Annotated in this window: 43 protein-coding genes and 2 tRNA genes; 37 read left to right on the forward strand and 8 right to left on the reverse strand. The window is 72.0% G+C overall.

Going from position 1 to position 57,671, the window contains the following annotated elements:
• Positions 1-159: 159 nt before the first annotated feature.
• The 13 genes from folC (at position 160) to ACZ5ID_RS30275 (ending at position 19,244) form a co-directional block, all read left to right on the forward strand.
• Positions 160-1,671 carry a bifunctional tetrahydrofolate synthase/dihydrofolate synthase gene (gene folC, locus ACZ5ID_RS30215; protein ID WP_468904157.1) on the forward strand — a complete coding sequence of 504 codons (1,512 nt, stop codon included), beginning with the start codon at positions 160-162 and terminating at the stop codon, positions 1,669-1,671.
• Between the two features lie 6 nt (positions 1,672-1,677).
• Positions 1,678-2,028 carry a DUF4233 domain-containing protein gene (locus ACZ5ID_RS30220; protein ID WP_468904159.1) on the forward strand — a complete coding sequence of 117 codons (351 nt, stop codon included), beginning with the start codon at positions 1,678-1,680 and terminating at the stop codon, positions 2,026-2,028.
• Between the two features lie 104 nt (positions 2,029-2,132).
• Positions 2,133-2,546 carry a nucleoside-diphosphate kinase gene (gene ndk, locus ACZ5ID_RS30225; protein WP_358831444.1) on the forward strand — a complete coding sequence of 138 codons (414 nt, stop codon included), beginning with the start codon at positions 2,133-2,135 and terminating at the stop codon, positions 2,544-2,546.
• Between the two features lie 265 nt (positions 2,547-2,811).
• Positions 2,812-3,831 carry a rod shape-determining protein gene (locus tag ACZ5ID_RS30230; protein WP_053727412.1) on the forward strand — a complete coding sequence of 340 codons (1,020 nt, stop codon included), beginning with the start codon at positions 2,812-2,814 and terminating at the stop codon, positions 3,829-3,831.
• A 132-nt stretch (positions 3,832-3,963) separates the two neighbouring features.
• Positions 3,964-5,088, forward strand: a complete 1,125-nt coding sequence (mreC, locus tag ACZ5ID_RS30235) for a rod shape-determining protein MreC (protein WP_468904162.1) — start codon at positions 3,964-3,966, stop codon at positions 5,086-5,088.
• Positions 5,089-5,100: 12 nt separating this feature from the next.
• Positions 5,101-5,778: a rod shape-determining protein MreD gene (gene mreD, locus ACZ5ID_RS30240; RefSeq protein ID WP_468904164.1), complete on the forward strand. Its 678-nt coding sequence runs from the start codon at positions 5,101-5,103 to the stop codon at positions 5,776-5,778.
• A 16-nt stretch (positions 5,779-5,794) separates the two neighbouring features.
• The gene (mrdA, locus tag ACZ5ID_RS30245; RefSeq protein ID WP_468904166.1) at positions 5,795-7,996 is read left to right on the forward strand and encodes a penicillin-binding protein 2; all 2,202 of its coding nucleotides are present in this window, start codon (positions 5,795-5,797) and stop codon (positions 7,994-7,996) included.
• Positions 7,996-9,186 carry a rod shape-determining protein RodA gene (rodA, locus tag ACZ5ID_RS30250; protein WP_406556163.1) on the forward strand — a complete coding sequence of 397 codons (1,191 nt, stop codon included), beginning with the start codon at positions 7,996-7,998 and terminating at the stop codon, positions 9,184-9,186. Before mrdA ends, rodA begins: the two co-directional genes overlap by 1 nt.
• A gap of 81 nt (positions 9,187-9,267) precedes the next feature.
• The gene (locus ACZ5ID_RS30255; protein ID WP_468904170.1) at positions 9,268-10,809 is read left to right on the forward strand and encodes a CYTH and CHAD domain-containing protein; all 1,542 of its coding nucleotides are present in this window, start codon (positions 9,268-9,270) and stop codon (positions 10,807-10,809) included.
• An 88-nt stretch (positions 10,810-10,897) separates the two neighbouring features.
• On the forward strand, positions 10,898-12,826 hold the full coding sequence (locus ACZ5ID_RS30260; RefSeq protein ID WP_468904172.1) for a TIGR03960 family B12-binding radical SAM protein: 1,929 nt from the start codon (positions 10,898-10,900) through the stop codon (positions 12,824-12,826).
• A 74-nt stretch (positions 12,827-12,900) separates the two neighbouring features.
• Positions 12,901-13,974 carry a hypothetical protein gene (locus ACZ5ID_RS30265; RefSeq protein WP_468904174.1) on the forward strand — a complete coding sequence of 358 codons (1,074 nt, stop codon included), beginning with the start codon at positions 12,901-12,903 and terminating at the stop codon, positions 13,972-13,974.
• 132 nt (positions 13,975-14,106) lie between these two features.
• On the forward strand, positions 14,107-14,883 hold the full coding sequence (locus tag ACZ5ID_RS30270; RefSeq protein WP_468904177.1) for a TIGR03936 family radical SAM-associated protein: 777 nt from the start codon (positions 14,107-14,109) through the stop codon (positions 14,881-14,883).
• 236 nt (positions 14,884-15,119) lie between these two features.
• Positions 15,120-19,244: an Rne/Rng family ribonuclease gene (locus ACZ5ID_RS30275; protein ID WP_468904179.1), complete on the forward strand. Its 4,125-nt coding sequence runs from the start codon at positions 15,120-15,122 to the stop codon at positions 19,242-19,244.
• Positions 19,245-19,428: 184 nt separating this feature from the next.
• Here ACZ5ID_RS30275 and ACZ5ID_RS30280 read toward each other — a convergent pair whose 3' ends face one another.
• The gene (locus tag ACZ5ID_RS30280; RefSeq protein WP_468904181.1) at positions 19,429-21,249 is read right to left on the reverse strand and encodes a hypothetical protein; all 1,821 of its coding nucleotides are present in this window, start codon (positions 21,247-21,249) and stop codon (positions 19,429-19,431) included.
• A gap of 302 nt (positions 21,250-21,551) precedes the next feature.
• Between ACZ5ID_RS30280 and rplU the strand changes: the two genes are divergently transcribed.
• The 4 genes from rplU (at position 21,552) to ACZ5ID_RS30300 (ending at position 25,775) form a co-directional block, all read left to right on the forward strand.
• Positions 21,552-21,872, forward strand: a complete 321-nt coding sequence (rplU, locus tag ACZ5ID_RS30285) for a 50S ribosomal protein L21 (protein ID WP_015033583.1) — start codon at positions 21,552-21,554, stop codon at positions 21,870-21,872.
• 14 nt (positions 21,873-21,886) lie between these two features.
• The gene (gene rpmA / locus ACZ5ID_RS30290) at positions 21,887-22,141 is read left to right on the forward strand and encodes a 50S ribosomal protein L27 (RefSeq protein ID WP_108955339.1); all 255 of its coding nucleotides are present in this window, start codon (positions 21,887-21,889) and stop codon (positions 22,139-22,141) included.
• A 151-nt stretch (positions 22,142-22,292) separates the two neighbouring features.
• The gene (gene obgE, locus ACZ5ID_RS30295; protein WP_406555137.1) at positions 22,293-23,732 is read left to right on the forward strand and encodes a GTPase ObgE; all 1,440 of its coding nucleotides are present in this window, start codon (positions 22,293-22,295) and stop codon (positions 23,730-23,732) included.
• A 309-nt stretch (positions 23,733-24,041) separates the two neighbouring features.
• Entirely contained in the window at positions 24,042-25,775 is a 1,734-nt protein-coding gene (locus ACZ5ID_RS30300) for a stealth family protein (RefSeq protein WP_468904184.1), read from the forward strand.
• A 77-nt stretch (positions 25,776-25,852) separates the two neighbouring features.
• Here ACZ5ID_RS30300 and ACZ5ID_RS30305 read toward each other — a convergent pair whose 3' ends face one another.
• Together ACZ5ID_RS30305 and ACZ5ID_RS30310 are read right to left on the reverse strand one after the other, a co-directional pair.
• Positions 25,853-28,675 (reverse strand): stealth conserved region 3 domain-containing protein, encoded by a 2,823-nt coding sequence (locus ACZ5ID_RS30305; protein ID WP_468904186.1) that lies wholly within the window; start codon positions 28,673-28,675, stop codon positions 25,853-25,855.
• Positions 28,672-29,673, reverse strand: coding sequence for a hypothetical protein (locus tag ACZ5ID_RS30310; RefSeq protein ID WP_468904189.1), 1,002 nt, complete (start codon positions 29,671-29,673; stop codon positions 28,672-28,674). The genes ACZ5ID_RS30305 and ACZ5ID_RS30310 overlap by 4 nt, the downstream gene beginning before the upstream one ends.
• Before the next feature lie 218 nt (positions 29,674-29,891).
• On the opposite strand from ACZ5ID_RS30310, the gene ACZ5ID_RS30315 reads away from it, so the two are divergent.
• The 7 genes from ACZ5ID_RS30315 to ACZ5ID_RS30345 all read left to right on the forward strand — a co-directional run bounded on the left by ACZ5ID_RS30315 (position 29,892) and on the right by ACZ5ID_RS30345 (position 38,760).
• Positions 29,892-32,033 (forward strand): PIG-L family deacetylase, encoded by a 2,142-nt coding sequence (locus ACZ5ID_RS30315; RefSeq protein WP_468904191.1) that lies wholly within the window; start codon positions 29,892-29,894, stop codon positions 32,031-32,033.
• 229 nt (positions 32,034-32,262) lie between these two features.
• On the forward strand, positions 32,263-33,237 hold the full coding sequence (gene galE, locus ACZ5ID_RS30320; RefSeq protein ID WP_468904193.1) for a UDP-glucose 4-epimerase GalE: 975 nt from the start codon (positions 32,263-32,265) through the stop codon (positions 33,235-33,237).
• Between the two features lie 137 nt (positions 33,238-33,374).
• Complete coding sequence (proB, locus tag ACZ5ID_RS30325; RefSeq protein ID WP_468904195.1) at positions 33,375-34,502, forward strand: glutamate 5-kinase; 1,128 nt, start codon at positions 33,375-33,377, stop codon at positions 34,500-34,502.
• A gap of 148 nt (positions 34,503-34,650) precedes the next feature.
• Positions 34,651-35,136, forward strand: a complete 486-nt coding sequence (locus tag ACZ5ID_RS30330; RefSeq protein WP_468904197.1) for a hypothetical protein — start codon at positions 34,651-34,653, stop codon at positions 35,134-35,136.
• A 268-nt stretch (positions 35,137-35,404) separates the two neighbouring features.
• Positions 35,405-36,688, forward strand: a complete 1,284-nt coding sequence (locus ACZ5ID_RS30335) for a glutamate-5-semialdehyde dehydrogenase (RefSeq protein ID WP_468904200.1) — start codon at positions 35,405-35,407, stop codon at positions 36,686-36,688.
• Between the two features lie 136 nt (positions 36,689-36,824).
• Positions 36,825-37,397, forward strand: coding sequence for an SCO2584 family spore wall biosynthesis protein (locus ACZ5ID_RS30340; RefSeq protein WP_468904202.1), 573 nt, complete (start codon positions 36,825-36,827; stop codon positions 37,395-37,397).
• Between the two features lie 289 nt (positions 37,398-37,686).
• Entirely contained in the window at positions 37,687-38,760 is a 1,074-nt protein-coding gene (locus ACZ5ID_RS30345) for an SCO2583 family membrane protein (protein ID WP_468904204.1), read from the forward strand.
• A gap of 69 nt (positions 38,761-38,829) precedes the next feature.
• On the opposite strand, the gene ACZ5ID_RS30350 is transcribed toward ACZ5ID_RS30345, so the two are convergent.
• Complete coding sequence (locus ACZ5ID_RS30350) at positions 38,830-39,981, reverse strand: M48 family metallopeptidase (RefSeq protein WP_468904206.1); 1,152 nt, start codon at positions 39,979-39,981, stop codon at positions 38,830-38,832.
• Between the two features lie 108 nt (positions 39,982-40,089).
• On the opposite strand from ACZ5ID_RS30350, the gene ACZ5ID_RS30355 reads away from it, so the two are divergent.
• The 7 genes from ACZ5ID_RS30355 (at position 40,090) to ACZ5ID_RS30385 (ending at position 44,425) form a co-directional block, all read left to right on the forward strand.
• Positions 40,090-40,314, forward strand: coding sequence for a hypothetical protein (locus tag ACZ5ID_RS30355; RefSeq protein WP_406554450.1), 225 nt, complete (start codon positions 40,090-40,092; stop codon positions 40,312-40,314).
• Between the two features lie 89 nt (positions 40,315-40,403).
• On the forward strand, positions 40,404-40,568 hold the full coding sequence (locus tag ACZ5ID_RS30360; protein WP_190092478.1) for a hypothetical protein: 165 nt from the start codon (positions 40,404-40,406) through the stop codon (positions 40,566-40,568).
• A 38-nt stretch (positions 40,569-40,606) separates the two neighbouring features.
• Positions 40,607-41,227, forward strand: coding sequence for a nicotinate-nucleotide adenylyltransferase (nadD, locus tag ACZ5ID_RS30365; protein ID WP_358837545.1), 621 nt, complete (start codon positions 40,607-40,609; stop codon positions 41,225-41,227).
• Between the two features lie 14 nt (positions 41,228-41,241).
• Positions 41,242-43,023: an LCP family protein gene (locus ACZ5ID_RS30370; RefSeq protein WP_468904209.1), complete on the forward strand. Its 1,782-nt coding sequence runs from the start codon at positions 41,242-41,244 to the stop codon at positions 43,021-43,023.
• 78 nt (positions 43,024-43,101) lie between these two features.
• Complete coding sequence (gene rsfS, locus ACZ5ID_RS30375) at positions 43,102-43,536, forward strand: ribosome silencing factor (protein ID WP_365108305.1); 435 nt, start codon at positions 43,102-43,104, stop codon at positions 43,534-43,536.
• Positions 43,533-44,192, forward strand: coding sequence for a histidine phosphatase family protein (locus tag ACZ5ID_RS30380; protein WP_468904310.1), 660 nt, complete (start codon positions 43,533-43,535; stop codon positions 44,190-44,192). Before rsfS ends, ACZ5ID_RS30380 begins: the two co-directional genes overlap by 4 nt.
• Before the next feature lie 160 nt (positions 44,193-44,352).
• Positions 44,353-44,425, forward strand: a tRNA-Ala gene (locus ACZ5ID_RS30385).
• A 153-nt stretch (positions 44,426-44,578) separates the two neighbouring features.
• Here the strand turns inward: ACZ5ID_RS30385 and ACZ5ID_RS30390 are convergent.
• Positions 44,579-45,448, reverse strand: a complete 870-nt coding sequence (locus ACZ5ID_RS30390; RefSeq protein WP_468904212.1) for a helix-turn-helix transcriptional regulator — start codon at positions 45,446-45,448, stop codon at positions 44,579-44,581.
• 94 nt (positions 45,449-45,542) lie between these two features.
• On the opposite strand from ACZ5ID_RS30390, the gene ACZ5ID_RS30395 reads away from it, so the two are divergent.
• Both ACZ5ID_RS30395 and ACZ5ID_RS30400 read left to right on the forward strand, forming a co-directional pair.
• The gene (locus ACZ5ID_RS30395) at positions 45,543-46,991 is read left to right on the forward strand and encodes an MFS transporter (protein WP_468904214.1); all 1,449 of its coding nucleotides are present in this window, start codon (positions 45,543-45,545) and stop codon (positions 46,989-46,991) included.
• Positions 46,992-47,226: 235 nt separating this feature from the next.
• Positions 47,227-47,460 carry a hypothetical protein gene (locus ACZ5ID_RS30400; RefSeq protein ID WP_067158879.1) on the forward strand — a complete coding sequence of 78 codons (234 nt, stop codon included), beginning with the start codon at positions 47,227-47,229 and terminating at the stop codon, positions 47,458-47,460.
• Here ACZ5ID_RS30400 and ACZ5ID_RS30405 read toward each other — a convergent pair.
• Positions 47,439-48,668, reverse strand: coding sequence for a glycosyltransferase 87 family protein (locus ACZ5ID_RS30405; protein WP_468904216.1), 1,230 nt, complete (start codon positions 48,666-48,668; stop codon positions 47,439-47,441). The genes ACZ5ID_RS30400 and ACZ5ID_RS30405 overlap by 22 nt on opposite strands.
• A gap of 117 nt (positions 48,669-48,785) precedes the next feature.
• On the opposite strand from ACZ5ID_RS30405, the gene ACZ5ID_RS30410 reads away from it, so the two are divergent.
• Positions 48,786-48,858: transfer RNA gene (locus tag ACZ5ID_RS30410), tRNA-Ala, on the forward strand.
• Between the two features lie 61 nt (positions 48,859-48,919).
• Here the strand turns inward: ACZ5ID_RS30410 and ACZ5ID_RS30415 are convergent.
• Together ACZ5ID_RS30415 and ACZ5ID_RS30420 are read right to left on the reverse strand one after the other, a co-directional pair.
• Complete coding sequence (locus ACZ5ID_RS30415) at positions 48,920-50,488, reverse strand: ferredoxin (protein WP_468904218.1); 1,569 nt, start codon at positions 50,486-50,488, stop codon at positions 48,920-48,922.
• Complete coding sequence (locus tag ACZ5ID_RS30420; RefSeq protein ID WP_468904220.1) at positions 50,485-51,825, reverse strand: hypothetical protein; 1,341 nt, start codon at positions 51,823-51,825, stop codon at positions 50,485-50,487. Before ACZ5ID_RS30420 ends, ACZ5ID_RS30415 begins: the two co-directional genes overlap by 4 nt.
• A gap of 440 nt (positions 51,826-52,265) precedes the next feature.
• Here ACZ5ID_RS30420 and leuS point away from each other — a divergent pair, with 440 nt between their 5' ends.
• The 3 genes from leuS (at position 52,266) to ACZ5ID_RS30435 (ending at position 57,094) form a co-directional block, all read left to right on the forward strand.
• On the forward strand, positions 52,266-55,154 hold the full coding sequence (gene leuS / locus ACZ5ID_RS30425) for a leucine--tRNA ligase (protein ID WP_468904222.1): 2,889 nt from the start codon (positions 52,266-52,268) through the stop codon (positions 55,152-55,154).
• A gap of 158 nt (positions 55,155-55,312) precedes the next feature.
• The gene (locus ACZ5ID_RS30430; RefSeq protein ID WP_468904224.1) at positions 55,313-56,011 is read left to right on the forward strand and encodes a hypothetical protein; all 699 of its coding nucleotides are present in this window, start codon (positions 55,313-55,315) and stop codon (positions 56,009-56,011) included.
• Between the two features lie 237 nt (positions 56,012-56,248).
• The gene (locus ACZ5ID_RS30435) at positions 56,249-57,094 is read left to right on the forward strand and encodes a DegV family protein (RefSeq protein ID WP_468904227.1); all 846 of its coding nucleotides are present in this window, start codon (positions 56,249-56,251) and stop codon (positions 57,092-57,094) included.
• Positions 57,095-57,671: the final 577 nt, after the last annotated feature.

Below are 57,671 nucleotides of genomic sequence, written 5' to 3' on the forward strand. Positions count from 1 at the left end.
CCGCCCGCGCAACCCACCACGGTCCGCGGGGGGAAGAGGGCCCGGGGGCGCGGGCTCCGCCGGGGCCGGGGGCCGCCGCCGAGAAAACTCCCGCCCCCTTCCCCCCCACCCCCGGAGGGTTTAGGGAAGGGGCGGGGAGGGGCTCCGTAGACTGGGGGCGTGACCGAGCAGCCCGACCGCAGCAGCAGCCCCGACGACCCCTTCGACGAGATCGTCGAGGCCGAGACGACCCGCGACCCCGACCTGGCGGTGATCGAGGCCGGCAGCCGCACCCTGCGCACCCACGGCGGCGCCCCGCAGGCCGACCCCGTCCCCGCGCGCCCCAGCGACGCCGAGGTCGACCGGGCGCTGCGCGCGGTCGAGACGGAGTTGGCGACGCGCTGGGGCGAGACCAAGCTGGAGCCCTCCGTCGCCCGTATCTCGGCGCTGATGGACGTACTGGGCGAGCCCCAGCGCGCGTACCCCTCGATCCACATCACCGGCACCAACGGCAAGACCTCCACCGCCCGCATGATCGAGGCGCTGCTCAACGCCTTCGACCTGCGCACCGGCCGGTACACCTCGCCCCACGTCCAGTCGATCACCGAGCGCATCAGCCTGGACGGCGCGCCGATCACCGCCGAGCGCTTCATCGAGACGTACGAGGACATCAAGCCGTACGTGGAGATGGTGGACGGGCAGCAGGAGTACCGGCTGTCGTTCTTCGAGGTGCTCACCGGGATGGCGTACGCGGCGTTCGCGGACGCCCCCGTCGACGTGGCCGTCGTCGAGGTCGGCATGGGCGGCAGCTGGGACGCGACCAATGTGATCGACGCCTCCGTGGCCGTCGTCACCCCCATCTCCCTGGACCACACCGACCGCCTCGGCTCGACGCCCGCCGAGATCGCCGTGGAGAAGTCCGGGATCATCAAGCAGGACGCCACCGTCATCCTGTCCCAGCAGCCGGTCGACGCGGCCCAGGTGATGCTGAAGAAGGCCGTCGAGGCGGACGCCACGGTGGCCCGCGAGGGCATGGAGTTCGGCATCGTCGCGCGCGAGGTCGCGGTCGGCGGGCAGCTGCTGACCCTGCGCGGCCTCGGCGGCGAGTACGAGGACGTCTTCCTGCCGCTGTACGGCGCGCACCAGGCGCACAACGCGGCCGTCGCCCTCGCCGCCGTGGAGGCGTTCTTCGGCATCGGCTCCGAGCACGCGCGCCCGCTGGACGTGGACACCGTCCGCAAGGCGTTCGCCTCGGTCCTCTCGCCCGGCCGGCTGGAGGTGGTGCGCCGCAGCCCGACCGTCGTCCTGGACGCGGCCCACAACCCGGCGGGCGCGCAGGCCACGGCGGAGGGTCTGACCGAGGCGTTCGGCTTCTCGCGGCTGATCGGCGTGGTCGCGGCCAGCGCCGACAAGGACGTGAAGGGGCTGCTGGAGGCCTTCGAGCCGGTCTTCGCCGAGGTCGTCGTGACCGCCAACACCAGTCACCGTTCGATGGACGTCGACGAGCTGGCCGCGGTCGCGGTCGAGGTCTTCGGTGACGAGCGGGTGGTGGTCGAGCCGCGGCTGGACGACGCGCTGGAGGCGGCGATCACCCTGGCGGAGGAAGAGGACGAGTACGCCGGTGCGGGAGTCCTCGTCACCGGTTCCGTGATCACGGTCGGCGAGGCCCGGCTGCTCCTGGGAAGGGGCTGACGCCCGATGCGTACGCTCTGCGCTTCCACCCTCATCGGTGAATTCTTCGTCATAGGGTTCGCCGGTCTGGTCGCCATGAAGGACCAGGACCTGACGGTGTCCACGGTGTGGACGGTCAGTGGCATCGCCATGCTGTTCTCGCTGCTCCTGTGCGGTGTACTGACCCGTCCCGGTGGCCTCCAGCTGGGCTGGGCGCTCCAGATCGCCTTGATCGCGAGCGGCTTCGTCGTCCCGCACATGTTCTTCCTCGGTGCGGTCTTCGCCGGTCTGTGGTGGGCCTCGATCCACTACGGCCGGCAGGTGGACGCGGCGAAGGCCCGTTTCGCGGCCCAGGCGGAGGCGGAGCCGCAGGCGTAAACGGCCGGCCCCGGGTTCCGGGGCCGGACCGGGTGCCGTCGTGCCCGGCGCCCCCTGTAGCCTCGCCTTCACCGCACACGTATGCCTGCAAGGAGCCGGACACCATGACCCAGCGCACTCTCGTCATCCTCAAGCCCGACGCCGTCCGTCGCGGCCTGATCGGCGAGATCATCGGCCGTATCGAGCGCAAGGCCGGCTGGACCATCCCGGCGATGGAGCTGCGGACGCTGGACCAGGAGACCCTGGAGCAGCACTACGGCGAGCACAAGGGCAAGCCCTTCTACGAGCCGCTGATGGGTTTCATGGCCTCCGGCCCGGTCGTGGTCCTGGTCGTCGAGGGCGAGCGCGTCATCGAGGGTGTGCGCGGGCTCGCGGGCCCCACCGACCCGATCGCCGCCACGCCCGGTTCCATCCGGGGCGACTTCGGCACGATCGTCCGGGAGAACCTCATCCACGCCTCCGATTCCGAGGAGTCGGCCGAGAGGGAACTGAAGATCTTCTTCCCGGGTCGCGTCTGACTTCCTGACCGGTTGTCAGCCATATAGCGCTCATGACCTGGGGCGACCGAAGGAATTTCGGTCGCCCTTCGGCATATGCGGGGTGAAGTCGGGAACGCATCGCCCCGACACGTCGTCACCATTAACAGAGGTGGACCAACGCGCCGTGTCCGTGCAGGCGGCACTACGATGGAGCCTCACGCCCACAGCACCCACCTCGCCGACCTAAAAAGCCGTCAACGCTCGATTAGGGAAGGCCGGACGCATCCTCATGGGGAGCAACAACATGTCGTTCATCGGCCGTGACATGGCTGTCGACCTCGGGACCGCCAACACGCTGGTGTACGTCAGGGGCCGCGGAATCGTCCTGAACGAGCCCTCCGTCGTCGCCATCAACACCAACACCGGCGGCATCCTGGCGGTCGGCGCCGAGGCGAAGAAGATGATCGGTCGTACGCCGGGCAACATCGTGGCCGTACGACCGCTGAAGGACGGCGTCATCGCCGACTTCGAGATCACGGAGCGGATGCTCCGCTACTTCATCCTCAAGATCCACAAGCGGCGTTACCTGGCGCGCCCGCGCGTTGTCGTCTGTGTGCCCTCGGGCATCACCGGAGTCGAGCGCCGCGCCGTCATCGAGGCCTCCACCCAGGCCGGCGCCCGTCAGGTGCACATCATCGAGGAGCCCATGGCCGCGGCCATCGGCTCGGGGCTGCCCGTCCACGAGGCGACCGGCAACATGGTCGTCGACATCGGCGGCGGCACCACCGAGGTCGCGGTGATCTCGCTCGGCGGAATCGTCACGGCACAGTCCATCCGGGTCGCCGGCGACGAGCTGGACAACGCGATCATCCAGCACATCAAGAAGGAGTACAGCCTCCTCCTCGGTGAGCGCACCGCCGAGCAGATCAAGATCACCATCGGTTCGGCGTACGACCTCGACAAGGACGAGCACACCGAGATCCGCGGCCGTGACCTGGTCTCCGGGCTGCCCAAGACCGTGGTCATCTCGGCCGCCGAGGTCCGCAAGGCCATCGAGGAGCCGGTCAACGCGATCGTCGACGCCGTGAAGACGACGCTCGACAAGTGCCCGCCCGAGCTCTCCGGCGACATCATGGACCGCGGCATCGTCCTCACCGGCGGCGGCGCCCTGCTGCGGGGCCTGGACGAGCGGCTGCGCCGCGAGACCGGGATGCCCATCCACATCGCCGAGGACCCGCTGGACTCGGTCGCTCTCGGATCCGGCAAGTGTGTCGAGGAGTTCGAGGCCCTCCAGCAGGTGCTGGACGCCCAGCCGCGCCGATAGCGCGCAAGGCCGAGGTCCCCGGGTCGCCCAGCGGCCCGGGGGCCCGCCCGTACGGGCCACTGCCAACCCGTACGGCGGATCGTTGATATACAGATCGAACAGATTCCGACGAGGAAGGCACGGCCGCCGCACGTGAGGGACACACGAGAGAGCCGGCTCCTCCTGGTGCTGCTGATCGCCGTAGCGTTCGCGCTGATCACGGTCGACATCCGGGGTGGGGAGAATTCGCCGGTGGACGGGGCCCGGCAGGCCGCCGCCACGGTGTTCGGGCCGGTCGAGAACGGCATGGCGGCAGCCGTCGATCCGGTGGGCAACGCCATCGGCGCCGTGCGCGACTCGGGGGAGCGCCACAACAAGATCGCCGACCTCCAGCGCGAGAACGAGGCGCTGAAGCAGAAGCTCGGCAGCGACGCCCGCAACCGCTCGCGTCTCAACCAGCTCGACGCGATGCTGAAGACCGCGGGCGAGGGCCAGTACGGCATCAAGGCCGCGCAGGTCATCGGAATAGGAGCGGCCCAGGGCTTCTCCTGGACCGTCACCATCGACGCCGGCTCGCGCGACGGCATCAAGCGCGACATGACCGTGCTGAACGGGGAGGGGCTGGTCGGCCGCGTCACCACCGTCGGCCCGTCCACCGCCACCGTCCTGCTCGCCAACGACCCGGACTTCACGGTCGGCACCCGGATGGAGAGCAGCGACGAACTGGGCTTCGCCACCGGCCAGGGCGACCGGCCGCTGTCGGTGCAACTGCTCAACGGCAAGGCCAAGGTGAAGGCGGGCGACCGGCTGGTGACCTTCGGCTCGCAGTCCGACAGGCCGTTCGTGCCCGGTGTCCCGGTCGGCGAGGTCGTCAAGGTCGACCCCTCCGGCGGCGATCTGACGCGGACCATCTACGTGCGTCCGTACGTCGGGTTCACCAAGCTCGACATCGTCGGCGTCGTCGTCCAGGCCCCGCGCACCGACCCGCGCGACCAGGTGCTGCCCGCCAAGCCCCGGCCGACCCCCACGCCCACGGTGACCGTCACGGTCAGCCCGCCGCCCGCCGGGAACGCGGTCGCCCCCAACCAGGCCGACCCGAACGTCCCCATCCCCAACAACGACCCCAACGGGAACCCGAACGGCAACCCGAACGGCAATCCCGTCCCGGACCCCAACACGGATCCCAACCGCAAGCCCAACGCGCTTCCCGGCGGCGATCCGAACAACGCGAACAACGCGAACAACGCGAACAACGCAGCCGCCGACGGCGACCAGTAGGAGCTGATCCAGATGCGTATCAACAGGGTCATCCTCTCGTCCGCCCTGATCGTCGTCGCCCTCGTCGTCCAGGTGAGCGTCCTGGCCCGGCTCCAGCTGCCCGGCGCCGTCCCGGACCTGGTGCTGCTCACCGTCCTCGGCCTCGCCCTCGTCTACGGCCACCTCGGCGGCGCCTTCGTCGGCTTCGCCGCCGGGCTGCTCTCCGACCTCGCCCCGCCCGCCGACCACGCCGCCGGGCGCTACGCGCTGGTCCTGTGCCTGGTCGGCTACGCGGCGGGGCTCGCCAAGCCCGACCACGGCCGGCTGCGCTCGGCCACCGGGCCCATGCTCGTGGTGGTCTGCGCGGCCATCGGCTCCACCCTGCTCTACGCGGGCGTGGGCGCCCTCGTCGGCGACACCGCGGCCCGCCATGTCGGCCTGGTGAACCTGCTGTTCACGGCCGCCGTCTACGACCTGCTGCTCGCCCCGTTCACCGTGCCGCTCATCATGGCGCTCGCCAGACGGGCCGAGAACGACCCGCTGGCCGAGGCGTCCGGGGGCGCCGCCGCCAACGGCGCGAGCATCTCCTCCGGCTGGCTCTCCGGCGGCACCGGGCTGCGGATCGGCGAGCGGAAGGGCGGCCTGCGGGTGAAGGCCGCCCGCAACCGCGCGGCCCGGGCCGGCCGCATCAAGGGCGTCAAGCGACTGTGAACGAGGGGGCCACCGCGTGAGCAACATCCCCGAGACGGGACGCACCCCCCGGGTGCAGATCCGGCTCGTCATCATCCAGGTCCTCGTCTTCTCCCTGCTCCTCACCCTCGGCGGACGCCTCTGGTACCTCCAGATCCGCAACGGGCAGGAGTACGAGGACGAGGCCAAGAACAACCATGTGCAGCAGGTCGTGCAGCCCGCGGTGCGCGGGGCGATCCTGGACGCGCGCGGGGTGCCGCTGGCGGACAACGAGACCCGGCTGGTGGTCTCCGCCTCCCGTACCGACCTGACGAAGATGCCCGACAAGGGCAAGGCCGTGCTGACCCGGCTGGCGGCCGTCCTCGGTATGAAGCCGCAGGACGTCATGGACAAGGTGCGGCTGTGCGACGCCAAGACGCCCAAGCCCTGCTGGAACGGCTCGCCGTACCAGCCGATCCCGGTCACCGACAAGGCCACCACCCAGCAGGCCCTCCAGATCCGTGAGCGCTCCGAGGACTTCCCCGGCATCACCGCCGACCCCACCGCGGTGCGCCGCTACACCTCGCCCGGCAAGGCCAACACCGCGCAGGTGCTCGGCTACCTCTCGCCGGTCACCGACGAGGAGATCATCAAGGCGAAGGACACCGACTCGCCGTATCTGCGCTCGGACATGGTGGGCCGCTCGGGCCTGGAGCGCACCTACGACAAGCAGCTGCGCGGCAAGGCGGGCGTGACCCGCTACGAGGTGGACAACCTCGGCCGGGTCATCGGGCAGGCGCAGAGCGACAAGGCCGAGCCGGGCTCGAACATCGTCACGTCGATAGACGCACGGGTGCAGGCCGTCGCGGAGTACGAGCTCAACCACGCGATGACCGAGGCCCGCAAGGAGTTCGACAAGAACACCAACGAGAACTACAAGGCCGACGCGGGCGCGGTCGTCGTGATGGAGGCGAAGACCGGCCGGGTCGTCGCCATGGCCTCGCTGCCCAACTACGACCCGAACGCCTGGGTCGGCGGCATCTCCGCCAAGGACTACCAGGCGCTCACCGGCAAGGACTCCAACTACCCGCTCCTCAACCGCGCCATCCAGGGCCAGGCCGCCCCCGGCTCCATCTTCAAGGTGGTCTCCTCGGCCGCCGCGGTCCGTGCCGGGTACGCGTTCAACAACACCTACCCCTGCCCGAGTTCGTACTCCGTCGGCGGCCAGGTCTTCAAGAACTTCGAGTCCCAGGGCCACGGCAACATCACCATCGGCCAGGCCCTGGAGGTCTCCTGCGACACCGTCTACTACGGTCTCGCGCACGACCAGTGGCTCAAGGACGGCGGCATGAAGCCGAAGAAGGACGCCGCCGACTGGTTCTACAAGACCGCCCATGACTTCGGCCTCGGCTCCAAGACCGGTATCGACCTGCCCAGCGAGGTCCCCGGCCGGGTCCCCGACCGCCAGTGGAAGCAGCGGTTCTGGGAGGCCAACAAGGACGCCTGGTGCAAGCACGGCAAGAAGGACGGCGACTACGTCCAGAAGATCGAGTACGAGAACTGCCTCGAAGGCAACCTCATGCGCGCCGGTGACTCGGTCAACTACTCCATCGGCCAGGGCGACACCCTCGTCACCCCCATCCAGATGGCGACGATCTACTCGGCGATCTCCAACGGCGGCACCCTCTACGACCCCACCGTCGGCAAGGCCGTGATCAGCGCCGACGGCAAGTCCGTCAAGGAGATCACGCCCAAGGCGCACGGCAAGCTGCCGATGACCCGGGCGACCCGCGACGACATAGACGAAGCCCTCGCGGGAGTCGCCACCCGCGGTACGGCCGCCTGGCGGTTCGGCGGCTGGCCGCAGAAGCAGATCCCGATGCACGCCAAGACCGGTACCGCCGAGGTCTACGGCAAGCAGACGACCTCGTGGTTCGCCACGTACACCAAGGACTACTCGATCGTCATGACGATCTCCCAGGGTGGTACGGGCTCGGGCGCGTCCGGCCCCGCCGTGCGCAACATCTACGACGCGATCTACGGACTCGACGACGCGGGCAACCAGGACCTCAAGCGCGCCCTGCTGCCCCAGCCGCAGCAGGCCCTGCCCAGGATCCAGGCCGACGGCTCCATCGACGCGCCGAAGATCGAGCCGTACGACCCGGACTCGCAGAAGGTCCCCGAGAAGAAGCCCGGTGAGCAGCAGCTCGCCGCGGCCAACACCGACAACCGGGGCGGCGGACGGGGGCGCAGGGACTGATGGCCGGCTTCTCCGTCCAGCGGTACGCGCCCGAGCGCTCCGCCTTCGCCAAGCTCACCGCGCGCGACTCGGTGCTGCGCCGGCTCGACTGGTGGCTGCTGCTCTCCGCGCTCGCGCTGTCCTTCATCGGTTCGCTGCTGGTGTGGTCCGCGACCCGCAACCGCACCCAGCTCAACCAGGGCGACCCGTACTACTTCCTGATCCGGCACGCCATGAACACCGGCATCGGGTTCGGGCTGATGATCGGCACCATCTGGCTGGGCCACCGCACCCTGCGGGGCGCGGTGCCGGTGCTGTACGGGATCTCGGTGGTGCTGATCCTCGCCGTGCTGACCCCGCTGGGCGCGACCGTCAACGGCGCGCACGCCTGGATCATCATCGGCGGCGGCTTCTCGCTCCAGCCCTCCGAATTCACCAAGATCACCATCATTCTGGGGATGGCGATGATACTGGCGTCGCGCGTAGACGCCGGGGACACCCCGCACCCCGACCACCGCACGGTGCTCAAGTCCCTGGGCATCGCCGCGCTGCCCATCCTGATCATCATGATGATGCCGGACCTCGGGTCGGTCATGGTCATCGTGATCATCATCCTGGGCGTGCTGCTCGCCTCCGGAGCCTCCAACCGCTGGGTGCTCGGCCTGATAGGGGCGGGCGTGGCGGGGGCGATCGCGGTCGCGGCGCTCGGACTGCTCGACGAGTACCAGATCAACCGCTTCGCGGCCTTCGCCAACCCCAGCCTCGACCCGGCGGGCGTCGGCTACAACACCAACCAGGCCCGGATCGCCATCGGCTCCGGCGGACTGACCGGCACCGGCCTGTTCAAGGGCAGCCAGACCACCGGCCAGTTCGTCCCCGAACAGCAGACGGACTTCGTCTTCACCGTCGCGGGCGAGGAGCTCGGCTTCGTCGGCGCGGGCCTGATCCTCGTCCTGCTCGGCGTGGTCCTGTGGCGCGCCTGCCGCATCGCGCGCGAGACGACCGAGCTGTACGGCACGGTCGTGGCCGCCGGGATCATCGCCTGGTTCGGCTTCCAGTCCTTCGAGAACATCGGGATGACCCTCGGCATCATGCCGGTGGCGGGTCTGCCGCTGCCCTTCGTGTCCTACGGAGGATCGTCGATGTTCGCCGTCTGGGTCGCGATCGGACTGCTCCAGTCGATCAGGGTGCAGCGGCCGATAACGGCCTAGAACCGCGTCGCGGCACCGGACCGGCCGTCATGGCCGGTCCGGTGCCTGTTTGCGACTCCGTTTCGCGTCTAGATTCAGTTCATGGCGGAGACGAAGCGCGAGATCGAGCGGAAGTACGAAGCCACCGGCGACGACGTACGGCTTCCCGGCCTCACCGGGGTCACGGGAGTCGCGCGCGTCGTCGACCGGGGCGTGGCCGAGCTGGACGCCGTCTACTACGACACGCAGGACCTGCGCCTGGCGGCCGACTCCCTCACCCTGCGCCGCAGAACGGGCGGCGAGGACGCCGGCTGGCACCTGAAGTTCCCGGTCGCCACGGGCATCCGCGACGAGATCCGCGCCCCCCTCTCCCCGGACGTCCCCCGCGCCCTGGCCGCACTCCTGCGCTCCCGCGTCCGCGACCGCAGGCTGGACCCCGTCGTCCGGCTCGTCTCCTCCCGCGCCCTGCGTCATCTGCTCGACGCCGAGGGCACACCGCTCGCCGAGGTGAGCGTCGACACCGTGCGGGCCGTGCGCCTCGGCCCCGGACGCGCGGGCGCCACGGCCCACTGGACCGAGGTCGAGGTGGAGCTCGCCGACGACACGGACCCCGCACTCCTGGACCGCGTGGAGAAGCGGCTGCTCAAGGCGGGCCTGCGCCCGGCGCGCAGCGCCTCCAAGCTGGCCCGCGCCCTCACGGAGACCGCCCCGGCCGTACCGGACCTCCCCGGACCCCCCGCCGCGGAGCACAACGGCGGACCCACCGCCGGCGACCATGTGCTCCGCTATCTGCGCGCCCAGCGCGACGCCCTCGTCGCCCATGACCCCGCCGTCCGCCGCGACCTGCCCGACGCCGTCCACCAGATGCGCGTCGCCTCCCGCCGCCTGCGCAGCGCGCTGAAGTCGTACGGGAAAGTCCTCGACCGGACCGTCACCGACCCGCTCGGCGAGGAGCTGAAGTGGCTCGCGGGCGAACTCGGCGTCGACCGCGACCAGGAAGTGCTCACCGCCCGCCTCCAGAGCCGCGTCGCCGCACTGCCCCGCACCCTCGTCCTCGGACCGGTCCGGGGGCGGCTGCGCATCTGGAGCGTGGCCCGCCGCTCCGGCTCGCGCCGCAGGACCGTCGCCGCCCTGGACAGCAGGCGCCACCTCGCCCTGCTCGACGCCCTGGACGCGCTGCTCGCCGACCCGCCGCTGCGCCCGGCCGCCCACCGGCCCGCCGCGAAGGTGCTGCCCAAGGCGGTGCTCAAGGACTACGAGCGGCTGGCCGCCCGGATCGCGCACGCCCTGGAGCTCGCCCCCGGCGAAGAGCGCGACCGGGCCCTGCACGACGCCCGCAAGGCGGCCAAACGCGCCCGCTACTCCGCCGAGGCCGCCGAGGCCGCGCTCGGCGCCCCCGCGAAGAAGTTCGCCAAGCGGATGAAGGCGGTGCAGAAGGTCCTGGGCGACCACCAGGACAGCGTGGTGGCCCGCGAGGCGCTGCGCGGCCTGGCCGTCCAGGCCCATCTGGCGGGCGAGTCCGCGTTCACCTGGGGACTTCTGTACGGACAGGAGGAGGCGGCCGGCGCCGACCGCGAGCGCGAGCTGCCCGAAGTCTGGCGCGGGGCCTCCCGGCCGAAGCACCGCCGGCGCCTGCGGGGCTGAGGGCGAGGAAACGCGGCGGCGGGGGGCGCCCCGCGAGCGGGTTACGCTAGAGAGTCGCCCCCTTGCCAGCTCACGAAAGTTCGTCGAGATGACTGCCGCCGAGTCCGTCTTCCCACAGCTCGAAGCCCTGCTCCCGCATGTGCAGAAGCCGATCCAGTACGTCGGCGGTGAACTCAACTCCACGGTCAAGCCGTGGGAGAGCTGCGACGTGCGCTGGGCGCTCATGTACCCGGACGCGTACGAGGTCGGGCTCCCCAACCAGGGCGTCATGATCCTCTACGAGGTGCTGAACGAGCGCGAGGGCGTCCTGGCCGAGCGCACCTACAGCGTGTGGCCGGACATGGAAGCGCTGATGCGCGAGCACCGGGTGCCCCAGTTCACCGTGGACAGCCACCGCCCCGTCGGCGCCTTCGACGTGTTCGGGCTCAGCTTCTCCACCGAGCTCGGCTACACCAACATGCTCACGGCCCTGGACCTGGCGGGCATCCCGCTGGAGGCCAAGGACCGCGGCATCGACGACCCGATCGTCCTCGCGGGCGGCCACGCGGCCTTCAACCCCGAGCCGATCGCGGACTTCATCGACTGCGCCGTCATCGGCGACGGCGAGCAGGCCGTCCTCGACATGACCGCCATCATCCGCGCCTGGAAGGCCGAGGGCCGCCCCGGCGGTCGCGAGGAGGTCCTGTTCCGCCTCGCGAAGACCGGCAACGTGTACGTGCCGGGCTTCTACGACGTGGAGTACCTCCCCGACGGCCGTATCGGCCGTGTCGTGCCCAACAGGTCGGGCGTGCCGTGGCGGGTCAGCAAGCACACCGTCATGGACCTCGACGAGTGGCCCTACCCCAAGCAGCCGCTCGTGCCGCTCGCGGAGACCGTCCACGAGCGCATGTCGGTGGAGATCTTCCGCGGCTGCACCCGCGGCTGCCGCTTCTGCCAGGCCGGCATGATCACGCGCCCCGTGCGGGAGCGAAGCATCACCGGCATCGGCGAGATGGTGGAGAAGGGCCTGAAGGCGACCGGCTTCGAGGAGGTCGGCCTGCTCTCCCTGTCCAGCGCCGACCACACCGAGATCGGTGAGATCGCCAAGGGCCTCGCGGACCGCTACACCGAGGACAAGATCGGCCTTTCGCTGCCCTCCACCCGGGTGGACGCCTTCAACGTCGACCTCGCCAACGAGCTGACCCGCAACGGCCGTCGCTCGGGTCTGACGTTCGCCCCCGAGGGCGGCTCGGAGCGCATGCGCAAGGTCATCAACAAGATGGTCTCCGAAGAGGACCTGATCCGTACGGTCGCCACCGCCTACGGCAACGGCTGGCGCCAGGTGAAGCTGTACTTCATGTGCGGCCTGCCGACCGAGACCGACGAGGACGTCCTCCAGATCGGCGACATGGCGGTCAACGTCATCGCCAAGGGCCGCGAGGTCTCCGGCCAGAACGACATCCGCTGCACGGTCTCCATCGGCGGGTTCGTGCCCAAGCCGCACACCCCCTTCCAGTGGGCGCCGCAGCTCTCCGCCGAGGAGACCGACGCCCGCCTGGAGAAGCTGCGCGACAAGATCCGCGGCGACAAGAAGTACGGCCGCTCGATCGGCTTCCGCTACCACGACGGCAAGCCGGGCATCGTCGAGGGCCTGCTCTCGCGCGGCGACCGCCGCGTAGGCGCGGTGATCCGCGCCGTCTACGAGGACGGCGGGCGCTTCGACGGCTGGCGCGAGCACTTCAGCTACGACCGCTGGATGGCCTGCGCCGAGAAGACCCTGCCGGCGTACGGCGTGGACGTCGACTGGTACACCACCCGCGAGCGCACCTACGAGGAGGTCCTGCCCTGGGACCACCTGGACTCCGGTCTCGACAAGGACTGGCTCTGGGAGGACTGGCAGGACGCGCTCGACGAGACCGAGGTCGAGGACTGCCGCTGGACGCCGTGCTTCGACTGCGGGGTGTGCCCGCAGATGGACACGCACATCCAGATCGGCCCCACGGGCAAGAAACTGCTTCCGCTGACCGTCGTCAAGTAACCTCCCGATCACCGGTTGATCACAGCAGGCCCCGCACCGCAACGGTACGGGGCCTGCGGCGCGTCCAGAGGGACATGGAACTCCAGCAGCAGCCACCGCGGCAGCCCGGGGGCTGTCTGACCGTCGCGATCCGACTCCCGGTACGGATCGTCGTCCTGGTCCTGGTGGTTCCCGTCCGCCTCCTCTGGGACGCGGTCGCGGCGACGGGCCGCGCGGTGTACCGCACGGTGCTGCGGCCGGTCGGGCGGGGGCTGGGGTGGCTGGGCCGGACGCTGGTCGTGCTGCCCCTCACGTACACGGCCCGGGCCCTGGCCTGGGCGGTACGGGTGCTGGTGCTCACGCCGCTGGGGTGGCTGTGGCGGTGGCTGGTCGTGCCGCTGTGGCGGTACGCGGTGGCGCTCCCGCTGAGCTGCTTGTACCGGTACGTCCTCACCCCCCTCGGCCACGGCATCGCCTGGCTCGCGGGCGGCGGGTGGACGGCCCTGGCCTGGCTCGGGCGCGGGACCGGCGCGGTCCTCTCCGTGCTCGCGACCGTCCTCGTACGAGTGGGTTTGTTCTTGTTTGTGATACCCGTCGGGTGGTTCTGCCGACGGGTGCTGATGCCCGTAGGACGCGCCCTCGCCGTCGTCGCGCGGGAGATCGGCGCCGCCTTCGGGCACGCCTGGCGGATCGCCGGACATCTTTCGCGGGCCGTAGGACGCGCCCTCGCCGTCGTCGCGCGGGAGATCGGCGCCGCCTTCGGGCACGCCTGGCGGATCGCCGGACACCTCTCGCGGGCCGTCGGGCGCGCCCTGAAGTGGCTCGCATGGCAGCTGCTCGGACGCCCGGTGCGCTGGGTGTGGCGCACCCTGTGCGCACCGGTGCTGCACTGGGCGCGCCGCACCCTGTGGGCCCCGGCGGCGCGCGCGGCGGCGGTGGCGGGCCGCGCCGCGCGCGCCGCGCTGAGCGGCGCCGCGCGCACCGCCCGCGAGGCCCTCGCCTCGGCCCGCGCGACCGTGCGGCAGGCCCGCGCGGACGCCTGGCGGGCGCTGGCCGGCGGCCCTCGCCGGGAACCGGAACCGCTCGCGGCGCGTACTCTGGGTAGTACAACTACTGCCTCCGGCGCGGTGCCCGCCCCCGAGATCTCCCTCAGCAGGACGGAGGGATGAGCCGGGCGGCGCGCGGGCCGTGACCGGAGGGCCCCCACAGGACAGGTGGGCGGCGCCCACCGCGCCCGCCCCGCACGAGGAGAAGAACCACTGGGCAAGCGACAGCCCGAAGGCCCGCCGCCCGCACCTGCGGTGCAGCGCATCCGACTGCGCTACACCAAGCGCGGTCGCCTCCGGTTCACCAGCCACCGTGACTTCCAGCGCGCCTTCGAGCGTGCGCTGCGCCGCGCCGAGGTGCCCATGGCCTACTCGGCAGGCTTCACCCCGCACCCCAAGGTGTCGTACGCGAACGCCGCCCCCACCGGTACCGGCTCCGAGGCCGAGTACCTGGAGATCGCGCTCACCGAGCACCGCGACCCGGCGACGCTGCTCACGCTGCTCGACGAGTCGCTGCCCGCCGGGCTCGACATCACCGACGCCGTGGAGGCCCGCACCTCGGGCCTGGCCGACCGGCTGACCGCCTCCGTCTGGGAGCTGCGGCTCGACGGCGTCCCCGTCGAGGACGCCGAGAAGGCCGTCGAGGCCTTCCTCGCGGCCGAGACCGTCGAGGTCCAGCGCCGGACCAAGAACGGCATGCGCACCTTCGACACGCGCGGCGCCGTGGCCGACCTGGAGGCGCTTTCTCCCCAGGCCGATAGGCCGCTGGACAAGCCCTGTGCGATACTGCGCCTGGTGGTACGGCACCTGACACCTGCCGTGCGACCCGACGACGTCCTGTCCGGTCTCCGAGCTGTGGCCGACCTGGCGCCGCCGGTCCCCGCAGCGGTGACCAGGCTGGCGCAGGGGCTCTTCGACGAGGAGTCCGGCACGGTGACCGACCCGCTCGCGCCCGACCGCGAGGCAGCCCCGGCCGCTCCACCCAAGGCCGCCGGGACCACCTCTGCGACGGCGCCGGGTCCAGCCGCGTAAGGGCAGTCGTTGTAGCGCAGCCCTGGTACTCGGAAGCCACCTGGGTCGGGCCGCGCACTGACCAGAAGACTTTCGCCAGGCCGTGCGTACATCGCGTACGGAACCGGCGAGCCGGACATATCAGCTCCCGTGCGGCGCCCGCGCCCCGGACGGCGGTACCCGCGCACATCACGCGGACGTGCCGCCGGACCGGAACCAGGCGCGGCGCCCGGGAGCGTGACGGGAGCTACGCCCGCATGCTTGAGAACGAGAAGAACGAATCCGGTGTGACCGGAGACGACAACAACAGCCCCAGCGACACGCTGCCGCCGCGCCGCAGGCGCCGCGCGGCGTCGCGGCCCGCCGGTCCGCCGGGAGCCGCGGGCGCCGACACGCCCGAGACGCCCGCCGCGTCCACCGGGGCCCCGGCCGAGACGCCCGCCGCCGAGGAGGCCGCTCCGGCCCGCCCGCGCCGCCGCGCCACCCGCAAGGCCACCGCCCCGGCTGGTGCGCCCGCCGAGACGGCCGAGACCACCACCGAGACGCCCGCCGCCGAGGCCCCGGCCGAGACGCCCGTCGCCGAGGAGGCCGCTCCGGCGCGTCCGCGCCGCCGCGCCACCCGCAAGGCCACCGCCCCGGCTGGTGCGCCCGCCGCCGAGCAGGCCGAGACCGTTGAGGCGCCGGCCGCCGCCGAGCCCGAGGCCGAGCCCGCCGCCGAGGAGCCCGCCGCTCCCGCGCGCACCCGTCGCCGTGCGACCCGTAAGGCCACGGCTCCGGCCGGTGCGCCCAGGGCCGCCGAGCAGGCCGAGCAGGCCGCAGTGGTCGTCGAGCCCGCCGCCGAGGCCCCGGCCGTCGAGGAGACGGTCACGGAGGCCGCCGCCGAGGAGCCCGCCGCCCCGGCCCGCACCCGCCGCCGCGCCACCCGCAAGGCCACCGCCCCCGCGGGCGCCCCGGCCGCCGAGGAGGCCACGGCCGCCGGTGCGCCGCCGGCCGTCGCCGCCGAGGACCCGGTCGCCTCCCCGGCCGAGGAGGCCGCCGTGGTGGCCGCCGCCGAGGAGCACGCGGCTCCCGCCCCCACCCGTCGCCGTGCCACCCGTAAGGCCACGGCTCCGGCCGGTGCGCCCAGGGCCGCCGAGCAGGCCGAGCAGGCCGCCGTGGTCGTCGAGCCCGCCGCCGGGGCCCCGGCCGTCGAGGAGACGGTCACGGAGCCCGCCGCGTCCGCCGAGTCCGCCGAGGACGAAGCGCCGCGTGGGCGTACCCGTCGCCGCGCCACCCGGAAGGCCACCGCGCCGCAGTTCACCCCGGCCGCCGCCGAGGAGCCCGTCAAGGAGCCCGAGACGGCCGTGGCCGAGCCGAAGGCGGAGACCGGCCGCTCGCGCCGCCGGGCCACCCGCCCCGCCGTCGCCGTCTTCCAGGCGCCGGTCTTCCACGAGCCGATGTTCCAGACCCCGGAGACCGCCGCCGCCGCTGCCGCCCGGGCCGCCGAGGTGACGGACGAGGAGGAGGAGCCGGAGGAGACCGCCGTCGAGGCCGCCGCCGAGCCGGCCGCCGCTCCCGCCGCCGAGCAGGCCGAGCCGCAGGGCGGTTCGCGCCGTCGCCGCCGCCGTCGCGGTGAGAGCGCCGAGGCCGCGCCCGAGCCGCAGGCCCCCGCCGCCGAAGAGGCCGACGAGGACGCCTCCGCCGAGGAGGAGCCCGAGCACGACGAGCACGAGGAGCACGAGGACGACCGTCCCTCGCGCCGCCGTCGCCGCGGTGGCCGCCGCCGTCGCCGGGGCGAGCCCGCCGAGACCGACGAGGGCGAGGCGGAGGAGTCCGCCGAGACCGAGGCGTTCGAGGACGAGGACGAGGAGTCCGAGGACACCCCCTCGGCCGCCGGCACCAGCAGCAGCCGTCGGCGCCGCCGTCGCCGTCGCCGCAGTGGTGACGGGGGCGACCACGAAGCCGGTACGGGCGCGGACGACCCGGAGCGCACCGTCGTCAAGGTCCGCGAGCCGCGCCCGGCCCGTGAGAAGGCCGAGCCCGGCACCGGCGCGGACGAGGTGCAGTCCATCAAGGGCTCGACCCGTCTGGAGGCGAAGAAGCAGCGCCGCCGCGAGGGCCGCGAGCAGGGCCGCCGCCGGGTGCCGATCATCACCGAGGCGGAGTTCCTGGCGCGCCGCGAGGCCGTCGAGCGTGTGATGGTCGTCCGCCAGAGCGGCGAGCGCACCCAGATCGGCGTCCTGGAAGACAACGTGCTGGTCGAGCACTACGTCAACAAGGAGCAGGCCACCTCGTACGTCGGCAACGTCTACCTGGGCAAGGTCCAGAACGTGCTGCCGTCGATGGAGGCCGCCTTCGTCGACATCGGCAAGGGCCGCAACGCCGTCCTGTACGCCGGCGAGGTCAACTTCGAGGCGCTGGGCATGGGCAACGGGCCGCGCCGCATCGAGGCCGCGCTGAAGTCCGGCCAGTCGGTCCTGGTGCAGGTCACCAAGGACCCGATCGGCCACAAGGGCGCCCGGCTGACCAGCCAGGTCTCGCTGCCCGGCCGCTACCTGGTGTACGTGCCCGAGGGCTCGATGACCGGCATCAGCCGCAAGCTCCCGGACACCGAGCGGGCGCGGCTGAAGACCATCCTCAAGAAGATCGTCCCCGAGGACGCGGGCGTCATCGTGCGCACCGCCGCCGAGGGCGCGAGCGAGGACGAGCTGCGCCGTGACGTCGAGCGCCTGCAGGAGCAGTGGGAGGAGATCTCCAAGAAGGCCAAGCAGATCTCGACGAGCTCGCCGAGCCTGCTGTACGGCGAGCCGGACATGACCGTCCGGGTCGTGCGCGACATCTTCAACGAGGACTTCACCAAGGTCATCGTCAGCGGTGACGAGGCCTGGGAGACCATCCACGGCTATGTCTCGCACGTGGCGCCGGACCTGGTGGACCGGCTGACCCGGTGGACCTCCGAGGTCGACGTCTTCGCGACGTACCGGATCGACGAGCAGCTGATGAAGGCCCTGGACCGCAAGGTCTGGCTGCCGTCCGGCGGTTCGCTGGTGATCGACAAGACCGAGGCGATGATCGTCGTCGACGTCAACACCGGCAAGTTCACCGGCCAGGGCGGCAACCTGGAGGAGACCGTCACCAGGAACAACCTGGAGGCGGCCGAGGAGATCGTGCGCCAGCTGCGGCTGCGCGACCTGGGCGGCATCGTCGTCATCGACTTCATCGACATGGTCCTGGAGTCCAACCGGGACCTGGTGCTGCGGCGCCTGCTCGAATGCCTGGGCCGTGACCGTACGAAGCACCAGGTCGCGGAGGTCACCTCGCTGGGCCTGGTCCAGATGACCCGCAAGCGGGTCGGCCAGGGCCTGCTGGAGTCGTTCTCCGAGACCTGTGTCCACTGCAACGGGCGCGGTGTGATCGTGCACATGGAGCAGCCGACCGCCGCCGGTGGCGGCGGCAACGGCAAGCGCTCCAAGAAGCGCGGCCGGGGCGGCGCCGAGCACGACCACGAGGCGCACGAGCACGACATCGCCGACGTCGCCGACATCGAGCCCCTCGACGCCGACGCCGACATCGAGCCCGTGGAGACCGAGGCGGAGCTGGCGGCCGAGGTCGCGGCGCCCGTCGCGCTCGCGGAGCCGGAGTTCGTGCCGGACGAGGAGCTCTACAGCAGCGTCGCCGAGGCGGAGGCCGCGGTGCGCGGCACCCGCTCCCGGCGCCGTGCGAGCCGTAAGGCGTCGGCTCCGGCCGGTGCGCCCAAGCGGGGCGGTGAGCCGGTCGCCGAGGCCGAGCCGGTGGTGGCGGAGCCGGAGCCGGCGCCCGTGCAGGAGGCCGAGCCGAAGGCGGTGACGGTCGCGTCGTTCATCGAGGACGAGGCGCCGCGTGGGCGCACCCGGCGCCGGGCCACCCGCAAGGTGTCCGCGCCGGCGGGTCCGCCCGCCGCGGCCGAGCCGGTCGTGGTGGAGCCCGTCGTGGTGGCCGAGCCGGTGGCCGCTCCGGCGCCCGTCGCCGAGCCCGAGAAGGCCGCGGCCGAGCCGGTCGTCGAGGAGGCGCCCGCCGCCGCCCCGCCGAGGGCGCGTCGCCGGGCCACCCGCAAGGCCACGGCTCCGGCCGGGTCGCCGTCGGGTGCGCAGGAGGCGGTTCTCGTGGTCGAGAGCGCTCCGGTGGCCGAGCCGGTCGTGGCCGAGGCCAAGGCCGAGCCGGTGAAGGGTGCCGAACCGACGGCGGAGGCCGCCGAGGAGGCGGCCCCGGCGAAGAAGACGGCCCGCAAGACGGCCAAGAAGGCCGTCCCCGCGAAGAAGGCGGTCGCCAAGAAGACGGCGGCCAAGAAGACCGCGGCGAAGAAGACGACCGCCAAGAAGGCCACCGCGAAGAAGACGGCGGCCGAGGGGCCGACGGAGAGCTGATCCCCGGTCGGTGACGACGCGGTACGAAGGCCCGGTCCCGGGGTACGGGGGCCGGGCCTTCGCGTGTGCCCCCGAGCCGCCCCGGGCCGGGCGCGCGGCCCCCGCCCCCCGGGCGGTCATGGGCGCGGACGGCGCGCGAGGGGCCCCGCCCGCCCGCGGGTGGAAGCGGCCCGGCCCGTGGCGCTCAGCCCCGGCTGCGCCACGCCGTGCGCAGCTGGCTCGCCAGGAACAGGGACGACAGGGTCGGGATCGTCGCCCGGTAGCAGTCCGGCGTCGTCCAGGCGTACGCGGACGCCGGGACCAGGACCGTCAGGGCCGCGATGCGCAGACGCCACCAGCGGCGGGTGCGCGGGACCGGGATCGCCGGGGTGCCCAGGTCCGTGGAGAGCGAGTCGCGGATGCCGCGCAACACGCCCCGGCGGGCCAGCAGATGGGCGCCGGGGACCGTCCGCAGGACCTCGTCGTCGTCGCCGAAGCCCGGCGGGAGCGCGGGCAGGCCGAGCGCCGCCACCAGGCCGGCCTGGCGGGCGGCGGGGGAGTCCGCGCCCCGCAGCAGCGCCACCAGCGGCCGGGCGTCGCGCACCCCGAACGCCGCCGCCAGGGCCCGCGCGGTCGCGGAGGCCGCCGTGTGGTCGATGACGGGAGCCGCCGGGTCCCACTGGTGGGCCGCGGTCTCCGTGCCCTTCTGAAGGAGCGTGAACCCGTACCGGGACCCGCTGCGGCGCAGCACGAGCGCGGGCCACTTCTCGCCCGTGGTGAAGCTGGCCGCAGCCGCTGTCAGCCGGTCCTCGCGGCCGAGCGCCGCGCGCCGCCCGGGGGCGGGGTCCGGGACGAGCTCCACGTAACTGGCGGCGGTCCCCGCGGGCGCGATGCGCAGCGAGACCCCGCACATCAGCGCCGCCTCGGCGACGGTGTGCGGCGGGGCCGCCGCCATCGCGAGGGTGCGCGGCCGGTCGGGGCCGGCCGGGTGCGGGGCGGCGGGCGCGGCGCCCTCCCGGCCGGGCCGCGAGAACAGCGGGGTGCGCGAGGCCAGTTGCATCCGCACCCCCGAGCGCAGTTCCACGAACTCGGTGCGCGGCTCGCCCAGATACGCCCACGGATACGTCCGCGCGCCCACCCCTATCGCCCGGAACACCTCCAGCGCCTCGGCCCACCGCTCGTGCAGGATCAGCATCAGGACGAGGTGGTTGCGGAAGTCCGCCGCGTCCGGGTCGCCCGGCTCGTACCAGGTGGACAGCTCCAGGCCGCGTTCGACGGCCGCGTCGATCCTGGCGCGCCCGACGGGGCTGCGGCGCGGGTCGTCGGAGACGACGACGTACTCCACCGCGGCGAGCAGCGGCAGCGCGTGCAGCTTGGACCCGGGCAGGGCGCTCTCGGCGGCCCGCTCGGCGAAGGCGAACATCTCGCCGTGCGAGCCGTACCACTTCTCGGAGAGGTACTGCAGGGCCGCCGCATGGCAGCCGTAGTGGTGCGGGGAGCGGGCCACGGCCTCCGCCCAGTACGCGTCGAACACCTCGCGGGAGGCCTGGCTGCCCCGGGCGTGGGTGAGCGCGATCTGCCAGGGCACCGGGTCGGTGGGGTTGAGCCGGGCGGCGGCGGAGGCGACGGGGACGGCGTCCCCGAGCAGCGCGAAGAACGCCTGGAACTGCTCGGCCGCCACGTCCGTGGCGCGGGCGGCGCTGCGCACCTCCCACGCCTGGTGGACGCAGAGCTCGGCCTTGACCAGCACGGCGTCCGGGTCCTCGGGCGACTTGGCGAGCCACTCCTCCAGCCAGCCGGGGCTGTGCAGGGCGGCCGTGGCGAGCTGGGTGACGTAGGTGCTGCGGCGCTCCCACTCGGCCCGCTCGCGGGTCCCGGCGAGCAGCGCGGCGGCCGGGCCCCGGTCGCCGGCGTGCACGGCGGCCAGCGCGTCGCCCATCGGGCCGTCCGGGGCGTCGAGGGTGACGGCCTCGTCGGGCGGCAGGTCCGCGCCCACGGTCGAGCCGTGGCGGAGCATGCGGGGCATGGAGAGCAGCGAACGCAGGTGCACGAGTGATTATTGAATCAGTGACCTTCCGGGGCCGGGCCCCGGGCCCGGGCGGGTGGGGGCGGGCGCCGGCCGGGAGATCGCTGGTTTGACCCCGGGGAAGGCGACCCGTAGCCTTGACCCTCGGCGTGTTTCCATGCGCGCCCGCCTCTGAGCACCTCCCTCCCGGCGACCGTCCGCGGTCGTGGGGAGAGGCCGCTCATCCATTCCGGATCGTCACGGGCCCGCCCGTGCGAGCGGCTGGCTTCAGAGGTCCCGTCCCGAGTGAGAGAGAGATCCGCGTGTACGCCATCGTGCGCAGCGGTGGTCGCCAGCACAAGGTTGCTGTCGGCGACATCGTTGAGGTTGACAAGATTTCCACTGCCAAGGTTGGCGACACGGTCGAGCTCTCGACCCTGCTCGTTGTCGACGGTGACGCTGTGACCAGCGACCCGTGGGTGCTGGCCGGCATCAAGGTCACGGCCGAGGTCGTGGACCACCACAAGGGTGCCAAGATCGACATCCTTCGGTACAAGAACAAGACCGGTTACCGCCGTCGCCAGGGCCACCGCCAGCAGTACACGGCGATCAAGGTCACCGGCATCCCCGCGGCTGCGAAGTAAGGGACTGAGGAGACATGGCACACAAGAAGGGCGCATCGTCCACCCGGAACGGTCGCGACTCCAACGCTCAGCGGCTCGGTGTGAAGCGCTTCGGCGGTCAGACCGTCAACGCCGGTGAGATCCTGGTCCGCCAGCGTGGCACCCACTTCCACCCGGGCGCCGGTGTCGGCCGCGGTGGCGACGACACGCTGTTCGCCCTGGAGGCCGGCGCGGTGCAGTTCGGCACCCACCGTGGCCGCAAGGTCGTGAACATCGTTCCGGTCGCCTGACCGGTTCCTACGTGAGGCGGACCTCACTTCCCGTACGGGCTCCGTACGGGAAGCGGGTCCGCCTTTCGCGTGTTTCTAATGAAACACGGCATTACACAGATTTCCGTACTCCCCTGGCCTCCGGCCGGGGGGACCCCCAGGAGGCAAGCCCATGACCACCTTCGTGGACCGCGTCGAGCTCCATGTCGCCGCGGGTAACGGAGGCCACGGCTGTGCCTCCGTACACCGGGAGAAGTTCAAGCCGCTCGGCGGCCCCGACGGCGGCAACGGCGGCCGTGGCGGCGATGTCATCCTGGTCGTCGACCAGTCGGTGACCACGCTCCTCGACTACCACCACAGCCCGCACCGCAAGGCCACCAACGGTGCGCCCGGCGCCGGCGACAACCGCTCCGGCAAGGACGGCCAGGACCTGGTCCTGCCCGTCCCGGACGGCACCGTCGTCCTCGACAAGGACGGCAACGTGCTCGCCGACCTCGTCGGCCAGGGCACCACGTTCATCGCCGGCCAGGGCGGCCGGGGCGGCCTCGGCAACGCGGCCCTCGCCTCCGCCCGGCGCAAGGCCCCCGGCTTCGCGCTGCTCGGCGAGCCCGGTGAGGCCCGTGACGTGGTCATGGAGCTCAAGACCGTCGCGGACGTGGCCCTCGTCGGCTACCCGAGTGCGGGCAAGTCCTCGCTGATCTCCGTGCTCTCCGCCGCCAAGCCGAAGATCGCGGACTACCCGTTCACCACCCTGGTCCCCAACCTCGGCGTGGTCACCGCGGGCTCCACCGTCTACACCATCGCCGACGTCCCCGGCCTCATCCCCGGCGCCAGCCAGGGCAAGGGCCTGGGCCTGGAGTTCCTGCGGCACGTCGAGCGCTGCTCGGTGCTCGTGCACGTCCTGGACACCGCCACCCTGGAGTCCGACCGCGACCCGGTCTCCGACCTCGACGTCATCGAGGCGGAGCTGAAGAGCTACGGCGGCCTCGACGACCGGCCCCGTATCGTCGTCCTCAACAAGATCGACATCCCGGACGGCCAGGACCTCGCGGACATGATCCGCGGCGATCTGGAGCAGCGCGGCTACCAGGTCTACGAGGTCTCCGCGGTCTCCCGCACCGGTCTGAAGGAGCTCTCCTTCGGGCTGGCGAAGATCGTGGCCGAGGCGCGTGCCGCCAAGCCCGTCGAGGAGGCCACCCGGATCGTCATCCGCCCCAAGGCGGTCGACGACGCGGGCTTCACGGTCGTCTACGACGAGGCGGCCGAGGTCTACCGGGTGCGCGGCGAGAAGCCGGAGCGCTGGATCCGCCAGACCGACTTCAACAACGACGAGGCCGTCGGCTACCTCGCCGACCGCCTCAGCCGTCTCGGCGTCGAGGACCAGCTGATGAAGGCGGGCGCCCGCGCGGGCGACGCCGTCGCCATCGGCCCCGAGGAGAACGCGGTCGTCTTCGACTGGGAGCCGACGATGATGGCCGGCGCGGAGATGCTCGGCCGCCGTGGCGAGGACCACCGCCTGGAGGCCCCCCGTCCCGCCGCGCAGCGCCGCCGCGACCGCGACGCGGAGCGCGACGAGGCACAGCAGGAGTACGACGACTTCAAGCCGTTCTAGGCGCCTTCCTGGAAGCGTTGTCGGTCGGCTGCGGGTCCGCTGTGGCTGAGCGCGCAGTTCCCCGCGCCCCTTAAACGCCGCTGCGCGGCATCCCCGGGATCGCCCCGGAGGGGCGTTCTAGGGGCGCGGGGAACTGCGCGAGCAACCCGGCACGGTCCGCAGACGAACGACCCCGGCCGCCCGCCAGAGGGCTTTCGGGAAGGGGCGGGGCGGGGGAAAACCCCGCGTCCGGCCCCCACGGCCGCGGCGGCATACTGGACACGTTCAGAAAACGTACGATGTCCACCGAACGTCAAGGAGTAGCCCCCCGTGCGTAATCCCGAGGCACCGAGACTGCTGGGGGTCTACCGGCGGGCCGTGCCCGAGAGCGTCCGCAAGGCGATCGTCTCGCAGGTCGACGCCGATATGCGCCGGCGCGTCAAGATGCGCATCGCCGGCGGCGCGGCCGTCGCCGAGAAGATGCGCGCCGCCCGCGTCACCAAGCGCTACCAGAGCCTCGCCGCCGGCCCCGACCGCGCGGTCGTGCACGTCGGCAAGGACCCCAAGGTCGCGCTCGTCACGCCCGGGATCACCCCGCTCCAGGCCCGCCGCGCCAACCTCGACACCGTGCTGCGGGCCCTGCACGCGGCCGGCCTCGACCACTTCTGCGTACGCGGGCGCTCCGACACCGCCGCCGCCGTCGCCGTCCGCGAGGACGACCGCACGGCCGTGCTGAAGGTGCTGGAGGCGCTCTGCGGCGACCAGCCCGGCTACGTCACCCACGTCAAGGGCAACAACCCGGTCCCCGAGACCTCCCTGCCGGGGTACGAGGACGGCACCTGGCGCCGGTTCAGGACCGCCGGGACCGTCCGCGTCACCTGGTACCGCACGGACCCCACGCACCGTCTGATCCTGGGCAACCGCTACGGCTGCGACGTGGAGTTCTGGCACGAGGAGGACGGGCAGCTGGTGCCGCCGCGCGTCGGCAAGCTCGCCGAGTCGCTCGCCCTCCAGGGCCCCATCACCCGCGTCTCCGAGGCCTACTTCACCCACCTCGCCCCGCGCGAGGCCCCCGACGCGGCCCAGGTCCCCACCCGCGCCGAGTTCGCCATCCACCCCACCGACGAGATCACCTTCCCGGTCGACGTCGTCTACACCTGGGTGAACGGCGCCGACCCGGCCTGGCTGCGCCGCCGCGCCGCGTTCACCGGCGAGACCTACCACGCCGAGGCCGCCAACGCCGCGCGCTATCTGAGCCGCGACGAACTGCGCTACTCGCTGCGCTCGCTGCACATGTACGCGCCCTGGGTACGCAACGTCTACCTCGTCACCGACGACCAGACGCCCGAGTGGCTGGACACCACCCGGCCCGGCATCAAGGTCGTCAGCCACAAGGAGATCTTCCGCGACCCGGCGCTGCTGCCCACCTTCAACTCGCACGCCATCGAGAGCCAGCTCCACCACATCGACGGCCTGGCCGAGCACTTCCTGTACTTCAACGACGACGTGATGCTCGGCAACGAGGTCACCCCGCAGGACTTCTTCCTCTCCAGCGGCCTCACCAAGTTCTTCCCCTCGCCCGCGCTCGTACCGCTGGGCGCGCGCACCCCCGAGGACCCGCCGGTGGCCGCCGCGGGCAAGAACAACCGCCGACTGATCGAGGAGCGGTACGGGGCGGTCGTCGTGCAGAAGATGAAGCACATGCCGCACCCGCTGCGCCGCAGCCTGCTCACCGAGATCGAGACGGAGTTCGAGCCGGAGTACCGCTACACCGAGGCGAGCCGGTTCCGCTCGGAGGACGACATCTCCATCTCCTCCTCGCTGCACCACTACTACGCGTACCACACGCAGCGCGCGGTGCCCTCCGAACTCCCGTACACCTACCTCGATCTGACGCACCCGTGGACGGAGACACGGCTCGGCCGCCTCCTCGCCAACCGGGACAAGACGGTGTTCTGCGTCAACGACACGGTCTCCACCGAGCAGGACGTGCACGAGCAGAAGGACCTCATCACGCCGTTCCTGGACGCGTACTTCCCGGTGCCGAGCCCGTTCGAGAAGTAGCGCGCTCAGGCCCGCGCCGGAGCGGGAAAAAGGGATCGCCCCGGACCAGGAGGTCCGGGGCGATCCCTTCGTTCGGATCAGTCGCGCTCGTAGCGGGACTTCACCGGGAAGTACGCGCTGAGGAACGCGCGCAGGACGCGGTCCTGCTCCTCCACCGACACCTCCGCGTCGGCGGACTCACCGATGCAGAACGTGTCGTGGCCGCGCTCGGCGAGCAGCCGGGTCAGCACCGTGTGGTGGTCGTAGTTGCCCACGTTGATGTAGCTGCACGAGATCGCGCTCGGCACCGAGCTGCCGGTCAGGTAGCCGTAGTGGTGGTGGAGCGAGGACGTGATCGACAGGTCCGAGTTGGCGCGGAAGGGGTTGGCCGCGGTCCGGCCCACCTCCTCGGGGAACTTGTCCGCGATCTCGGTCAGCACACTGCGGCGCAGCGGGTGCGGCGCGTGCAGGAAGCTGTTGGTCGCCACCCGCCCGAACGCCTTCTCCAGGAGCGCCCGGTTGTTCTTCGCGGCGGCGAAGTAGCCCTCGTCGTCCGGGGACGGCTCCGTCGGCGGGACGGTGGTGGGCGAGCGGAAGAACTTCGCCACCCCGTTGCTCAGGAAGAACGACGACGGCGCCAGCGGACGGCCGATGAACACGTCGTCGTTGAGGTAGAGGAAGTGCTCGGCGAGGCCCTCGATGCGGTACAGCTGGCTCTCGATGGCGTGCGAGTTGAACGTCGGCAGCCAGGCCTGGTCCTTGAAGATCTCCCGGTGGCTGACGACCTTGATGCCGGGCTGGGTGGTGTCCAGCCACTCCGGCGTCTGGTCGTCGGTCACCAGGTAGATGGTGCGCACCCAGGGCGCGAACATCTCCAGGGAGCGCAGCGAGTAGCGCAGCTCGTCGCGGTTGCGGAAGCGCACGTCGCCGCTGTCGGCGTCGTTGGTCGGCATGTTCCGGCTGCGGCGCACCGAGTCGCGGCGCTCCTGCCAGGCCGGGTCGGTGTCGTCGACCCAGGTGTAGACGACGTCGATGGGGTAGTCGACGTCCCACATCAGCTGCTTGGTGAACTGCGCGAGCGTCGGGTAGTCGCGCTCGCCGACCCGCAGCTTGGCGGTGGCCTCCAGGTTCGGCAGGCGGCGCCCGAGCAGGGTGGTCAGCCGGGGCGTCTCGCGCCAGCCGTCCTCCTCCGACTCCGCCCAGAACTCCAGACCGCAGCCGTAGGCCGGGCCGTAGCGCAGGGTGCGGCTCTCGGAGGTGATCGGCTTGAACACGCGCAGGCCCGCCACCTCACCGACGCCGTCGAGGCGCTCGGCGAGGACCGCGCCCGGGGCCGCGCCGCGCGGGGTGACCAGCTCGGCGTAGACCGGCTTGCCGTGCAGGGCCGTCGACATGGCCTCCAGGACCCGGCGGCGCATCTCGACGGGGACGGCGACGCGGTGGGCGACACCCACGTCGTGGCGCAGCAGGACGTACGGGATTCCCGCGTCCTCCAGGACCTTGGCGGTGATCTCCAGGTTGATCTGGGCCATGCGCGGGCCGGTGATGTCGTCGCGCTGCTCGGCGAGGCGGCCGGCCGAGCGGATCAGCGTCCCGCTGCGGTCCTGCGCCTGGATCATCACCTCGCGGGCCTTCTGCTCGTCCGCCGAGTTCGACAGGGCCGAGACGGGGGCGGCGACGCTGAAGCTGCGGGTGCCGCCGGCCGCGATGCGCAGCGCCGTGCGGTCGGCGCGCTGGGCGAGGCGCTCGGGGGTGTCGCGGCGGGCCACCAGCTTGGCGAAGAGCTCCTCCCAGCGGGCGGTGATGTCCTCGCCGCCGAAGCGCTCGTACACGCCCTTGCGGGCGGCCTTGCCGAAGGCGTGCCGGGTGTCGTCCTCGCCCATCAGCCGGGACATCGCGGCGGCCAGCGAGTCGATGTCGCCGGGCGGCACCAGCAGACCGTCCACGTCGTGGCGGATGATCTCGGCGGGGCCGGTGACGATGTCGTACGCGATGACCGGCACGCCGGCCGCGAACATCTCCAGGAGCACCAGCGGGAACGCCTCGTTGCGCGAGGGCAGCAGGCAGACGCTGGCCTTGGCCCACTCCTGCTCCATCTGCGAGGAGCGGCCCACCAGTTCGATGCGCGAGTGCATGCCCAGACCCTCGACGAGGCGGCGCAGACGCACCTCCTGCGGGCCGTCGCCGAAGATCCGCAGCTGCCAGTCGGGGAAGTCCGCGGAGATCCGGTGGAAGGCGTGGATGGCGTGGTCCAGCTGCTTCTCCGGGGTCATCCGGGCAGCGAGGACGATCGTCCTGGACTCCAGGTCGGCGCGCGGACGGTAGCCGTCCGGCACCGCGTTGGGGATCGCGGCGAGCTCCGGGGCGGAGTCGCGCAGCGAGTCGGCGAACCAGTCGTTGGTGCGCTCGGTCAGCGACACCAGCGCGTCCACGCGCGGGCCGTAGACCAGCAGCGGCTCACCGGAGACGCCGCGCAGCTGGGAGGCGCGGTGCTCCTGGTGCACGGTGACGACCCGGGAGGGGGCGAGCTCGGCGGCGGCGGCCAGCAGCGCCGGCGTGGTGGTGATCAGCACGTCCGAGTCGAGGGAGCCGAGGGCGGCCGTCATCTCGATGTCGGAGAGCCGGTCGAAGGTCGACTCCCAGGACGGCTTGATGATCTCGCTCGGCAGCGACTCCAGGGTCCGGCAGGCGTTCTCGTCCAGCGAACTCGGGCGCACCGGGCGTCCGTACGATTCGGTCCTGTCCACCAGGTAGCGCCGCTTGACCTGCCGGGCGGCCGAGAAGAACGGCTCCGGACGGGTCTTGAAGACGCTCAGCACCTCGACCTCGTGCCGGGGAGCGAGATGGATCGCCTGGGTGTAGGCGGCCATCTCGGTGCCGCCCATCTCGTCGCCCCAGGTGAGCAGAAACGTGATCTTCATGCAACTTCCTCTGCGCCACGGGGGGCGGTTCCGAATCCGGTACAGGACACGGCGAGCACGCCGGCCGGTGTGACGTAGGCGTGCACCCGCGCGAGCGAACCGTTGTCGAGAGCGACGATACGGAACGGCGTCCGGTAGACCTGCTTGGGGTGACGCACATCGGTCAGCCGCCGGGCGATCTTGATGCGGTTCCCGCCGGCCTTCAGATGCATGTCCCAGGTGCGGGTGGCGCGGCCGACCGCCATCTCGGCGAGCGGTACGTCGAAGGTGAAGCGGTCACCGTCCCACACCACGGCCGCCGCCGCCGACTTGCCGCCGCGCCGCAGCACCGCCTCCGCGGTGTACTCCTCGACGGGCGCCTTGGGCGCGATGAGCCGGCCGTGCACCACGATCCGGTCCCAGCGCAGCTCGAACGAGGTGAGCTCGGCCTGGTGGCGCGGGCCGCGCACGTTCAGCATGGAGCGGCCGTCGACCGAGCGGACCGGGCGGAAGACCGCGCCGCTGCTGGGGGAGGGCGAGGTGGACAGGGTGGGCCCGTCGGAGGACTCCGCGGGAGCCGAGGCGATCTTGGCCCGCAGCTCACGGCCGTCGCTTTCCGTGACGACGACCTCCATCCGCCACATACCGGACGAGAGCACCGGACCCCGGGTGCCGGTCTCCGACGGATCGTCATGGCGCAGCGGAACGGTCGCCGTCAGAAGGAGACTTCCGTCACTCTGCGGCTCCTGCTCCAGCTCCACGTGGACGACCTTGCGCCCGCGCGACAACTCCAGATGAGCCGCCCCGACCGCCTCCGGACGGCGCGGGAACGTCACCGCGAAGTTGAGGGTGCGCCCACCGGAGACCGAGAAATGCACAGGCCGCAGCAGCGGACGCGGCTTGACTCCGTCGATGGCCGGTACGGTATGCATCTGCTCGACACGTCGGCGCATACGTACTGCCGCGCGGCGCGCCCGCTTGGCGGCGCCCACCGCATAGGGCAGCAGTGAGTCACTCACGGTGAACCTAGCTCTCGTCTGGGCTAATGGTCAGCGTTGCATGCTGCCAATAATGCGTAAGATCGGCAAGTTGCTTCGTAATTCTATCGATGCATCACGATTGCATCATCGAGTGGAACCCAAACGAAGTTTCCGCCCTCTCCTCGGGTGGCGGTCTGCTTGATCGCAGATGAACGTGGAGCGGGGAGTGGGAGAAGGACATGGGACGCTGGCCGAAGATGGGACGCCAAGTGGCCTCCCGGCGTGCCGTGCTGGCTTCGCTGGCGGGGACGGTTGCGGCGGGGGCGATCGCCGGGTGTGACAGCAAGCACCCGTCGGCCAGAGGTGCCGCCGTCACCAGTCAACCACCGAAGCCGGTGTCGCTGCTGCCGGTCGACCACCGCAGCAGCTTCGACACCCCCGGCCGCCCGCTCGCCATGGCGATCGTCGCGCACCCGGACGACGACCTCTTCTTCATGAACCCGGACACGCTCAACACCATCGAGCGCGGCGTCCCCGTCGTCTCCGTGTACGTCACCGGCGGCGGCTCCTTCGGCGTCAACCAGGCACCCGGCGAGCCCAAGGCCCGCCCCGACGTGCCCGCCTACGTCTCCGCACGCCAGCAGGGCCTGCGCCAGGCGTACGCCCGGATGCTCGGCGCGACCCTCTTCACCCCGTGGACACGCACCGCCCTCAAACTGCCCGGCGGACGCGAGGCCGAGCTCAACGTCCTGGAGTACAACGGCCGCCGCGCCGAACTGATCTTCCTCGGCGTGCGGATGCACGAGAAGACCGGCCGCGGCTGGGTCGGCATGACCCAGCTGTGGAACACCCCCGGCGTGGTCCTGCGCACCCAGCCCACCCCCGAGTCCCCGGTCCGCGAGAAGTACACCTACAGCCGCGACGAGCTCACCGACGCCCTGCTGTTCCTGATGCGCAAGTACCGGCCCACGCTGGTGCGCACCCTCGACCCGGACCCCGACGCCCAGGTCCACGACAAGCTCCACCCCCGCGGCAGCGACCAGGTCGGCTACTCCGACCACCCCGACCACACCGCCGTCGCCCTCTTCACCTGGCGCGCCCTCGCCCAGTGGGGCCAGGGCAGCAGCGAGGGCACGCGCACCCCCGGCTTCCTCACCGAGGCCTTCCGCGGCTACTACAACCAGCGCTGGCCGTACAACCTGCCCAATGACACGGTCCACCAGAAGACCGAGTACCTCAACGCCTACGGCGGCGCCTCCAGCTGGCAGTGCGGCAACGCCTCGGGCTGCGGCGACTACTCCGTCGGCCTCAACGGCGTCCTGAAGTCCAAGAAGGGCTGGGTCCGCTCCACCCACCGCCGCTACCCGACCGCCGGCCCCAAGGTCGTCATCGACGAGGACGGCCGCATGAGCGCCTACGCCGTACTCGGCACCCGCGCCGCCCGCTGGCGCGAATCCGGCCCCTACAGCGGCGGCTGGGGCGCCGCCGAGGACCTCGGCGGCGGCCCCCTCGCCCCCGCCCTCAGCGCCGTCGTCGCCGCCGACGGCCGCCACCTCGTCCTCGGCCTGCGCTTCACCGGCCTCGGCGCCACCGACAAGGACGACACCCGCGAGATAGTGGTCCTCCAGCAGAAGAGCGCCGGCGGCGCCTTCGAGGAGCGCTGGACCAGCCTCGGCAACCCCGAGACCGACCCCCGCCGCTCCCGCCTCACCGGCCCGCCCACCGCGGTCGCCGCCCCCGACGGCACCATCCACGTCTTCGTCCGCAACGCCGCCAAGGGCATCAGCACCCGCGTCCGCAGCAAGCAGGGCACCTGGTCGCCCTGGCAGAAGCTGGCCGGCGGCGGACAGATCCAGGAAGGCCTCGCCGCCGCCGTCGACGGCGACGGCCGCGTCCACGTCTTCGGCTCCGCCTTCGGCTGGGTCGAGCACTGGACCCAGAAGGACCCCGGCGGCACCCTGGTCCGCGGCCCCCGCGGCCTCAAGACCCGGCCCGGCGACGCCCCCGACGCGGTCACCGCCCAGGACGGCTCCGTGCTGCTCGCCTTCCACAAGCCCTCCAGCGACCAGATCAACGTCGCCCAGCTCCGCGGCGGCCAGGCCGGCCGCTGGACCGAACTGCCCGACCAGAAGGTCACCGGCTACGGCCCGGTCGCCCTCGTCGACGGCCAAGACCTCGCCACCGGCGGCGTCATGCTGGCCTCCCGCAGCGGCACCGGCTCCATCGAGATGGTCGACAGCGGCAAGCAAGTCACCCTCCACGGCGACGCGTCCTCCGGCTTCATGGTCGGTGCCCCCGCCGTCGTCCAGGGCGCGAGCGAGGGCGTCGCCCTCGTCACGCTCAACCTGAACACCACCCCCGCGGTCACCAGGGTCCCGCCGCGCGCCGGCACCGTCTGAGCGACACACCGGTCCGCCCCGCACCGCCGGGGCGGACCGGAGGACGACGGGGGCGCACGGACAACTCCCGTACGCCTCATATGTCCCGGCCCACACCCCCGTGCGGCGATACGCGCCCGCACAACCGGCCACCCCGCCCTTACGCCGCCCTCACCTTCGTACGAAAAGTCACAGCGGCGGCGCCGCCCGGCCCCGCCACCCGCCCCGGACCGCCTCCTAGACTGTCCGCATGACTTGGATGATCACAGGCGGTGCCGGCTACATCGGATCCCACGTGGTGAAGGCCCTCGTCGACGGCGGCGAGCAGGTCGTCGTCCTCGACGACCTCAGCACCGGCGACCCGGCCCGGCTGCCCGAAGGCGTCCGCCTCGAACGCGGCACCGTCCTCGACCGCGCGGTCCTCGACCGCGTCCTGCGCGAGAACGACGTCGACGGCGTCATCCACATCGCCGCCAAGAAGCAGGTCGGCGAATCCGTCGAACGCCCCCTGCACTACTACCGCGAGAACGTCGAAGGCCTGCGGACCGTCCTGGAAGCCGCCGCCGAAGCCGGCGTACGCCGCTTCCTGTTCTCCTCCTCCGCCGCCGTCTACGGCATGCCCGACGTCGACCTCGTCACCGAGCAGACCCCCTGCCTGCCCATGAGCCCCTACGGCGAGACCAAGCTCGCCGGCGAATGGCTCGTCAGCGCCGTCGGCAAGGCCCACGGCATGGCCACCGCCTCGCTGCGCTACTTCAACGTCGCCGGCGCCGCCACCCCCGAACTCGGCGACCCCGGGATCTTCAACCTCGTCCCGATGGTCTTCGAACGCCTCACCGACGGCAAAGCACCGCTGATCTTCGGCGACGACTACCCCACCCCCGACGGCACCTGCGTACGCGACTACATCCACGTCGAGGACATCGCCACCGCCCACCTCGCCGCCGCCCGCCGGCTCGCCGCCGACCCCGACGCCGCCCTCATCCTCAACATCGGCCGCGGCGAAGGCGCCTCCGTCGCCGAGATGGTCGACATCATCCGCGACGTCACCGGCATCACCGAGCCCGCCCCCGAGGTCGCCCCCCGCCGCCCCGGCGACCCCGCCCGCGTCGTCGCCTCCGCCGAGCTCATCACCAAGGAACTCGACTGGAGCGCCCGCCACGACATCCGCGCCATGATCACCTCCGCCTGGGAGGGCTGGCAGCTGCGCCACCCGCGCGACTGACCCCCCAGACGGCTGCGGGGCCCGGGGCTCCCGGGCCCCCGGGCCCCCGGCCTGCCGGGGGACCGGCAGGCCGGGGACCCGTCCAACGCTCGAAACGGCCGTGCGCCCCCACCCCGGCCTGACATAGATTTCCCGGTGTGACAGTGGCAAGGCAGTACGTGACCCAGGCCCGCAGGATCGTCGTCAAGGTGGGCTCGTCCTCCCTCACCACCGCCTCCGGCGGCCTCGACGCCGACCGCGTCGACGCCCTCGTCGACGTCCTCGCCAAAGCCCGCAGCGGCGGCGAGAAGGAAATAGTGCTGGTCTCCTCCGGCGCCATCGCCGCCGGACTCGCCCCCCTCGGCCTGCGCCGCCGCCCCACCGACCTCGCCCGCCAGCAGGCCGCCGCCAGCGTCGGCCAAGGCCTCCTCGTCGCCCGCTACACCGCCTCCTTCGCCCGCTACGGCGTACGCGTCGGACAAGTCCTCCTCACCAGCGACGACACCAGCCGCCGCGCCCACTACCGCAACGCCTACCGCACCCTCGACCAGCTCCTCGCCATGGGCGCCCTGCCCGTCGTCAACGAGAACGACACCGTCGCCACCGACGAGATCCGCTTCGGCGACAACGACCGCCTCGCCGCCCTCGTCGCCCACCTCGTCCGCGCCGACCTCCTCGTCCTCCTCTCCGACGTCGACGGCCTCTACGACGGCGACCCCAGCAAACCCGGCACCACCCGCATCGGCGAAGTACACGGACCCGACGACATCGCCCACGTACAGATCGGCAGCGCAGGCAAAGCCGGCGTCGGCACCGGCGGCATGGTCACCAAGGTCGAAGCCGCCCGCATCGCCGCCGCCGCCGGCCTCCCCGTCGTCCTCACCTCCGCCAGCCACGCCGCCGACGCCCTCGCCGGCCGCGACACCGGCACCTACTTCCACCCCACCGGCCGCCGCTCCGCCGACCGCCTCCTCTGGCTCGCCCACGCCTCCACCCCCCAGGGCCACCTCGTCCTCGACGACGGAGCCGTCACCGCCGTCGTCGAACGCCACTCCTCCCTCCTGCCCGCCGGAATCGCCGCCGTCGAGGGCGAGTTCAGCGCCGGCGACCCCGTCGAACTCCGCGACACCACCGGCCGCGCCGTCGCCCGCGGCCTCGTCAACTTCGACGCCAAGGAGATCCCGCAACTCCTCGGCCGCTCCACCCGCGAACTCGCCCGCGAACTCGGTCCCGCCTACGAGCGAGAAGTCGTACACAGGGACGATCTGGTCGTCCTGCACCCCTGAAACGGCTGAAAGTCCGGCCCTCGGAACGACACCTTCACGAAAACCGCCCCGCGACCCGGCCCGGACTGGTCAACTTTGTTTCGGGGTACTCGCGGGGATGACCCGCGGGGGGTACGACATCGCATCGCAGCATCACAGGAGGCCGCCGGTGAGACGAGCGCGCCCGGGGGCGGCGCCCCGAGCCGGGGGAACCCACGCCCGCAGGACCGTGGGGGAGGACGGGCGGACCCTGACCAGCGTGGGCACGGGGACCGACATCACCCAGACCGAGGAGTGGGAGAAGCCCGGGGACACCCCAAGGCTCTGGCACATCACCCTCAGCGTCTCCGGCACCGAAACCCCCCTCAAAGAGGTCCGCCGCGGCCTTGAGCAGCTCGCCCACGACCACCCCTTCTTACTGACCAGCAGATACGCCGGCGACCACGCCGAAATCCGCTACTGGGAAGAGGCCCGCGACCTGCACGACGCGGCGGCCGTCGCCCTGCGCCTGTGGGGCGAACACCGCTCCACCGCCAAACTCCCGCCCTGGGAGATCGTCGGCCTGGAGGTCATCGACCGCGAGACCTACCACCAGCGCCTCGCCGAGGGCTACGGACCACCCCCGGCCGCACCCGTCGGCGTCCACCCCTTTTGAGACACGGGGGCTGGATGCCGCCCGCTTGAACGTTTCGGACGGGTCGGTTCGGGACGGGTCGGTTCGGGACGGGTCGGTTCGGGACGCGTCGGTTCGAGACGCGCCGGTTCGAGACGCGCCGGTTCGGGAAGGTGCGGGCGCCCGCGCGTCCGGACGGCCCGCACGACCTGGACGTCCCGGGCAGCCCGCGCGACCGGACCGTGAGAGCGCCGTCTCGGCACGTGGAATCCGTGCGGAACACGCCCGCCCGGCGCACTACCCTGCGGACATGAGCGCGTTTTCCCCCAACGAGAACCTGTCCCCGGTCACCCAGGCCGCCCACCGGGCCCGCACGGCCGCCGCCGATATCGCGCCATTGCCGCGCTCGGCCAAGGACAACGCGCTCCTGGCCATCGCCGACGCCCTCGAAGCCCGCACCGACGAGATCGTCGAGGCCAACGCCCTCGACACCGCCAAGGCCCGCGACGCCGGCACCAGCGAGACCGTCATCGACCGTCTCACCCTCACCCCCGACCGCGTCCGCGCCATCGCCTCCGACGTACGCGACGTCGCCGCCCTCCCCGACCCCGTCGGCGAAGTCGTCCGCGGCTCCACCCTCCCCAACGGCATCGACCTGCGCCAGATCAGGGTCCCCCTCGGCGTCGTCGGCATCATCTACGAAGCCCGGCCCAACGTCACCGTCGACGCCGCCGCCCTCTGCCTCAAGTCCGGCAACGCCGTCCTGCTGCGCGGCTCCTCCTCCGCGTACGAGTCCAACACCGCACTCGTACGCGTCCTGCGCGACGCCGTCACCGGCGCGGGACTGCCCGCCGACGCCGTCCAGCTCGTCCCCGGCGAATCCCGGGACTCCGTACGTGAGTTGATGCGCGCCCGCGGCCTCGTGGACGTCCTCATCCCGCGCGGCGGAGCCTCCCTCATCCGCACCGTCGTCGAGGAGTCCACCGTCCCCGTCATCGAGACCGGCACCGGCAACTGCCACGTCTACGTGGACGCCCAGGCCGACCTCGACATGGCCGTCGACATCCTCATCAACTCCAAGGCCTCGCGCCCCTCCGTCTGCAACGCCGCCGAGACCCTCCTCGTCCACCAGGACATCGCCGACGCCTTCCTGCCCCGCGCCCTCGACGCACTCGCCGAGGCCGGCGTCACCGTCCACGGCGACCCGCGCGTCCAGGCCTACGCCGAGTCCGGCAAGGCGACCGTCGTCGCCGCCACCGCCGAGGACTGGGAGACCGAATACCTCTCCTACGACATCGCCGCCGCCGTCGTCGACTCCCTCGACGCCGCCGTCGCCCACATCCGGCAGTGGACCTCCGGCCACACCGAGGCGATCGTCACCACCTCCCAGGCCGCCGCCCGCCGATTCACCCAATTGGTCGACTCCACCACCGTCGCCGTGAACGCCTCCACCCGCTTCACCGACGGCGGCCAGTTCGGCTTCGGCGCCGAGATCGGCATCTCCACCCAGAAGCTCCACGCCCGCGGCCCCATGGGCCTGCCGGAACTCACCTCCACCAAGTACATCGTCACCGGCGACGGACACGTGCGCTAACCGGGACCGGCCCACGGCCCGGCGCCCGGGGCGGTGCCCGAGGTCTCTCCGACGTGTCACCCGCGCGGTGTCACCCGAGGGGGAGAGTTCGGACACTCCCTGCCCAAAACATCCGCTACGGGGCTAGGCTGAACCCGTGCCGGACGACGTGGGGGGCAGGCCGTTCCCGAACGGCTGGGAGCCCGACGACGACCGCGGAGGCGCGGACGACGCATTCGCCTCCGTGGTCTTCGACGAGGACTTCGTACGGGCCGCTCAGATCCATGAACCGAGCGCCGTGGAACGGCTGTTGGCCGCAGCGCAAGCCCGCGCCGAGGCCGAAGCGGCCCGGGCCCGCGCCGGCGCGGGAGCCGACGACGACTTCCCCTACCCCGCCCGCGACACCGGCCCCTACGGCACCGCCTTCCCCGGCGGCCCCGAAGCCGGCCCCTACGGCCCGCACGGCGGCGCCCTGCGCCCCTACCGCGGCCGGGCCCGCTGGCACCGCCCCGTCGCCTGGCTGCTCGCCCTGATCATGGGCATCGGCATGGTCGCCCTGGCCTTCGCGGCCGTCTACCGGGGCGCCTCCAACAGCCGCGAGGACCCCGCCCCGCCCCCGGCCACCAGCAACGTGGACAAATCCGGGCCACCCATTCCAGCCACCGTCGGCCCCACCGCCTCCGCGGACTACTCAGCCCCGGCAGTCGCGGCCGTCCCTCGGCGCCCTTGAGCACGGGGGACGGGGGGACTGGGGGCGGGGGACTGGGACTGGGACGGAGGCAGGGGATGGGGGATGGGGGCCTTGGAGTTACAGCGGGATGGGGGGCCTCCCCCCCGCCCCCACCCACCCCCCCTCCCACCCACCCCACCCCTGACCGGCCCCTCCCCCCGCCCCGCCCTCGCTCTGACCATCTCCTGACCAGGCTCTGACCAAGCCCCGCACAACCGCGTGGGAACTCGTCAGAACTTGTCGCGTAGCAGCGCGTTTATCGGCCCCTCCCGCGACCTACCCTGAAGGTATGGCAGGGCGTGGAGAGCCACCCGAGGGGACCCCGGAGGGCCTCCCCGGCGGAGGTGAGGACGAGTACCGATCCGTCGTGTTCGACGAGTCGTTCGTCCGTGCTGCCCGCCTTCAGGAGTTCTCCGCCCAGGAACGGATGCGCGAGCACGCGCGCGCGGTGCGCAGCCGGTCCAGCTGGTCGTTCAGACCCTTCACCAAACAGATAGTCGCGCTGGCCGTCCTCCTCTTCATCGCGTTCGGCACCGCCGTGTACATGGGCCTGCGTCACCCGTACCAGCCCGGTGGCGGCAGCGTCGCCGCCGAGCCCCTGCGGATGACCGTGATCCCCCTGGCCCCGCAGACCGTCGTCCCCGGCATCGACGTCGACCGGCTCTTCGACCACAGCCCGGCCGCCCAGTTCCGCACCGGCGCCGACGGCATCAACCTCCCGGCCGTCCGCAGGACCGCCCACTTCTCCGAGAGCCAGATCATCGCCGGTGTCACCACCGCCAAGGAGTACCTGGTCCAGTCCTCCCTGGACCCCCAGGTCCTGACCGGTAAGTCCGTGCACCAGGTGCGGGCACTGCTCGATCCGGAGCTGCTCGCCCAGTTCGACCAGAGCATCGACAACCCGGCCGACGACGGCCGGCACGCCGCCACGGGCTGGCTGGTGCGCTTCGATCCGGCCAAAGTCGCACTGGCCGACACCCAGGTGCGTGTGCAGGGCACCTTCCACTACGCCGAGTCCGGCCGGGACACCCTCGATGTGACGTCCGACCACACCTTCACGTACGCCCTGCGCCCGACCGCCTCCGGTTCGGACAAGGCCGCCTCGCTCTTCACCGTCCGCCGCGAGCTGCACTTCCGCTTCGACCGTGACGACCTGCGGCTGCACCGGGTCGAGCTGCAGTTCAGCTATGTGGAGGCCGGACCGCAGGCCTGCTCGGCGGATGTCTCCGCGCAGCTGCGGCCACTGCTGGCGGGCGAGCGGACCAGCGCGACCGGCCCGGCGGGTACCGATCCGTACGCGACCGGTCCCGCCACCGCGGCCCTCTGCGGCACCCTCGCCACCAGCGCCCAGCCGACGCCGTAAACATCCCTAGGCATCCCTCCTAGGCATCCCTAAAACCCGGGACGTCCTTAAGCGTCCCTACACGTCTCCCTAGGCGCCCCGTCCCGGCCCCTCCTGCGGCCCGTCGGTCCCGTCGCCGTCCGTCGCCGGACCGGAAGGCCGGTTCTGCGGCTCGTCCTGGGACCCGCCCTGCGGCCGGTCGGAGGTGCGCGAGGCGGAGCCCGCGCCGGTGAACTTGCCGTACAGCTTGCCGCCCAGGTCCGCCGTGCCGCCGGCTATGTCGCCGACCAGCTTCATCAGCGGGTCCTTGCTGGTGCGCACCGTCTCGGCGTACGAGGCGGCGGACTCGCGGAACGAGTCGGAGACCGAGGCGTCCTTGTCCTCCTCACGACGGGGGTAGTGGCCGTCCATCAGGCGCTGGTAGTCACGGCTGGCGGCCCACTTCTTCAGCTCGGCCGCGCGCACGGTGGTGAACGGGTGCGAGCGGGGCAGCACGTTCAGGATCTTCAGGACCGAGTCGCGCAGGTCACCGCCCGCCTCGTACTCCTCGGCCTGCTCCAGGAACGCGTCCACGTTCATCTCGTGCAGGTGGTTGCCCCCGGCAATCTTCATCAGGCCCCGCATCGAGGCCTGGAGGTCCTGGCCGACGAGCAGTCCGGCGCGGTCGGCGGACAGCTCCGACTTGCGGAACCACTCCCGCAGCGCCGTCACGATCGCCATGACCGCCACATTGCCCAGCGGGATCCAGGCGACCTTCAGGGCCAGGTTGGTGAGGAAGAGCAGGATCGTGCGGTAGACGGAGTGGCCGGACAGGGCGTGGCCCACCTCGTGGCCGACGACCGCGCGCATTTCCTCCTCGTCGAGCAGCTCCACGAGGCCGGTCGTGACGACGATGATCGGCTCGTCGATGCCGATGCACATCGCGTTCGGCCGGGGGTCCTGCGTCACGTACATCGGGGGGACCTTCTCCAGGTCCAGGATGTAACAGGCGTCCCGCAGCATCGAGTTGAGGTGGGCGAACTGGGCGTCGCTCACGCGCACGGAGTCGGAGAGGAACAGCAGGCGCAGGCTGCGCTCCGGCAGCAGCCCGCTGAGGGCCTTGAAGACCGTGTCGAAGCCGCTGAGCCTGCGCAGCGCCACCAGTGCCGACCGGTCGGCGGGGTGTTCGTAGGCCCGGGAGGAGATCCCGGGGAAACGTCGGCGCTGCCTGCTGGGCACGCTGTCCTGGATGTCATCGGTCATGGTGTCCCCCTGTCTGAGAGTCTCGGCTCGTCCCCCTGACGACATCCACCCTAGGCGGTGGGGCTACCGTGGGGCGGGGGCCTGTGGATAACCAAGGAGACACCTGCCATGACGGACGCCGTCGCGCTTCTCGCCGCCGCCTCGGACCAGCAAGGACCCGGCAATGTGCTGCGGATCCTGCTGCTGGTGTCGATCCTCGGTGCGGGCGGCCTCGCCTGGCTGCTGCTGCGCGGCTACCGCACGAACGACGGTGGCGACGCGGCGGCGGCCGAGCCGGACGGCGAGCCGAGCCGGGGCGCGAGCCCCGACGCGGAGGGCGTCGTCAAGGACTGAACGGCTGAGTCGGCGTGAGAGTGCCCGGGCGGCCCGCATACGATGTGCCCGAAGTCTCCGCTCCGACTCCCGGATAGGTCCTGCTGACGATGAGCCTCACCAGCACCGCCGCCACGCACCTGGTCACCCTCGCCGAGGGTGCCGAGCACGGTGGCAACCACGAAAGCCTCAGCCCGTACGTCACCGGTGGCGGCGCGCTGTTCGCGCTGCTGCTCCTGCTGTGGATCACCACGCGTTTCAACCGCGACCGCTGAGTCGGGGCGTTTCCACCGGGCCAGTAGGCTCTGCACGCATGGGAGAGCAGGAAGTGCCTACCGGTCCGGTCAAGCGGCGCATCGGCGTGATGGGCGGAACGTTCGACCCGATCCACCACGGACACCTGGTGGCCGCCAGCGAGGTGGCCTCTCAGTTCCACCTGGACGAGGTCGTGTTCGTGCCGACGGGGCAGCCGTGGCAGAAGAGCCACAAGAACGTTTCCGCGGCTGAGGACCGGTATCTGATGACGGTCATCGCGACCGCGTCCAACCCGCAGTTCTCGGTGAGCCGGATCGACATCGACCGCGGCGGCGCGACGTACACCGTGGACACGCTGCGGGACCTGCGCTCCCTCAACAGTGACGCGGACCTGTTCTTCATCACCGGCGCCGACGCGCTCTCGCAGATCCTCACGACCTGGCGGGACGTGGACGAGCTCTTCTCGCTCGCCCACTTCATCGGGGTGACCCGGCCCGGCCACATACTGACGGACGACGGTCTGCCCGAGGGCGGGGTGTCGCTGGTGGAGGTGCCCGCCCTGGCCATCTCGTCGACGGACTGCCGGGCGAGGGTCGCGCAGGGCGATCCGGTCTGGTATCTGGTTCCGGACGGTGTGGTGCGCTACATCGACAAGCGCCAGCTCTACCGCGGCGAGTGAGAGAAGGGCACCCGGTGAACGACCGACAGGACCCCTACGACCCCTATGCGCCGCAGGTGCGGCTTGTCGGTTATGACGAGTACGGCCAGCCGGTGTACCAGCAGGTGCCGCAGGAGGGTTCGTACGACCCGTACGGCCAGGCCCAGCCGCAGCAGACCCACCAGACTCACCAGTCCCAGCAGGACCATCAGGGTCAGCAGCAGGGCCAGCAGGGCCAGCAGGGCGGGTACGGGTACGACCCGTACGGCCGGCAGCAGCCCTCGTACGACTACGGCACCGGCTCGGGCTCCGGCACCGGTTCCGGCTACGACGCGTATGGCCGGCCCGCGCAGCCATCCGTGCCCCAGGAGCACCAGGGGTACGGCTATGACACGCAGCAGTGGGGCCGCGAGCAGTCCCCGGTCCAGCAGGCAGCCGCAGCCCAGGCTCCCGCGCAGGCACAGGCACAGGCCCCCGTGCGGGAGGCCGAGTCCGAGCCCGGTCCGGTCGCCGAGCAGAGCGGTCCGGTGGTGCCGCAGCAGCGCAAGGACGAACGCGACTACCGCACCGAGCAGTTCTCCTTCATCGAGGAGCCCGACGAGGACTCCGAAGACGTCATCGACTGGCTGAAGTTCACCGAGAGCCGCACCGAGCGGCGCGAGGAGGCACGGCGCCGCGGCCGTAACCGGGTGGTCGCGCTCGTCGTCGTCCTGGCGCTCGCTGCGATCGGCGGGGTCGGCTACCTCTGGACGGCCGGCAAGCTGCCCGGTCTGTCCTCGTCCTCGGGCTCCGAGAAGCCGGCGGTCGCGGTCGGGGCGCAGAAGCGGGACGTGATCGTCGTCCATCTGCACAACACCCAGAAGGGCGGCACCTCCACGGCGCTGCTCGTCAACAACGCGACGACCAAGCAGGGCACCACCGTCCTGCTGCCCAACACCCTCGCCGTCTCCAACGACGACGGCACCCGGACCACGCTCGGCAAATCGGTGGACGGCGACGGTTCGCAGGGGACCCGTGAGGCGCTCGGCACCCTGCTCGGCACCAAGATCAGCGGCACCTGGCGGCTGGACACGCCCTTCCTGGAGAACCTGGTCGACCTGGTCGGGAACATCGACATCAGTACGGATGCCGACGTACCGGGCGCCAAGGCGGGTGCCGGCCCGGTGGTGAAGAAGGGCGAGGACCAGACGCTGACCGGGCAGATGGCCGTGGCGTACGCCACGTACAAGGGGCCCGGCGAGGCGGACGCCAAGCAGCTGCAGCGGTTCGGGCAGGTGATGTACGGGGTGCTGCGCAAGATCTCGGACGATCCGAAGGCCGCGACGATCACCGTGCAGACGCTGGCGCAGATCCTCGACCCCTCGCTGCCCGAGGCCGACCTCGGTGCCGCGCTGGCCAAGCTCGCCGAGCACGCCAAGGTCGGCGCCTACAAGACGGCGATGCTGCCGGTGCAGCAGGACGGCACGCTCAGCGCGCAGGCCGGGGACAGCGTGGTCAGGGACATCCTGGGCGGCTCGGTCACGGCGCCCGACAAGGGCTCGGCGGTCCGCGTCGGCGTCAGCAACGGCAGCGGCAACCCCAAGGCGGTTGAGAAGGCCCGGATCGCCCTGGTCAACGGCGGTTATGCCGTCATCGACGCGGGCGGCGCGAGTACGGCGGCGTCGTCCTCCGTCACGTACGGTGACGCGGCGCAGAAGGCGAAGGCCGAAGAGGTGGCCAAAACGCTGGGGCTGCCGGCCGGCGCGGTGAAGCAGGGCAAGGCCGCGGCGAACGCGGATGTCACCGTGGTGCTCGGCAAGGACTACAAGATCAAGTAATCCTTTCGGGGCTGTCGGCGGTCCGTGAGACCCTGGAGAACGATCTGAATCGATCTGACCGCCGACGAAAGCCAGCTTGTGACCGCCACGGACCGTTCCATCGAGCTCATCACCGCCGCCGCCCAGGCGGCTGCCGACCGGCTCGCGCACGACATCATCGCGTACGACGTCAGCGACGTGCTGTCGATCACCGACGCCTTCCTGCTCGCCTCCGCCCCCAACGACCGCCAGGTCAAGTCGATCGCGGAGGAGGTCGAGGAGCGTCTGAACAAGGAGCTCGGCGCCAAGCCGGTGCGCCGGGAGGGCGACCGCGACGCCCGCTGGATCCTGCTCGACTACGTGGACATCGTCGTCCACGTCCAGCACAGCGAGGAGCGTGTCTTCTACGCCCTGGAGCGCCTCTGGAAGGACTGCCCCGAGCTGCCGCTTCCCGAGGACGCGCTGAAGACCCGCGGCAAGGCCGCCGAGCACGCCCAGCTGCACGGTGGGACGGAGGACGGTGAGCTGAGCTGAACGGCAGCGACACCAAGCCCGGCCGGGGCCGCCGCGTCGTCCTGTGGCGGCACGGCCAGACAGCGTGGAACCTGGAGCGCCGCTTCCAGGGCTCCACGGACATCGAGCTGACCGAGACCGGTCTCGGTCAGGCGCGCCGGGCGGCGCGCCTGCTGGCGGCCCTGAAGCCGGACGCGATCATCGCCTCCGACCTCAAGCGGGCCGCGGCGACCGCCGGTGAGCTGGCCGCGGTCTGCGGGCTGCCGGTGACCCACGACGCCGCCCTGCGGGAGACGTACGCGGGCGCCTGGCAGGGCCTGACCCACACGGAGATCGTCGAGCGCTACGGCGAGCAGTACGCGGCGTGGAAGCGCGGCGAGCCGGTCCGCCGGGGTGGCGGCGAGCTGGAGACCGAGGTGGCCGACCGGGCCGCCCCGGTGGTGCTCGCGCACGCCGACAAACTGCCCGACGACGGCACCCTGGTCGTGGTCAGCCACGGCGGGACGATCCGTACGACCATCGGCCGCCTCCTCGGCCTGGAGTCGCACCACTGGGAGGGTCTGGGCGGCCTCTCCAACTGCTGTTGGTCCGTCCTCGGCGAGGGCGCGCGCGGCTGGCGCCTGCTGGAGCACAACGCCGGCACGCTGCCCGAACCGGTCTTCGGCGACGACGACTGACGGTTAAGGCCGGGCGCGCCGGGGCGGCCCCCGGGCCGCCGCCGGGCGCGCCGGGTGCCCGCCCGGGGCGGTGCGACCACCGGATTTCACTTTCCGGCAGGTCACAGGCTAAAGTTCTTCTTGTTCGCGGCGCGGGAGCGCGGGAAACAGAGCGAACAGCGGGGCTATAGCTCAGTTGGTAGAGCGCCTGCATGGCATGCAGGAGGTCAGGAGTTCAATTCTCCTTAGCTCCACAGGTACGGGAATCCCGTCCGGTCCATTCGACCGGGCGGGATCTCGCGTTTCCGGGACGCGCGTCGCGCCCGCACCCCGCGTACGTCCCGCGGGCCCGCCCGGGAGCCCGCGGGTGTGAGGCGACCGCCCAGCCCCGTGCCCGCGCGGTCGCCTCACGCCCAGATCTTCTCCCGCATCTCCCGCAGCCTCGCCGTACGCGCGGCGCTCTCCTCGTCGTTCGGTGTGTACGTCACGATCCGGCACTCCGGCATGCCGTTGATGGACAGCGACACCGACGTCATCCGTATCTCGCCGACCGCGGGGTGCCGGAAGGTCTTCACACGCGGGCCCGGCGGCACCACGTCGCCGTTCTTCCACAGCCGGGCGAAGTAGGGACTGGCCTCGGAGAGCCTCGCGATGAACGACTCCCAGGCGGGCTCCCCCGCATGGCGGCCGTACTCCGAGCGCAGCGTCGCCACCATCACCGGCAGCTCCTTCTCACGGAACAGCACCGGGCAGTTGGGCTCGGGCACGGTGAACAGCGTCCACAGGACGTTGCGCACGCCCATCGACCGGATCTCCGGGATGTCGAACAGGTCCCGGTAGGCGGGGTTGGTCGCCAGCAGGTCGTAGCGGCCGTTGTAGACCACCGCCGGATGCGGGTCCAGGGCGTCGATGATCCCCTGGATCTCGGGGCCCACCTCCACCACCGCGGCCTCCCGGTCCGGCACGCAGGGCACATCCGCCAGGTGGTAGAGGTGGGCGCGCTCCGGCTCGTCCAGCCGCAGGGTGCGCGCCACCGCGTCCAGGACCTGCGGAGAGGCGTTGATCGGGCGCCCCTGCTCCAGCCAGGTGTACCAGGTCACGCCGACCCCGGAGAGCTGGGCGACCTCCTCACGGCGCAGCCCAGGCGTACGCCTTCGCAGGCCCGGAGGCATGCCGACGTCGGCCGGCGTCACCCGCGCCCGTCTGCTGCGCAGGAAGGCGGCCAGTTCCGGTCTGCGGCGTCCGTTCGGTGCGGCCACTGTCGTCACGTCCCCCATGTTCGGCCCCGTCGCCCGCCGCTGCCAGGTGCTGTCAGTACCAGCATCAGCGGGCTCTCGTTACCCGTATCGGAACAGGGTCAGGCTGGCTGCCATGACCACCGCACTCCGTCCGGGCCCAAGTCCCCTACTCAGTAAAGACCGTGCCACTGACAACCGGCCTTCGCTGCTGCTCGCGATCGTGCTCGCGGCGCAGTTCATGGCGCTCCTCGACGTGTTCATCGTCAACGTCGCCGCCCCCACCATCCGCACCGAACTGCACGCCTCCGGCTCCGCGTTGCAGCTGGTCGTCGCCGGTTACACCATCGCGTACGCGGTGCTGCTCATCACCGGCGCGCGACTGGGCGACCTGCTCGGGCACCGCCGGCTCTATCTGACGGGCCTGACCGTCTTCACCGCCGCCTCCCTCGCCTGCGGTCTGGCGGGCACGGCCGGCCAGCTGATCGCCTTCCGGCTGGTGCAGGGCGCCGGATCGGCACTGATGATCCCGCAGGTGCTCAGCCTCATCCAGCGCAACTTCACCGGAGAGGCACGCACGCGTGCCCTCGGGGTGTACTCCGCCGTGCTCGCCACCGGCGCCGCCGCCGGGCAGGTGCTGGGCGGCATCCTCGTCAGCGCCGACCTCTTCGGCACCAGCTGGCGTCCGGTGTTCCTGGTCAACGTGCCGCTCGGGATCGCCCTGCTGGTCCTCGGCATGCGCCTGCTGCCCAAGGAGCGGCACGAGCACCGCGGCGCGGCCCGCTGGGGACGCGACCTCGACCTCCCCGGACTGGTCCTGCTCGGCGCCGCCGTCTGCCTGCTCACCGTGCCACTGGTGCTCGGCCAGGAGGAGGACTGGCCGCTGTGGGCCTGGCTGTCGCTGGCGTCCAGCGCGCTGCTCTTCGCCGCCTTCTGGACGTACGAGTCGCGTCTGGCCCGGCGCGGCGGCGTCCCGCTGATCGCGCCCAGGGTGCTGCGCCTGCCCGGCATGGGCCTCGCGGTCTTCCGGATCGTCGTGGTCATGGCCGTCAACGCGGGCTTCCTGTTCACCCTGACCCTGCACATCCAGGGCGGCCTCGGCTTCAGCGCGCTGCGCGCGGGACTGACCTTCGCGCCGACCGCCGCGGTCTTCGGCACGGTCGGGCTGACCTGGCGTCGCTGGCCCGCACGCTGGCAACGGGGCCTGGTGCCGGGCGGATTCGTGCTGACCGCGCTCTCCACCCTGGCCACCGGCGCCCTCCAGCGCGGCGGCGGCACGGGCGGCCCCGTCGTCTACGTGACGTACGCGGGCGTGGGAGCCGGTCTGGCACTCGCCTTCAGCCCCACCTTCGCGGGAGCGCTCGCCGATGTGCGGCCCGAGGACGCCTCGGACGCCAGCGGGCTGCTCGCCACCGTGAACCAGCTGGGCCAGCTGATCGGCGTCGCGGCCTTCGGCACGCTCTTCCTGAACCGGCTCACGGCGGGGGCGCACACCTCCGGCGGTGCGCTGTGGGCATGCTCCCTGGCGATGTCCGCGGCGGCACTGGTGGGAGCGCTGACAGGGCTCGCACCACGACGTCGCTGACCCTCTTGCGCGACCATGGCAGAATCGTGACGGCCGGAGGGGGACGACGGACCGAACGGGAGGGAGACCGCGATGCCTGCGAGCCGCGACGACGTCCCGGACCTGCCCGGTGCGCCGCGGACAGCGACCCGGATCAGCCGCCCTTCCCGTGGGTTCTCCCAGGTCGCGCGGATGCCCGGCGACAGCGGGAGTGGCACCCGCGTGTGCACGGCCCGCGGCCACAGCTGGAGCTGAGATGGGTGCACACAGGCGGAAGTGCGACTGGTGCGGCAGCGGTACGCCCATCGTCCGGGACATGGAGCCGGTCAACGCCGACTACCAGTACTGGTGCGAGGAGTGCGCGCGGGCGCTGATCATAAAAGGCGACCCCATCGAGACCTACCGGGAGCTGGAGGGGGAGCCGATCTACGGCCGCCTCCTGGAGGCGCACTGCACCCTCAAGAGGTTCTACTCCTTCGCCACCGCCTGACGGCCCCGGCGGACCGCGGGCGCCCCCTGCCACGGCCCGAGCGCCACCGCCGCCACACACACCAACCCGGCCAGCGGATAGAGCGCAGAGAGAGCCATCTGCCATCCGTTCTGCGCCAGTTCGGGGCGGCCCGCCCCGTGCGGCACCCACCACAGCGCGTACGAGCCGAAGACCAGCGCCACCAGGGCCCCGCCGGTGCGGTGGGCGCCCAGAACCACGAGCCCCGGCACGCACCACACCCAATGGTGCGACCAGGAGACCGGGCTCACCAGGAGCGCCGTGGCCGCGCAGCACAGCACCGCCGCCGCCCGCCGGCCCCCCAGCTCGGCCCGTACCGCCGCCCAGAGCCCCAGCGCCGCGGTGAGGGCCGCGGCGACCGCCCACCCCGTCCCCGGGGCCGCGGTGTGCAGCAGCCGGGCCAGTACCCCGCGCAGGGACTGGTTGGCGGTGTCCTCGGCGTGGCCGACCCGGCTCGCCTGGAACACGGTGGACGTCCAGAAGCGGCGCGAGTCGGCGGGCAGCACGAGCACGGCGGCCAGCGTCGCCCCGGCACACACCGCCAGCGCCGTCGCCGCCTGCCGCAGCCACGGGTTCCAGCCCGCCCCACGCGCGCGTACGAGACCGGTGAGCAGCAGGAACAGCGCGAAGAGGGCGGGAGTGAGCTTCACCGCCGCCGCGAGCCCGATGCCCGCGCCCGCCCCCCGGTGGCCGGCGCGCCGGGTCAGGTCCCACAGGATGGCGACCGCCAGCAGCAGATTGATCTGGCCGTAGCGCAGGGTCGTCCACACCGGCTCGCACCACACCGCGAGCGCCGCCACCCACAGCGCCGCGCCGGGCCGCTCCCGTCCCGCCAGCCGCAGTGACAGATGGGCGAGCGCGACCAGCAGGGCGAGGTTCGCCGCGGTGGCGAGCGTGCGCATCTCCGGCACGCCCAGCAGCGTCAGCGGCGTGAACAGCAGGGCGGCGAACGGGGGATAGGTGGAGGGCAGCCCCGCGCGCGTGGCACGCATGGCGTACAGGTCCGCCCCCGCCCGTACGGCCCCGCCCTCCGCCCGGTACACCATCAGGTCGATCATGGAGACGTCGGCGGCCCGCTGGGCGGCCCAGAACGCGCCGAAGGAGAGCAGACAGGCCGCCGCGGCGAGCGCCACGGGGCGGCGGACGGGGGTGAGACGGGCGGCGGTGTGCGCGAGCACGTTCACGGTCACGAAAGGGGACGTTACCGGCCCTGTCCGTACAGAACGGCAATCGATTTGGTGGAGTGCCGGGGGGACCGTGTAATGTTCTCGATGTCGCCGGGGGAAACCGGGCGGCAAGCGAAACAAGGGGCTATAGCTCAGTTGGTAGAGCGCCTGCATGGCATGCAGGAGGTCAGGAGTTCAATTCTCCTTAGCTCCACAGTGAAGAAGGCGGCCACCCGATCCGGGTGGCCGCCTTCTCGCCGTTACGGCTCAGCGGGTCAACCGCGACCGCTGCCCAGCGCCTTGCGGGCCGGGGCGGCCAGCGCGGGCAGCTCGGCGGGCGCGCCCTCGATCCGCAGCGCCAGCGCGGGGCACCGGCGCACCGCTCGCTGCGCGCGCCCCCGCAGATGCATGGGGACGGTCGCGTCGGCCACCGCCGGGTAGCCGTCGGCGCCCAGCCGGATCAGTTCCGGAATGAGGTCCGCGCACAGCCCGTGCCCCTCGCACAGCGTCCAGTCGACCAGCACCTTCTCGCCGCTGGGGATGCCCTCCTCCTGGTAGCCGTCGCCCGGCAGCGGCAGCAGACCCAGGGTCGGACGGCCGCAGCCGCCGCCCAGGACGTGCGCCGCCAGGTCGTCGGTGAACGCGTTGACGGTCGACGCCAGGAAGCGGGCCGAGCCGTCCGGGTGCTTGCACGCGCCACGCCCCTTGACCGCGCCCGTCACCTCGCGCAGCGCCTCCAGGGCGGCCGGACCGCCCCCGTTGAGGACATCCGCCAGACCGCCCGCGGCGGCCGGCAGACCGAGCCGGCACGGTCCGCACTGGCCCGACGTCTCCGCCGCCAGCCAGTTGGCGATCCGCAGCGCCTCGCCCAGCGCACAGGTCTCCTGCCCGATCGGCAGGATCGCGCCCGCGCCCAGCGCGCCGCCCAGTGCCGCCAGCGAGTCCCGCGAGATGACCGCGTCGTGCGCGGCGGACGCGTCCAGCCAGCTGCCGTGGTAGCCGCCGGTCAGCACGCCCTGCGGCACCGGTGGCGCCCCGGCGAGCTGGAGCACGTACCGCAGTGGCACGCCCGTCGGCACCTCCACCACCATCGGCCGCGCCACCGCCCCGGACAGCGTCAGCAGGACCGTGCCGGGCTCGGTGGGCAGCCCCGAGTGGCTGTAGCGGCGCGGGCCGACCCGGGCGCCCACGGCCAGCTGCGCGTACGTCTCCGCGTTGGACAGCAGCGTCGGCGCGCCGCCGATACCGGTGTCCGAGGCGCGCACCTTGCGCCCCGGCGGCATCGCGGGGCCGCCGCCCGCCGCCCGGATCACGGAGGAGGCCTCGCCGGAGACCATGCGTTCCGGAGTGCGCACCACGCGCGCGCGGAGCGCGGTCCCGCGCCGGTCGGCCAGCCCCCGCTCCGCGAAGGCGGCGCGGATCGAGGCCTCCGTGGAGTCCCGGGTCACGGCGACGACCAGGGTGCGGGCTCCGAGGGCCTCAGCGGCCAGCAGAGCGCCGTCCAGGACCAGATGGGGGGCGCGGTTCACCAGGACCGTGTCCTTGCGGCAGGCGGGCTCTCCTTCGCTCGCGTTGACCACCACGACCGGACGCACACCCCGCCGGATCGCGGACTTGGCGACCGCCCGCAGCTTGCGGGCGAACGGGAACCCGGCGCCGCCGCGCCCGTTGAGCGATATGTCCTCGGCGAGCTGGGCCAGCTGCTCGCCGGGGACCGGCTCCAGCGGGCCGTGCACCTTCAGGTGCATGTCGAGGCCGAGCCGCTCCACGAGGTCGAACCCCGCGGTCAGTTGCGGGAGTCCGACGACCCGCACCTCGGGGACGTCGGGCAGTGGCGCGTTCACGGGCGGTCTCCTGCGGGGCTGTGCCAGGGCTCACCGGCGACGGGCTGGTGGAACGGGCTGGACTGGGGGGAGGGTTCTGGCTGCGGCGCGGCCGGCCCGGGGAACGGCCCCGGAGCCTCGAAGGCGGCGCCGCCTTCTTCGTAGGGGACGGTGGGCAGCGGCGCGGTCTCGTCGAAACCGCCCGGGACCGCCCCGCCGTAGGGCGCTGCGCCGTAGACCGCGGAGTCGTAGTCCGTCGTGCCGTAGGCCGTGGCGTCGTAGGCCGTGGTGGCGTAGTCCGGTCCGGTGTAGGCCGGGCCGGAGAGGCCGGGGTCTGCGGGGCCGCCGTCTGCCGTGCCGCCGCCGAGGTCCGCGAAGCCGTTCTCCTGGAGCGGCATGTTCTCCGGCGGACGAGGGGTGGGCGTCGGCCAGCTCGGGGCGTACGAGGGCGGCGCGGGCGCCAGGGAGACCGCCCGGTAGGCGGCCGAGATGCCCGGCGCGGGCGGCGGAGCGGGCACGGCCCGCCGCGGACCGGTCCCGTAGAGCTCCTGGCTCTCGTAGGGGTCGGCCGTCAGCGGGTCGGCCGGGTCGCGCTCGGCGGTGAAGCGGTCGGTCGCGAACGCGTCCGTCGGGTACGGATGCGGCGCGGGCGCCTCGTAGCGGGGGGAGGCGGGGTCCGCCGGGTGCGGCTGGGGGGTGGAGGCGTCCGGGGCGATCGCCTGGGCCGTCTCCACGCGCGCGAGGAGCGGCGCCAGCCACCGCACGAGACGCCGCCGAGCCGGGCGCGGCAGCGAGCGGACGACGAGGGCGCCGGCCACACCGGCCAGCGACAGGCTGTAGAGCGTGACGACCCAGCCGGCCGCCTGACGGCCCGCGTACAGGCCGTGGACCAGCGCGAAGCACCAGGCCGGGTAGGCCAGCATGTGCACCGAGCGCCAGTGGCCCGCCACCCGGTCGGGGTTGGCGAAGGCACTGCGCAGGGCGCCGGTGGCCGCCGTGACGACCATGAGGACCGCGGCGAGGGAGCCGAGGCCGATCAGTCCGTCCGAGCCGGTGACGCCGAGTCCGAACGGGACCAGGGCCCCGAGCAGGCCCACATGACCGACCGCGATCTTGACGGTGATGTGGACCAGGAGGAAGCCGATCGAGGACACCGCGGTCGCGCGGTGCACGGCCTGGGCGACGAGCCGGTGGCGCGTCGTCATCAGCAGCCGGTCGGTGGCGAGCAGGCCCCAGACGACCGAGGCGGTCAGGCAGACCAGCGACAGGACACCGGTGGTGAAGTCCAGCGCGGCGCGGAAACCGCCGCCGGTCGTGGCGGCGAGCACGGGTATGAGCACCGCCGAGGCGATGAGCACCGCACCGGACGTCCCTCCTTTCACCCGTCCTTTCAGGGACGGGATTTTCAGTGTCGGGGTGGAGCGGGGACTGTGAGGGTTCATGGGGCGACTCCGAAACTTTCAGCAAAGTGGTCCCGTGGCCGCATGCTAGGTCGCCTCCTACCAAGCAGTACGGCGTTTGAGTGGTTGCCCCAGAAGAGGTCGGTACGCGGAGTAACCTCTTCCGGCCGCGCTCGTTGGGGCGCCTCGTGAACGCTCAGTGCGGGCCGTGCGGGGCCTGCGGTACCCTGACGCCATGCGTGCCGTACGCCTTCTGCTTAGCGAGCCGCGCTGATCAGTCCCGACCGATGAAAAGAGCCGGTCGGAATCGGCGCGGCGTCCCCTCCTGTGCGAGGGGCTTTTTCGTTTGGTGAATGTCGCAGCCGCTGGCAGAGACGATCGATGGAGCTTTAAGGATCATGAGCGAGACGAATTCCGCTGCCGCAGAGCCGGTGGCGCCGCACCGCTACACGGCCGCCATGGCCGCCGACATCGAGGCACGCTGGCAGGACTTCTGGGACGCCCACGGCACCTACGCGGCGCCGAACCCCAGCGGTGACCTGGCCGGGGACCCGGCGGTCGTCGCCCGGCCCAAGAAGTTCATCATGGACATGTTCCCGTACCCCTCGGGTGCGGGGCTGCACGTCGGCCACCCGCTGGGCTACATCGCGACGGACGTCTTCGCCCGCCACCAGCGCATGACCGGCCACAACGTGCTGCACACGCTGGGCTTCGACGCCTTCGGCCTGCCCGCCGAGCAGTACGCGGTGCAGACCGGCACGCATCCGCGCGCCTCCACCGAGGCCAACATGGAGAACATGAAGGCGCAGCTGCGCCGTCTGGGCCTGGGCCACGACCGGCGCCGCTCCTTCGCGACGATCGACCCGGACTACTACAAGTGGACGCAGTGGATCTTCGTCCAGATCTTCAACTCCTGGTACGACACCGAGGCGAAGAAGGCCCGTCCGATCTCCGAGCTGGTCGCCCAGTTCGAGAGCAATGAGCGGCAGGTTCCCGGTACGCGCGCGTGGAGCGAGCTGAGCCCCGCCGAGCGCTCCGACGTCCTGGGCGGCTACCGCCTGGCGTACGCCTCGGACGCGCCGGTCAACTGGTGCCCCGGCCTGGGCACCGTGCTGGCCAACGAGGAGGTCACCGCCGACGGCCGCTCCGAGCGCGGCAACTTCCCCGTCTTCAAGGCCAAGCTGCGCCAGTGGAACATGCGCATCACGGCCTACGCGGACCGCCTGCTGGACGACCTGGACGCGCTGGACTGGCCCGAGGCCATCAAGCTGCAGCAGCGCAACTGGATCGGGCGCTCCGAGGGCGCGCGCGTGGACTTCGCCGTCGACACCGTCACCGGCGGCGCCGACGCCATCACCGTCTTCACCACCCGCCAGGACACCCTGTTCGGCGCCACCTACATGGTCCTGGCGCCCGAGCACGAGCTGGTCGACGCGATCGTCCCGGCCGCCTGGCCCGAGGGCACCCACGAGGTGTGGACCGGCGGCCACGCCACCCCGGCCGAGGCCGTCGCCAAGTACCGCGCGTTCGCCGCGTCCAAGTCCGACGTGGAGCGCCAGGCCGACGCCAAGGAGAAGACCGGCGTCTTCACCGGCGCGTACGCGGTCAACCCGGTCAGCGGCGACAAGGTCCCCGTCTTCGTCGCGGACTACGTCCTGATGGGCTACGGCACCGGCGCGATCATGGCCGTTCCGGCGCACGACACCCGCGACTTCGCCTTCGCGCGCGCCTTCGAGCTGCCGATGCGCTGTGTCGTCGAGCCGTCGGACGACCGCGGCACCGACGCCGACACCTGGGACGAGGCCTTCTCTTCGTACGAGGCCAAGCTGGTCAACTCCGCCAACGCGGAGATCTCCCTGGACGGTCTGGGCGTCACCGAAGCCAAGGCGAAGATCACCGACTGGCTGGCCGAGCGCGGCATCGGCGAGGGCACCGTCAACTTCCGTCTGCGCGACTGGCTGTTCAGCCGCCAGCGCTACTGGGGCGAGCCCTTCCCGATCGTCTACGACGAGGACGGCGTCGCCCACTCGCTGCCCGAGTCGATGCTGCCGCTGGAGCTGCCCGAGGTCGAGGACTACTCGCCGCGCACGTTCGACCCGGACGACGCGGACACCTCGCCGGAGACCCCGCTGTCGCGCAACGAGGACTGGGTGAACGTCACCCTGGACCTGGGTGACGGCCGCGGCCCGCGCCCGTACCGCCGCGAGACCAACACCATGCCCAACTGGGCCGGTTCCTGCTGGTACGAGCTGCGCTACCTGGACCCGCACAACAGCGAGAAGCTGGTCGACCCCGAGATCGAGCAGTACTGGATGGGCCCACGTGAGGGCCAGCCGCACGGTGGCGTCGACCTGTACGTGGGTGGCGCCGAGCACGCCGTGCTGCACCTGCTGTACGCCCGTTTCTGGTCCAAGGTCCTGTTCGACCTGGGGCACGTCTCCTCCGCCGAGCCGTTCCACAAGCTGTACAACCAGGGCATGATCCAGGCGTACGTCTACCGGGACGCCCGCGGCTTCCCGGTGCCGGCCGCCGAGGTCGAGGAGCGCGACGGCAAGTTCTTCTTCGAGGGCGAGCCGGTCAAGCGCGAGCTGGGCAAGATGGGCAAGTCCCTGAAGAACGCGGTCACTCCGGACGAGATCTGCGCCGAGTACGGCGCGGACACCCTGCGCCTGTACGAGATGGCGATGGGCCCGCTGGACGTGTCGCGTCCGTGGGACACGCGCGCGGTGGTCGGCCAGTACCGCCTGCTGCAGCGGCTGTGGCGCAACATCGTCGACGAGACGACCGGCGAGGTCACCGTCACCGACGCCGAGCCGGACGAGGCGACCCTGCGCGCCCTGCACAAGGCGATCGACGGCGCGGGCGGCGACCTGGCGGAGATGCGCTTCAACACCGCCATCGCCAAGATCACCGAGCTGAACAACCACCTGACCAAGGCGGGCGGCCCGCTGCCGCGCTCGGTCGCCGAGCCGCTGGTGCTGCTGGTGGCGCCGCTGGCCCCGCACATCGCCGAGGAGCTGTGGCGCAAGCTGGGCCACCAGGACTCGGTCGTCCACCAGGACTTCCCCGTCGCGGACCCCGCGTACGTCGTCGACGAGACCGTGACCTGCGTCGTGCAGATCAAGGGCAAGGTCAAGGCGCGTCTGGAGATCCCGCCGAGCATCTCCGACGACGAGCTGGAGAAGCTGGCCCTGGCCGACGAGGCGGTCGTCGCCGCGCTGGGCGGCGCCGGGATCCGCAAGGTCATCGTGCGGGCGCCGAAGCTGGTGAACATCGTTCCCGCGTGACCGGCTGAGCGGTACTGGAGGTTCGGTACTGGGGGGTTCCCCTACGGGCAGGTTGGGGGTTGCCGGGGAACCCCCAACCCGCCCGATCCGTTTACGGTGGGAGGGAGCCGGCGGAGTGCGCCGGTGAAGTCAGGCCGACCGCCGACGAGGGGACGTTCATGGAAGCCGCGATCACGATCATGGCTCTGCTGTTCGTGGCCTTCGTCGTGCTGGGCGTCTATATGACGGTGAAGGCGGTCGGCGCCGCGAAGCGCGGCGTGGAGCGCACGGTCACCCAGGCCCGCAAAGCCGTCGAGGACACCACCCTGCGGGCCAAGAGCGTCGGCCAGATCGGGGTGGGCGGCGAGCTCGCACAGCTGCGGCTCTCGCTGCGCACCTCTATGCGGGCCACCCAGGACGCGCTGCACGCGGGCGTGGACCAGGACGCGTCCCTGAAGGAGTCGCTGGGCCTCTTCGAGCGGCTGAGCGGCCATGGGCACGAGCTGGACGGCGAGCTCAAGCGCCTGGAGCGCGAGCCCGACAAGCAGCGCATAGCCCAACGGATGCCGGAGCTGCGCGAGCGCACGGAGCGGATCACGCACGCGGCGGACTCGCTGCGCTGGGCGGCCCGGGACCGGGCCCGGCAGTTCGCCGAGGACGACCTGGCGGCGCTGAGCGCGGAGATCGAGGTCGAGTCCGGAGCGCTGCGGGACTGGGCCACGAAGGGGCCGACGACGGGAGTCCCGGAGGGGGCGCCCGAACCGGGGCCCGCCGCGTCGACCGCGCCCGCCGAGACCCCGCAGGCGATAGGCGGGGTGAAGCCCAAGCCCGTATATCCGTGGCAGAAGGCGCCCAAGCCGGAAACGTCGACCAGCTGACGGATGCGGGCACGGATACGGGTATGGGTACGGCTACCAGTGCGGGCGCGGTAACGGGCACGGTTACGGGTCCGACCCGGGGCGCGCGAGGTGGAGCGTGCGAGCGGAGCGCGGGTACCCCGGAGCGCCCACCGGATGGCGCGGGCGCAGGTCCGAACCGGTCAAGGCGGGTCCGAACCGATCATTGAACCGGGGCCGGGCTGCCGTGCGGCGGCCCCGGCGGGTAACCTCCCGCTCATGTCCCGCCATGTCGCGATCGTCACCGATTCAACGGCCTACCTGCCGCCGCAGACGATGGACCGGCACGGCATCACCGCGGTGCCGCTGACCGTCGTCCTCGGCAACCAGGCGCTGGAGGAGGGCACCGAGATCTCGGCCCGCTCCCTCGCCCTGGCCCTGCAGAAGCGCCGTTCCGTGACCACCTCGCGGCCCAGCCCCGACGTGTTCGCCGCCGCCTACCGGGCCGCGGCCGAGGCGGGCGCCACCGGGATCGTCTCCCTGCACCTGTCGGCCGAGTTCTCGGGCACCTACGACGCCGCCGTGCTGGCCTCGAAGAGTGCGGCCGTGCCGGTACGGGTGGTGGACACCGGGATGGTCGCGATGGCCCTGGGCTTCTGCGCGCTCGCCGCAGCCGAGGTGGCCGAGGCGGCAGGCACCCTCGACGAGGCGGTGGCGGCGGCCGAGAAGCGCGCGGCCGGCACCTCCGCGTTCTTCTACGTGGACACCCTCGACTATCTGCGCCGGGGCGGCCGTATCGGGGCGGCGCAGGCGCTGCTCGGCTCGGCTCTCTCGGTCAAGCCGCTGCTCCAGCTGGACGGCGGGCGCATCGAGATGCTGGAGAAGGTGCGCACGGCATCGCGGGCCATCGCCCGGCTGGAGGAGATCGTCGTCGACCGGGCCGGGACGAGCCAGGTGGACATCGCCGTGCACCACCTCGCCGCGCCCGAACGAGCGGCGGTGCTCGCGGACCGACTGCGGGAACGGGTGCCGGGCCTTGCGGATCTGCATGTCAGTGAGGTCGGCGCGGTGATCGGGGCGCACACGGGGCCCGGGCTGCTGGGGGTTGTGGTCTCGCCGCGCTGAGGCCTGAAGGCTGAGGGCTGAAGCCCGAGGGCGGAACCGGTTTTGGGCCGGTGGACACCGGTGGACGCTGACGGACGGCGGCGCGAGTCACTCCTGCGGGTGATGGAGTTATCCACAACAACCGTGTTTTCCACGGAAATTGGGCGCGATCAGCGGGATCGGTCCGAGCTGCCTACCGTCGTGGCATGGCTATCCGATCACCACGCATCGCAACGAGCGGGCCGGGCCGCGTTCCGGGTTCGGACGGCCGTGCCCGTCATGGTCACGGCCGTCGCCCGCGCGGCGCCCAGGTCCGTGCCTCCACCGGTACAGCCGCACGGCGGCGGGCGGAGGCGCTGCTCCCCGCGACCTCGCAGACAGATCCGCCCGCACCGGCTGCGGCTGCCGCGGGACCCCCCGGACCACCCGGACCACCCGGGCGAGCGCTCGCGCCGCCACCCTCCTATCCGCCTCCTGAACCTGTTCCCGCGCCGACGCCGCCCCCGACACCGACGCAGCCGACCGCGGCTGGCCTCCAGGGATTTTTCGGCCTGCGAGAACGGGCCTCGGCTGCCCTGCGGGAGCGGCTGCCCGTCTG

This window comes from Streptomyces sp. NPDC031670, assembly GCF_055580545.1.

Bases quoted from the DNA above. Each gene is read 5' to 3' on its own strand.
- ACZ5ID_RS30220 (WP_468904159.1), top strand. From the start codon at position 1,678: ATGCGTACGCTCTGCGCTTCCACCCTCATCGGTGAATTCTTCGTCATA.
- ndk (WP_358831444.1), top strand. From the start codon at position 2,133: ATGACCCAGCGCACTCTCGTCATCCTCAAGCCCGACGCCGTCCGTCGC.
- ACZ5ID_RS30230 (WP_053727412.1), top strand. From the start codon at position 2,812: ATGTCGTTCATCGGCCGTGACATGGCTGTCGACCTCGGGACCGCCAAC.
- mreD (WP_468904164.1), top strand. From the start codon at position 5,101: ATGCGTATCAACAGGGTCATCCTCTCGTCCGCCCTGATCGTCGTCGCC.
- rodA (WP_406556163.1), top strand. From the start codon at position 7,996: ATGGCCGGCTTCTCCGTCCAGCGGTACGCGCCCGAGCGCTCCGCCTTC.
- ACZ5ID_RS30255 (WP_468904170.1), top strand. From the start codon at position 9,268: ATGGCGGAGACGAAGCGCGAGATCGAGCGGAAGTACGAAGCCACCGGC.
- ACZ5ID_RS30260 (WP_468904172.1), top strand. From the start codon at position 10,898: ATGACTGCCGCCGAGTCCGTCTTCCCACAGCTCGAAGCCCTGCTCCCG.
- ACZ5ID_RS30265 (WP_468904174.1), top strand. From the start codon at position 12,901: ATGGAACTCCAGCAGCAGCCACCGCGGCAGCCCGGGGGCTGTCTGACC.
- ACZ5ID_RS30275 (WP_468904179.1), top strand. From the start codon at position 15,120: ATGCTTGAGAACGAGAAGAACGAATCCGGTGTGACCGGAGACGACAAC.
- ACZ5ID_RS30280 (WP_468904181.1), bottom strand. From the start codon at position 21,249: ATGCCCCGCATGCTCCGCCACGGCTCGACCGTGGGCGCGGACCTGCCG.
- rpmA (WP_108955339.1), top strand. From the start codon at position 21,887: ATGGCACACAAGAAGGGCGCATCGTCCACCCGGAACGGTCGCGACTCC.
- obgE (WP_406555137.1), top strand. From the start codon at position 22,293: ATGACCACCTTCGTGGACCGCGTCGAGCTCCATGTCGCCGCGGGTAAC.
- ACZ5ID_RS30305 (WP_468904186.1), bottom strand. From the start codon at position 28,675: ATGAAGATCACGTTTCTGCTCACCTGGGGCGACGAGATGGGCGGCACC.
- ACZ5ID_RS30315 (WP_468904191.1), top strand. From the start codon at position 29,892: ATGGGACGCCAAGTGGCCTCCCGGCGTGCCGTGCTGGCTTCGCTGGCG.
- galE (WP_468904193.1), top strand. From the start codon at position 32,263: ATGACTTGGATGATCACAGGCGGTGCCGGCTACATCGGATCCCACGTG.
- ACZ5ID_RS30335 (WP_468904200.1), top strand. From the start codon at position 35,405: ATGAGCGCGTTTTCCCCCAACGAGAACCTGTCCCCGGTCACCCAGGCC.
- ACZ5ID_RS30345 (WP_468904204.1), top strand. From the start codon at position 37,687: ATGGCAGGGCGTGGAGAGCCACCCGAGGGGACCCCGGAGGGCCTCCCC.
- ACZ5ID_RS30350 (WP_468904206.1), bottom strand. From the start codon at position 39,981: ATGACCGATGACATCCAGGACAGCGTGCCCAGCAGGCAGCGCCGACGT.
- ACZ5ID_RS30355 (WP_406554450.1), top strand. From the start codon at position 40,090: ATGACGGACGCCGTCGCGCTTCTCGCCGCCGCCTCGGACCAGCAAGGA.
- ACZ5ID_RS30360 (WP_190092478.1), top strand. From the start codon at position 40,404: ATGAGCCTCACCAGCACCGCCGCCACGCACCTGGTCACCCTCGCCGAG.
- nadD (WP_358837545.1), top strand. From the start codon at position 40,607: ATGGGAGAGCAGGAAGTGCCTACCGGTCCGGTCAAGCGGCGCATCGGC.
- ACZ5ID_RS30390 (WP_468904212.1), bottom strand. From the start codon at position 45,448: ATGGGGGACGTGACGACAGTGGCCGCACCGAACGGACGCCGCAGACCG.
- ACZ5ID_RS30395 (WP_468904214.1), top strand. From the start codon at position 45,543: ATGACCACCGCACTCCGTCCGGGCCCAAGTCCCCTACTCAGTAAAGAC.
- ACZ5ID_RS30400 (WP_067158879.1), top strand. From the start codon at position 47,227: ATGGGTGCACACAGGCGGAAGTGCGACTGGTGCGGCAGCGGTACGCCC.
- leuS (WP_468904222.1), top strand. From the start codon at position 52,266: ATGAGCGAGACGAATTCCGCTGCCGCAGAGCCGGTGGCGCCGCACCGC.
- ACZ5ID_RS30430 (WP_468904224.1), top strand. From the start codon at position 55,313: ATGGAAGCCGCGATCACGATCATGGCTCTGCTGTTCGTGGCCTTCGTC.
- ACZ5ID_RS30435 (WP_468904227.1), top strand. From the start codon at position 56,249: ATGTCCCGCCATGTCGCGATCGTCACCGATTCAACGGCCTACCTGCCG.